The sequence below is a fragment of the Actinoplanes sp. NPDC051343 genome (genome assembly GCF_044455125.1).
Lineage (GTDB): Bacteria > Actinomycetota > Actinomycetes > Mycobacteriales > Micromonosporaceae > Actinoplanes.
Window position 1 is genome coordinate 285,307 of the sequence record NZ_JBITEL010000003.1, and the last position, 57,671, is coordinate 342,977.

40 protein-coding genes (2 of these 40 only partly in view) are annotated in these 57,671 nt (G+C 71.1%); 20 read left to right on the forward strand and 20 right to left on the reverse strand.

What is annotated here, in order from left to right:
• On the forward strand, window positions 1-3,045 hold the 3' end of the coding sequence (locus ACIA5C_RS11935) for an SDR family NAD(P)-dependent oxidoreductase (RefSeq protein WP_396053513.1). 3,828 nt of this gene lie to the left of the window's left edge; the window shows 3,045 of its 6,873 coding nt (coding positions 3,829-6,873); its start codon lies off the left edge, out of view; its stop codon occupies window positions 3,043-3,045.
• On the opposite strand, the gene ACIA5C_RS11940 is transcribed toward ACIA5C_RS11935, so the two are convergent.
• Window positions 3,037-3,483: a MarR family winged helix-turn-helix transcriptional regulator gene (locus ACIA5C_RS11940; protein ID WP_396053515.1), complete on the reverse strand. Its 447-nt coding sequence runs from the start codon at window positions 3,481-3,483 to the stop codon at window positions 3,037-3,039. The two genes, ACIA5C_RS11935 and ACIA5C_RS11940, sit on opposite strands and share 9 nt — an antisense overlap.
• Window positions 3,484-3,560: 77 nt before the next feature.
• Between ACIA5C_RS11940 and ACIA5C_RS11945 the strand changes: the two genes are divergently transcribed.
• The gene (locus ACIA5C_RS11945; protein ID WP_396053517.1) at window positions 3,561-4,931 is read left to right on the forward strand and encodes an amidohydrolase family protein; all 1,371 of its coding nucleotides are present in this window, start codon (window positions 3,561-3,563) and stop codon (window positions 4,929-4,931) included.
• Here the strand turns inward: ACIA5C_RS11945 and ACIA5C_RS11950 are convergent.
• The 5 genes from ACIA5C_RS11950 to ACIA5C_RS11970 are packed head-to-tail and all read right to left on the reverse strand — an operon-like array spanning window position 4,837 to window position 11,447.
• The gene (locus ACIA5C_RS11950; protein WP_396053519.1) at window positions 4,837-5,967 is read right to left on the reverse strand and encodes a Gfo/Idh/MocA family protein; all 1,131 of its coding nucleotides are present in this window, start codon (window positions 5,965-5,967) and stop codon (window positions 4,837-4,839) included. The two genes, ACIA5C_RS11945 and ACIA5C_RS11950, sit on opposite strands and share 95 nt — an antisense overlap.
• On the reverse strand, window positions 5,964-7,427 hold the full coding sequence (locus ACIA5C_RS11955; protein ID WP_396053521.1) for a mannitol dehydrogenase family protein: 1,464 nt from the start codon (window positions 7,425-7,427) through the stop codon (window positions 5,964-5,966). The genes ACIA5C_RS11950 and ACIA5C_RS11955 overlap by 4 nt, the downstream gene beginning before the upstream one ends.
• Entirely contained in the window at window positions 7,424-8,710 is a 1,287-nt protein-coding gene (locus ACIA5C_RS11960; RefSeq protein ID WP_396053523.1) for an enolase C-terminal domain-like protein, read from the reverse strand. The genes ACIA5C_RS11955 and ACIA5C_RS11960 overlap by 4 nt, the downstream gene beginning before the upstream one ends.
• Window positions 8,707-10,143: a glucuronate isomerase gene (gene uxaC / locus ACIA5C_RS11965; protein ID WP_396053525.1), complete on the reverse strand. Its 1,437-nt coding sequence runs from the start codon at window positions 10,141-10,143 to the stop codon at window positions 8,707-8,709. The genes ACIA5C_RS11960 and uxaC overlap by 4 nt, the downstream gene beginning before the upstream one ends.
• Window positions 10,144-10,145: 2 nt before the next feature.
• Window positions 10,146-11,447: a Gfo/Idh/MocA family protein gene (locus ACIA5C_RS11970; RefSeq protein WP_396053527.1), complete on the reverse strand. Its 1,302-nt coding sequence runs from the start codon at window positions 11,445-11,447 to the stop codon at window positions 10,146-10,148.
• A 240-nt stretch (window positions 11,448-11,687) separates the two neighbouring features.
• On the opposite strand from ACIA5C_RS11970, the gene ACIA5C_RS11975 reads away from it, so the two are divergent.
• The 6 genes from ACIA5C_RS11975 (at window position 11,688) to ACIA5C_RS12000 (ending at window position 17,183) form a co-directional block, all read left to right on the forward strand.
• Window positions 11,688-12,728: a LacI family DNA-binding transcriptional regulator gene (locus ACIA5C_RS11975; RefSeq protein ID WP_396053529.1), complete on the forward strand. Its 1,041-nt coding sequence runs from the start codon at window positions 11,688-11,690 to the stop codon at window positions 12,726-12,728.
• Between the two features lie 15 nt (window positions 12,729-12,743).
• Complete coding sequence (locus ACIA5C_RS11980; RefSeq protein ID WP_396053531.1) at window positions 12,744-14,087, forward strand: ABC transporter substrate-binding protein; 1,344 nt, start codon at window positions 12,744-12,746, stop codon at window positions 14,085-14,087.
• Window positions 14,088-14,097: 10 nt separating this feature from the next.
• A complete protein-coding gene (locus ACIA5C_RS11985; RefSeq protein ID WP_396053533.1) occupies window positions 14,098-15,060 on the forward strand; it encodes a carbohydrate ABC transporter permease in 963 nt (320 codons plus the stop codon).
• Window positions 15,060-15,890, forward strand: a complete 831-nt coding sequence (locus ACIA5C_RS11990; protein WP_396054319.1) for a carbohydrate ABC transporter permease — start codon at window positions 15,060-15,062, stop codon at window positions 15,888-15,890. Before ACIA5C_RS11985 ends, ACIA5C_RS11990 begins: the two co-directional genes overlap by 1 nt.
• Before the next feature lie 7 nt (window positions 15,891-15,897).
• On the forward strand, window positions 15,898-16,443 hold the full coding sequence (locus tag ACIA5C_RS11995) for a hypothetical protein (RefSeq protein ID WP_396053535.1): 546 nt from the start codon (window positions 15,898-15,900) through the stop codon (window positions 16,441-16,443).
• Between the two features lie 191 nt (window positions 16,444-16,634).
• Window positions 16,635-17,183, forward strand: a complete 549-nt coding sequence (locus ACIA5C_RS12000; RefSeq protein ID WP_396053537.1) for a DUF1062 domain-containing protein — start codon at window positions 16,635-16,637, stop codon at window positions 17,181-17,183.
• A gap of 1,220 nt (window positions 17,184-18,403) precedes the next feature.
• Here the strand turns inward: ACIA5C_RS12000 and ACIA5C_RS12005 are convergent.
• A complete protein-coding gene (locus ACIA5C_RS12005; protein ID WP_396053539.1) occupies window positions 18,404-20,599 on the reverse strand; it encodes a putative bifunctional diguanylate cyclase/phosphodiesterase in 2,196 nt (731 codons plus the stop codon).
• A gap of 41 nt (window positions 20,600-20,640) precedes the next feature.
• Window positions 20,641-23,727 (reverse strand): NACHT domain-containing protein, encoded by a 3,087-nt coding sequence (locus tag ACIA5C_RS12010; RefSeq protein ID WP_396053541.1) that lies wholly within the window; start codon window positions 23,725-23,727, stop codon window positions 20,641-20,643.
• 147 nt (window positions 23,728-23,874) lie between these two features.
• Between ACIA5C_RS12010 and ACIA5C_RS12015 the strand changes: the two genes are divergently transcribed.
• From ACIA5C_RS12015 to ACIA5C_RS12035, 5 genes are all read left to right on the forward strand, one after another.
• Window positions 23,875-25,125, forward strand: a complete 1,251-nt coding sequence (locus ACIA5C_RS12015) for an FAD-binding protein (RefSeq protein WP_396053543.1) — start codon at window positions 23,875-23,877, stop codon at window positions 25,123-25,125.
• Between the two features lie 64 nt (window positions 25,126-25,189).
• Window positions 25,190-27,247 (forward strand): ATP-dependent zinc metalloprotease FtsH, encoded by a 2,058-nt coding sequence (gene ftsH, locus ACIA5C_RS12020; protein WP_396053545.1) that lies wholly within the window; start codon window positions 25,190-25,192, stop codon window positions 27,245-27,247.
• 785 nt (window positions 27,248-28,032) lie between these two features.
• A complete protein-coding gene (locus ACIA5C_RS12025; protein WP_396053547.1) occupies window positions 28,033-29,388 on the forward strand; it encodes a serine/threonine-protein kinase in 1,356 nt (451 codons plus the stop codon).
• A gap of 377 nt (window positions 29,389-29,765) precedes the next feature.
• On the forward strand, window positions 29,766-29,915 hold the full coding sequence (locus tag ACIA5C_RS12030; RefSeq protein WP_396053549.1) for a hypothetical protein: 150 nt from the start codon (window positions 29,766-29,768) through the stop codon (window positions 29,913-29,915).
• Window positions 29,916-29,944: 29 nt separating this feature from the next.
• Window positions 29,945-30,934, forward strand: a complete 990-nt coding sequence (locus tag ACIA5C_RS12035) for a polysaccharide deacetylase family protein (protein WP_396053551.1) — start codon at window positions 29,945-29,947, stop codon at window positions 30,932-30,934.
• Window positions 30,935-30,992: 58 nt separating this feature from the next.
• Here ACIA5C_RS12035 and ACIA5C_RS12040 read toward each other — a convergent pair whose 3' ends face one another.
• On the reverse strand, window positions 30,993-31,433 hold the full coding sequence (locus ACIA5C_RS12040) for a GNAT family N-acetyltransferase (protein WP_396053553.1): 441 nt from the start codon (window positions 31,431-31,433) through the stop codon (window positions 30,993-30,995).
• 136 nt (window positions 31,434-31,569) lie between these two features.
• On the opposite strand from ACIA5C_RS12040, the gene ACIA5C_RS12045 reads away from it, so the two are divergent.
• Window positions 31,570-32,694 (forward strand): cellulose binding domain-containing protein, encoded by a 1,125-nt coding sequence (locus ACIA5C_RS12045; protein ID WP_396053555.1) that lies wholly within the window; start codon window positions 31,570-31,572, stop codon window positions 32,692-32,694.
• Here ACIA5C_RS12045 and ACIA5C_RS12050 read toward each other — a convergent pair.
• Window positions 32,691-33,812 carry a helix-turn-helix domain-containing protein gene (locus ACIA5C_RS12050; RefSeq protein WP_396053557.1) on the reverse strand — a complete coding sequence of 374 codons (1,122 nt, stop codon included), beginning with the start codon at window positions 33,810-33,812 and terminating at the stop codon, window positions 32,691-32,693. The genes ACIA5C_RS12045 and ACIA5C_RS12050 overlap by 4 nt on opposite strands.
• Before the next feature lie 101 nt (window positions 33,813-33,913).
• Window positions 33,914-36,109 (reverse strand): MMPL family transporter, encoded by a 2,196-nt coding sequence (locus ACIA5C_RS12055; RefSeq protein WP_396053559.1) that lies wholly within the window; start codon window positions 36,107-36,109, stop codon window positions 33,914-33,916.
• Between the two features lie 431 nt (window positions 36,110-36,540).
• Here ACIA5C_RS12055 and ACIA5C_RS12060 point away from each other — a divergent pair, with 431 nt between their 5' ends.
• Both ACIA5C_RS12060 and ACIA5C_RS12065 read left to right on the forward strand, forming a co-directional pair.
• Window positions 36,541-37,095 (forward strand): TetR/AcrR family transcriptional regulator, encoded by a 555-nt coding sequence (locus ACIA5C_RS12060; protein ID WP_396053561.1) that lies wholly within the window; start codon window positions 36,541-36,543, stop codon window positions 37,093-37,095.
• Window positions 37,096-37,108: 13 nt separating this feature from the next.
• On the forward strand, window positions 37,109-39,289 hold the full coding sequence (locus ACIA5C_RS12065) for an MMPL family transporter (protein ID WP_396053563.1): 2,181 nt from the start codon (window positions 37,109-37,111) through the stop codon (window positions 39,287-39,289).
• A 188-nt stretch (window positions 39,290-39,477) separates the two neighbouring features.
• Here the strand turns inward: ACIA5C_RS12065 and ACIA5C_RS12070 are convergent, their stop codons facing one another.
• Window positions 39,478-40,002: a GNAT family N-acetyltransferase gene (locus ACIA5C_RS12070; protein ID WP_396053565.1), complete on the reverse strand. Its 525-nt coding sequence runs from the start codon at window positions 40,000-40,002 to the stop codon at window positions 39,478-39,480.
• Window positions 40,003-40,175: 173 nt separating this feature from the next.
• Here ACIA5C_RS12070 and ACIA5C_RS12075 point away from each other — a divergent pair, with 173 nt between their 5' ends.
• Together ACIA5C_RS12075 and ACIA5C_RS12080 are read left to right on the forward strand one after the other, a co-directional pair.
• On the forward strand, window positions 40,176-44,993 hold the full coding sequence (locus ACIA5C_RS12075; protein ID WP_396053567.1) for a DUF4011 domain-containing protein: 4,818 nt from the start codon (window positions 40,176-40,178) through the stop codon (window positions 44,991-44,993).
• 30 nt (window positions 44,994-45,023) lie between these two features.
• Window positions 45,024-45,764 carry an alpha/beta fold hydrolase gene (locus ACIA5C_RS12080; RefSeq protein WP_396053569.1) on the forward strand — a complete coding sequence of 247 codons (741 nt, stop codon included), beginning with the start codon at window positions 45,024-45,026 and terminating at the stop codon, window positions 45,762-45,764.
• A 31-nt stretch (window positions 45,765-45,795) separates the two neighbouring features.
• On the opposite strand, the gene ACIA5C_RS12085 is transcribed toward ACIA5C_RS12080, so the two are convergent.
• The 6 genes from ACIA5C_RS12085 to ACIA5C_RS12110 all read right to left on the reverse strand — a co-directional run bounded on the left by ACIA5C_RS12085 (window position 45,796) and on the right by ACIA5C_RS12110 (window position 53,009).
• Window positions 45,796-47,169: an NAD(P)/FAD-dependent oxidoreductase gene (locus ACIA5C_RS12085; RefSeq protein WP_396053571.1), complete on the reverse strand. Its 1,374-nt coding sequence runs from the start codon at window positions 47,167-47,169 to the stop codon at window positions 45,796-45,798.
• A 106-nt stretch (window positions 47,170-47,275) separates the two neighbouring features.
• Window positions 47,276-48,385, reverse strand: a complete 1,110-nt coding sequence (locus tag ACIA5C_RS12090; RefSeq protein WP_396053573.1) for an arabinogalactan endo-beta-1,4-galactanase — start codon at window positions 48,383-48,385, stop codon at window positions 47,276-47,278.
• A gap of 184 nt (window positions 48,386-48,569) precedes the next feature.
• A complete protein-coding gene (locus ACIA5C_RS12095; protein WP_396053575.1) occupies window positions 48,570-49,820 on the reverse strand; it encodes a substrate-binding domain-containing protein in 1,251 nt (416 codons plus the stop codon).
• 25 nt (window positions 49,821-49,845) lie between these two features.
• Window positions 49,846-50,748: a carbohydrate ABC transporter permease gene (locus ACIA5C_RS12100; RefSeq protein WP_396053577.1), complete on the reverse strand. Its 903-nt coding sequence runs from the start codon at window positions 50,746-50,748 to the stop codon at window positions 49,846-49,848.
• A gap of 4 nt (window positions 50,749-50,752) precedes the next feature.
• The gene (locus ACIA5C_RS12105; protein WP_396053579.1) at window positions 50,753-51,664 is read right to left on the reverse strand and encodes a carbohydrate ABC transporter permease; all 912 of its coding nucleotides are present in this window, start codon (window positions 51,662-51,664) and stop codon (window positions 50,753-50,755) included.
• 34 nt (window positions 51,665-51,698) lie between these two features.
• Window positions 51,699-53,009 (reverse strand): ABC transporter substrate-binding protein, encoded by a 1,311-nt coding sequence (locus ACIA5C_RS12110; protein ID WP_396053581.1) that lies wholly within the window; start codon window positions 53,007-53,009, stop codon window positions 51,699-51,701.
• Window positions 53,010-53,163: 154 nt separating this feature from the next.
• Between ACIA5C_RS12110 and ACIA5C_RS12115 the strand changes: the two genes are divergently transcribed.
• Window positions 53,164-55,371, forward strand: a complete 2,208-nt coding sequence (locus ACIA5C_RS12115; protein WP_396053583.1) for a beta-galactosidase — start codon at window positions 53,164-53,166, stop codon at window positions 55,369-55,371.
• Complete coding sequence (gene galT / locus ACIA5C_RS12120) at window positions 55,368-56,597, forward strand: galactose-1-phosphate uridylyltransferase (protein ID WP_396053585.1); 1,230 nt, start codon at window positions 55,368-55,370, stop codon at window positions 56,595-56,597. Before ACIA5C_RS12115 ends, galT begins: the two co-directional genes overlap by 4 nt.
• A 46-nt stretch (window positions 56,598-56,643) precedes the next feature.
• On the opposite strand, the gene ACIA5C_RS12125 is transcribed toward galT, so the two are convergent.
• Together ACIA5C_RS12125 and ACIA5C_RS12130 are read right to left on the reverse strand one after the other, a co-directional pair.
• On the reverse strand, window positions 56,644-57,306 hold the full coding sequence (locus tag ACIA5C_RS12125) for a GNAT family N-acetyltransferase (protein ID WP_396053587.1): 663 nt from the start codon (window positions 57,304-57,306) through the stop codon (window positions 56,644-56,646).
• A 129-nt stretch (window positions 57,307-57,435) separates the two neighbouring features.
• Window positions 57,436-57,671, reverse strand: the 3' end of a protein-coding gene (locus ACIA5C_RS12130; RefSeq protein ID WP_396053589.1) for a class I SAM-dependent methyltransferase. It continues 652 nt past the right edge of the window; the window shows 236 of its 888 coding nt (coding positions 653-888); its start codon lies beyond the right edge, outside the window; it ends in the stop codon at window positions 57,436-57,438.

Here is a 57,671-nt window from a genome sequence, read left to right on the forward strand (position 1 = left end):
GCCGCGACGTTGCCGACCTATCCGTTCACCCGTCGCCGCTACTGGCTCGACGGCAGTGCCGCCCGGCGCCCCGCGGCCCTGCTCGAGACGATGATGACGGTGCCCGGAACCGGCCGTCGCGTGGCCACCGCGCGCCTCTCGCCGTCCGGGCAGCCGTGGCTGGCCGATCACACGATCGGCGGCGAGACGCTGGTGCCCGGCGTGCTGTTCGCTTCGCTGGCGGCCTCGTTCGGCCGGTGGGCCGGCGTCCCGGCGGTCGCCGAGCTGGTGATCGACCATCCGCTGGTTCTTGATTCGTCCGATGTGGACCTGCAGCTGGTTCTCGATGCCGGGCACGCCTTGACGGTCTATGCGCTCCGCGGCGACCAGTGGGTTCCGCACGCCGGTGGCCGCTGCGCCCCGGCGCCCGCCGGGCCGTCTCCATGGGACTGGGCGGCTTCGTGGCCACCGGAGGGCGCCTCGCCGGCCGACCTGCGCGGCTTCTACGACGGCACCGGCTACGGTCCCGCCTTCCGTGGCGTGACCGCCGCCTGGCGCCGCGGATCGGACGAGGTCTTCGCCGAGGTCCGGCTGCCCTCGGGCGTGGAGCGCGGCCCGTCGCTCCATCCCGCCCTGCTCGACGCCGCGCTGCACCCGGCCCGGCTGCTCGGCCGGGGCGGTGACCCCTCGCGGGTGCCGTTCGTGTGGTCCGGCATCCGGCTGCACGGCACCGCGACGGAGGCCCGGGTTCGCATCCGCGAGCTCGGCCCCGACCGCATCGAGGTGCAGGTGGCCGCGGCCGACGGGCAGCCGCTGTTCTCGGTCGACGAACTGGTCCTGCGGGCGTTGCCGAGGGCGCTGTACCGGGTGTCGGTCGCGCCGGTGACGCCGCCGGCCGCCGGTCCGGTGCCGCTCGTGCTGGACGCCCTGTCGTCCGAGCCGGAATCCCCGGCGGCGGCCCGCGACCAGTTCTGGGCCGTGGCCTCGCAGCTCCGCGAGCAGCTGGCCGGCACCGAGCGGGTCGTGGTCACCACCGGCTCGGCGCTGGTGGCCGGCCTGGTGCGGGTCGCCGCCGCCGAATATCCCGGCCAGGTCGCGCTCGTCGAGCTGGACGGCACCGACGCTTCCCGGGAGGCGCTGCCGGCGGCGATCCGGGCCGCCGCCGGCGAACCGGAGATCCGCGTCGTCGCGGGCGTGCCCGGCATTCCCCGCCTGGTCCGCGCGGACGTCGAGGCGGGCCGCGCCGCCGGTTTCGGGGACGGGACCGTGCTGATCACGGGCGGCACCGGCGCTCTGGGGCGGCTGCTGGCCCGCCATTTGGTCGCCGCGCACGGCGTGCGCCATCTGCTGCTCGTCTCCCGGTCCGGCGGCTCGCCGGAACTGCAGGAGGAGCTGAGCCCGGCGGTGACGACGATCCGTGCCGCCGACGTCAGCGACCGCGAGCAGGTCGCCGCGCTCATCGCGGCGGCCGACCCGCCGGTGACCGCGGTCGTGCACACGGCCGGAGTGATCGACGACGGGCCGATCGCCACCCTGACCCGCGACCGTGCCGACAAGGTGTTGCGCCCGAAGGTCGATGCGGCCTGGCACCTGCACGAGCTGACCGGCGATCTGGCGGCCTTCGTGCTCTGCTCGTCGGCGTCGGGCGTGCTCGGCAAGCCGGGGCAGAGCGCGTACGCGGCCGGCAACGCCTACCTCGACGACCTGGCCCGGCGGCGGCGGGCGGCCGGCCAGCCGGCGCTCTCGCTGGCCTGGGGGCCGCTGGAGCTGGACGGTGGCATGCCGTCGTCCGGCGGGAAGCTGCGCCCGATGACACCGGGCGAGGTGACCGCCGCGTTCGACGAGGCACTGCGCAGCGACGAGCCGGTGCTCGCGCCGGTCGTCTTCGAACGGCCGGCCGAGGCGGCCGCCCCGCCCCGCAGTTCCCGCCCTGCTCCGACCGCGGTCGGTCTGGGAGAGCTGCGGGGTGCGGAGTTGGTGACCGCGCTCGAGACGTTGCTCCGCGACGAGGTGGCCGCCGAGCTGGGGCACGCCGGTCCTTCGATGGTCGACGTGCGGACCGCTTTCACCGACCAGGGCCTCGACTCGGTGAGCTCGATCCAGTTACGGACCCGGCTGGTCGCGGCGACCGGTGTCGCCATGCCACCCACCGTCGTCTTCGACCACCCGACGCCGGCCGCCCTGGCCCGCTGGATCGCCGACCGCCTGACTTCGGCCCCTTCGCCGGCTCCGATTCCTTCGCCAGCTCCTTCGCCGGTTGCGGACCCTGAACCGGCGGACACTCTTGCGGACATGTTCTCGGCGATCGCCGCTTCCGGGCAGTCCGGCCTGGCGGTCAATCTCCTGGCGACCGCCTCGGCGATGCCGATCGAGCGGCGGCAGCGCCCCACCGTCCGGCCGGTCGCGCTCACCACGAATCCGGACGGGCCGCTGCTCGTCTGCCTGCCGTCGTTGAGCCCGGCCGGGGCGGCCGAGTTCCTCGGCTTCGCCCGGGCGGCCCGGGAGGCGGTCACGGTGCTGCCGCTGCCGGGTTTCGACGTACGGCCGCGTACGCCCGCTTCGCTCGCCGAACTCATCGACCACCTCGCCGAGGCCGCCGAAGCGGCCGCCGGCGACCGGCCGTTCGTGCTGGTCGGCCGGTCGAGCGGCGGCCTGCTGGCGCACGCGGTGGCGGAACGCCTGCAGGACCGTGCCCCGGCCGGGCTGATCCTGCTCGACACCTACGAGCGTGACCTGAGCCGGCTGAGCGAGGACTGGATCGCGGCTCTGATCATCACCGGGCTCGGGCGGCTGCAGGGGCATCTCGACCCAGCGGCCCGGCGCGACGCCCTGCTGACGGTCGGCAGCTATCTGCGTCTTTTCCGCGGGTGGCGGCCGGGCCCGGTCAAGACGCCGAGCCTGCTGATCGCCGCCGGCCGCCCGGTCGCCGGGATGCCCGACGACAGCTGGCGAGCCTCCCGCGAGGTCCCGCATGACCGCGTCGAGGTGCCGGGAGACCACTTCACCATGCTCGACGAGGACGTCGCGGAGACCGCGGCCGCCGTCAGTCGCTGGCTGTCAGCGTAGGTCGGCGCGGCCGACCATCTGCTCGCTCCAGGCCCGGATCGCCGCGGCCTGCTGGGGGGTGAGCGAGTCGAGAAAGTGGCGGCGGATGTTGTCGCCGTGCCCGCGGACGGCCTTCTGCACCGTGCGGCGCCCTTCCTCGGTCAGGCCGACCGTGGTGCGGCGGTCGCCGGGGCCGCCCTCCGGCCGCCCGACCAGGCCGCGGTTCTCCATCCGGGTCAGCAGGTGCGAGACGCGGCTCTTCTCCCAGTCCAGCGATTCGGCGATCTCGCCGACGCGCAGGTCGCGGCCGGGCGCCCGGTGCAGTGTCATCAGGACGCTGAACTCGGCCTTGGAGATGCCGAAGTCGCGCTGCAGGCCTCGGTCGAGCTCGTGGGCGAGCAGCCGCTGGGCGCGCATCCAGGTGTCCCAGAACTCCCACTCCCCGGGTTCCAGCGCCATGGCCGACAGCATACCGGCATGTTGACGCGTCAACTCCACCGTGCTTAGAGTTGACGCGTCAACTCGAAGGAGGACTCATGCGGACCTTGGTACGCGGCGGCACGGTCGTCACCGTCGACCCGGCGATCGGCGATCTGCCTCAGGGGGACGTGCTCGTGGAGGACGGCCGGATCGCGGCCGTCGCGGAACGGATCGACGCGCCGGACGCCCGAGTGCTCGACGCGACGACGATGCTGGTCCTCCCGGGCTTCGTCGACACCCATCGGCACACCTGGCAGACGGCGTTCCGGGGACTCGGCGCGGACTGGACCTTCGGCGAATACCGGGCGGCCGTGTTCGGCACCCTCCGCCCCCACTACCGGCCGGAGGACGTGTACGCCGGCACGCTGCTCGGGCGGCTTGAGGCGCTGCACTCGGGCATCACCACGCTGCTCGACTGGTGCCACTGCGCCGACACCCCCGAGCACGGCGACGCGGCGCTCGACGCCCTCCGCGAGGTGCCCGGCCGGAGCGTCTTCGGATATTCCCCGGCCGAACCCGTGGCGGCGGAGCTCGCGCGCATGCGCGGGCGCCTGTCCGGCGACGACGGCCTCGTGACGCCGGCCCTCGGCCTGCGCGGCCCCCAGATGACGAGCATGGAGGCGACGATCGCCGACGTCGCCGCCGCGCGGGAGCTCGGGCTCCGGGCCAGCGTGCACCTCCACGCGAGTTCACCCGGGACCACGCAGCGCCGGCTGGTCGCCGCCATGCGCGACCGGGGGCTGCTCGACGACCGCACGACGGTCATCCACGGCAACGGGCTGGACGACGACGAGCTGGCCATGATGGCCGACCTGGGTGTCTCGGTGTCGATCAGCCCGGACGTCGAGCTGAAGATGGGCTTCGGCTGGCCCGAGACCGGGCGGATGCTCGCCGCGGGGATCCGCCCGACGCTGTCCATCGACGACTGCCTCTCGGCCGGCGGGGACATGTTCTCGACCATGCGCACCGCCCTCAGCGTCCAGCGCGGCCTGGACACCTCACAGGGGAGGCCGGCGACGCTGAACGCCCGGGACGTGCTCGAGTTCGCCACGATCGACGGCGCGCGGGCCCTCGGGCTCGGCGACCGGATCGGCAGCATCACGCCCGGAAAGCAGGCCGATCTGATCCTGCTGCGGGCGGACGACCTGACGGTGTTCCCGGTCAACCACCCGGCCGGCGCGGTCGTCGCCGCAGGCCATCCCGGCCTGGTCCATACCGTCATCGTCGCGGGCCAGGTCGTCGACCGGAACGGGACCGGCCCGGACGACCTCCGGGCGCGTGTGCTCCGCTCCCGGGACCGCATCGCCGACGCAGCGGGCGGCCTTCCGCCGGTCAGCCGAGCGGCACCCGTCGCACGTACGGGGGCGTCGCCCACGACACCCCCAGCTCCGACGGCAGGGAACCGCTCGACGCGACCTGCCGGATGAGGGCGTTCACGCCGCGGATGACGCGTACGCCGTTTCCGTGGTCCACGTATTTGTCGTCGACCAGGGTGGGGGTCGCGATCTCGGGTTCGGTCAGGGCCTCCAGCACGGCCGTGAAGTCGCGGGTCGCCTCCAGCGGGACCAGCAGAGGCGTGCCGGTCGAGCGGTGGTCGAGCAGATTGGTCAGCAGGTCTTCGCGGCCGGGGACGGTGACCGGGGCCGGATCGCCGGGCAGGGCCAGCCGGTCGGTCGGATATTCGAGTGTCGCCGGCCCGGTCGGCAGCACCGCGTCGATCTGGCCGGCGATGAACTCCTCGCCGGCCAGGGTCACCGCGATCGTCACGGTGAGCCCGCTGTCGAAGGTGACCCGCGCGAAGGCGGTGTCGTCCACCTCGATCGGCCGGGTCCGGTAGCGTTCCACGGCAAGTTGCCGCGGGTGTCCGGCGCCGGCGGCCGACGCGCTGGCCAGCGCCTGCATGACGGCATGGGCGAGCGGGTTGGCCAGTGACCCGTCGATCACCGGCCGCCCGTCGACGTTCCGGCGGCCGGCCCACGGCGCCCGCCGATAGTAGGCGTCGTCGCGCTGCCACGAGGCCAGGGCCGACACCGACGTTGCGGGGCCGCCCGCCACCGCGGCCCGGAACCGGGCCCACGCCTGCGATCCGAGCGCCTGGAAGCCGACCTGGCAGGACCGCCCGGTCGCGTTCAGCTGGGCGGCCAGCGTGCGGTGCGCGGCCAGCGAGGCAACCGGCGGCTTCTCCAGCAGCAGGTCGCAGCCGGCCTCCAGCGCGTCCAGCGCGATCGGCAGGTGGGTGTGCGGGGGAGTGCAGATCACCACCACCTCGGGGACGGTGGCGGCCAGCAGCTCCCGGTGGTCGGTGAACAGGGCGGTGCCTTCGGGCAGGGGAGGATCGGGGTCGATCGGCTGCGGGTCGGCGAGACCGACCAGCTGGACCCGGTCGACCGAAGCGATCTGCCGCCGGTGCCAGCGGCCGTGCCCGTTGGCGCCGATCAGCGCGACCCGAACCCGATCCGTCATGCAGTGTCTCCCTGAACAGCCGACAGCGTTGCGGCCACGCCGTGCCTCGTGAGCGAGGTCAGCCACTCGACCAGCAGAGATCGGACCACGTCGTCGGCGGCCAGGGCCGGGTCGAAGACGGTGTTCAAACCGAGCAGCGCCTCGACTACACCCTCCGGCGTGGACGGCGCGGCGGCAAGCCGTGCCCGGATGTCAGGAGCCAGCGGGTCGTCCAGCGGCAACGAGCGGCCGTCGTCGGCCGTCCCCTGGACGAACCGCATCCACGCCGCGACCACCAGCGCACCCCACCGCGGCACGCCGCCGGCCGCCCGCCGGTCCATGAGCGTGTGCAAAATCCGCTGCGGCAGTTTCTGGCTGCCGTCCATCGCCACCTGCAGCGTGCGGTGGCCCATCGCCGGGTTGGCGAAACGGGTCAGCGCCGACTCGCCGTAGGAGACGACGGTCGTGCCGGGCGGCGGATCCAGGGTCGGTGCGACGTCCGATGCGATGAAGGACCGCAGGACCGCGGAGAGGCCGGGAAGTTCTAGCGCGGAGGCGATCGTCGAATATCCGGCCAGCGCGCCGAGATAGGCGATCGCCGAGTGCACCCCGTTGAGGGTTCGCAGCTTCAGCAGTTCCCACGGCCGCGCGTCGTCGGTCATCACCGCGCCGGCGAGTTCCCACGACGGCCGCCCGCCCGCGAACGAGTCCTCGATGACCCACTGCGAATAGGGCTCGCCGCAAACGGCGGCCAGATCCGAGGCGCCCAGAGCAGACGCGGCGGTCTCCAGCAGCGCGGGGGTCGTGGCGGGAACGATCCGATCGACCATCGTGCCGGGGAACGTCACGCTCTCGCGTACCCAATCCAGCGTGGACCCGGCGGTCTGGGTGACCAGACCGCTCAGCCGATGACCGTTGGCCGGCAGATTGTCGCAGCTGACCAGCGCGATCGGGCCGGCGTCGGCCTTCTGCCGCGCCTGCAGGCCGCGGATGAGCAGGCCCGGGATCGTACGCGGTGAGCGATCCGTCGAAAGGTCGGCGCGCAGTTCGTCGTCCCACAGCACCTGCCCGGTGGCCGGATCGAGGCGGTAGGCCTTCTCGGTCACGGTCAGCGTGACGACCCGGATCCGCGGGTCGGCCAGGAGCTCGACCACCGTCGAGGGAGCGGCCGAGGCCTGGAACGCCCCCGCGACCGAGCCGATGACCCGCGTCGACGTCGACGACGGCCCGAGCGTCGTCACGCTGTACAGCAGGTCCTGCGACGTCAGCGCGTCGACGATCGCCGCCGACCGCGGCGCGACCTCGACGATGCCCCAGTCGCCGCCGTCGGCCGCCATCGCCTCCTCGGTGTAGACCGCCTGGTGGGCGCGGTGGAACGCGCCCACCCCGAGGTGCACGATCCCCGGCCCGAAGGAGCCCGGGTCGACCCGCGGCAACGACGGAGCGGGCAGTCGGCCGAGAGTGGCCCGGGAGAGTCTCATCGCCACGCCGGCCCGTCCGGGAACGAGAATTCGGCCACCGAGGCGGGCTTGATGTCGCTCGAATATCCGGGCGCGGCCGGCAACAGATAACGGCCGCCCCGGGTCCGCACCGGATCCTCGAAATGCTCGTGGAGATGGTCGACGTACTCGACCATGCGCCCGTCGAGCGAGGTGCCCACGCGCAGATAGTCGAAGACGGCGATGTGCTGCACCAGCTCGCACAGCCCGACCCCGCCCGCGTGCGGGCATACCGGCACCCCGAACTTGGCGGCCAGCAGGAGTTCCGCCAGCACCTCGCCGACCCCGGCGACCCGGCACGCGTCGACCTGCATCACCCGGATGGCGTCGGCCTGCAGCAGCTGCTTGAAGATGACCCGGTTCGCGGCGACTTCGCCGGTCGCGACGCGTACGGGTGCGACCGCGCGCTGAATGCGCGCGTGACCGAGAATGTCGTCGGGATGGGTCGGTTCCTCGATCCAGTAGGGGTCGGCGTCCTTCAGGCGGCCCATGTTGTTGATGGCCTCGTCGACGTCCCACACCTGGTTGGCGTCCATCATCAACAGCGCGTCCGGCCCGATCTCGGACCGGATGATGCCGGCCCGCCGCACGTCGTCCTCGATGTCGCCGCCGACCTTCATCTTCACGGCGCGCCATCCGGCAGCGTAGGCCTCGCGGGTCAGCGCCCGGACCTTCTCGTCGGGATATCCGAGCCATCCGACGCTGGTCGTGTAGGACGGGAAGCCGTCGCTTTCCAGCAGTGCCAGCCGATCGGACAGGCCGATCCGGCCCTTGTCCAGAATGGACGCCGCTTCGGACGGCGTCAGCGCGTCGTTGATGTGGTGGAAGTCGACGGCGGCGACGAGTGAGGAGGTCGGCATCTCGGCCAGGAAGCGCCACAGCGGCTGGCCGGCCTGCTTGGCCCACAGATCCCAGACCGCGTTGACCAGGGCGCCGGTCGCCATGTGCAGCACGCCCTTCTCCGGGCCGAGCCAGCGCAGCTGCACGTCGGCGATCAGCGACCGGTGGAAGGCGAGGCGGTCGGCGGCCAGCTCTTCGAGGGTGCGGCCCTCGAGGTGATGGGCGAGGGCCCGCACCGCGGCGCAGGCCAGTTCGTTGCCACGCCCGTTGGTGAAGGTGAAACCGGCACCCTTGAACGGACCGTCGGTCTGCAGCTCCACATAGGTCGCCGAGTAGTCGCCGCGATTGATGGCGTCGGACCCGTCGCCCGCGGCGGCGGTGGGGAAGCGGACGTCGTGCACGTCCACCCGGGTGATCGTCGTCATCGGGCCGCTCCCGCGGTGTCGAGGCGGAAGATCCGCTTGGGCAGGTGGTAGGCGAGGTCGGCCATCGTCTCGGCCGCCTCGTCGAGCGGAAGCCGGTTCTGCAGGACGAGCGAGGCCAGATAGGCGGCGTCGGACCGGCGTGCGATGTCGTGCCGTACCGGGATCGAGCAGAACGCGCGGGTGTCGTCGACGAAACCGGCCGTGTTGTAGAAGCCGGCCGTCTCGGTGACCGCGTCCCGATAGCGGCGCAGGCCGTCCGGCGAGTCGAGGAACCACCACGGCGCGCCCAGGAACAGGGCCGGGTAGCCGCCGGCCAGCGGGGCCAGCTCGCGGCTGAACGTGTATTCGTCCAAGGTGTACAGCACCACGCGCAGGCGTGGGTCCATGCCGTACGCATCGAGCAGCGGCCGCAGGGCGTGCACGTAGTCGGTCGCCTGCGGGATGTCGCCGCCGACGTCGCGGCCGTGCGCCGCGAACAGCTCGGTGTTGTGGTCCCGCACCGCCCCCGGGTGCAGCTGCATGACCAGTCCGTCGTCGATCGACATCCGCGCGAACTCCAGCAGCATGTGCCCCCGGAAGGTCTCCGCGTCGGCCGCCGGCGCGAGCCCGCGCAACGCGCGGTCATAGAGGGCGGCGGCCTCGTCGGCCGAGAGGTTTTCGGTACGCGCGGTCGGGTGCCCGTGGTCGGTCGAGGTGGCCCCGGCGGCGATGAAGGCCTCTCGCCGTTTCCGCAGCGCGGCCAGGAAGCCGGCGTACGTGCCGGTGTCCTCCCCGGCCAGCTCGCCGAGCCGGGCCACCGCCTCGGCCCAGCCCTCGCGCTCGAAGTCGACGACCAGGTCGGGCCGGAACGTGGTGACGACCCGGCCGCCCGGGCCGCCCCACCCGTCGGCCGCCAGCTTCGCGTGCTCGGCGAGGTCGTCGGTCGGCGACTCGGTGGTCGCCAGCACCTCGATGCGGAACTTCTCGAACAGCGCCCGCGGACGGAACGCCGGCTCGGCGATCTTCGCGGCGATCGCGTCGTACATGTCGTCGGCCGTCGCGGCGGAGAGCCGGGTCTCGATGCCGAACACGGTCGTGAAGGTCTGCTCGAGCCAGAGCCGCGACGGGGTGCCCCGGAACAGATGCCAGTTCTCCGCCAGGAGCCGCCAGATCGTGCGCCCGTCCGTCTCGACCGCACCGCCGTCGCGGCGGGGCACGCCCAGCCGGGCCGGTGGGATCCCCTGGCTGAGCAGCATCCGGGTCACGTAGTGATCGGGCACGATCAGCAGGCGGGCGGGATCGCCGAACGGCTCGTCGTCGGCCAGGATGCGCGGGTCGACGTGGCCGTGCGGGCAGAGCAGCGGCAGGTCGCGCACGGCTTCGTGGAGCTCGCGGGCGATCTGTGCCTGCCGCGGGTCGACGGCGAATATCGGGTCCGGTTGTTGGACAGGCACGGTCACCTCTCGGGTAGGTCCAGCAGATCCGCGACGCGGACCGGCTCGTGTGTCTCCAGGGAGCGGTTCGCCGCGAGCCCGGTGAGCAGGGCGAACGCACCGTCGCGGGCGGTCGCCGAGCGGGCCAGCGGGTCGGTCTTGCCGCCGAGCAGCACCGCGGTCATCCGGCTGTCGGCGCCGCCGTGGCCGCCGCGGTCGTGCGGCTGCAGCTCGATCGCCTGCGGCGGCTTCCAGTACGGCCGGAGCGTCAGGGTGACGCCGCCGCGCTCGGGCGGCGCCTCGTCGCCGTGCTTGATGTCGCCGGTCGCCTCCGGGCTGACGTGGTCGCTCTCCACCACTTCGAGCTCCAGCCGGCCCTGGCTGCCGTTGACCATCAGCCGGTAGCCCTCCCAGGGCGCGTACGCGGTGAGGTGGTAGGTCATGGTCGCGCCGGTGTCGTAGCGGACCAGCACGGCCATGTCGTCCTCGATCGTCACGCCGGGGGCGAAGACGTTCTGGTCGCGGAAGTAGCCGTCCTCGCCCTCCGCGTCGAGGTAGAGCTCTTTCAGCCGGGGCTTGGCCGCCAGGTCGATCGCGAACGGGTCGTCGGCGGCGGACGGGCTGCCGTGCGCGCGCTCGTAGTCGCGGGCGTAGCCGTGCCGCTTGCCGTCCGGCCCGTACATGAACAGCCGGCCCTGGGCGTAGACCTCGGCCGGTGCCGCGCCGAGCCACCAGTTGACCAGGTCGAAGTGGTGGCCGGACTTGTGCACGAGCAGGCCGCCCGAGTTGGCCTTGTCGCGATGCCAGCGGCGGAAGTAGTCGGCGCCGTGCCGGATGTCGAGCAACCACTCGAAGTGCACCGAGCCGATCTCGCCGACCGCGCCGCCCGCGAGCAGGGTGCGGACGACCTCGTGGACCGGGTTGAACCGGTAGTTGAAGGCGACCCGGACGTCGCGGCCGGTGCGCTCGACCGCGTCGAGGATGCGCCGGGCCGACTCCGCGTCGACGGTCATCGGCTTCTCGGTGATGACGTCGACGCCGGCCTCGAGTGCGGTCACGATGTGCCCGGCGTGGGTGCGGTCGACGCTGGTCACGAGGAGTTGGTCGACGTGCTCGGCGGAGAGCATCGTGGCCAGGTCGGCGGCGGCGTAGGTCGGCACGGGCGACGCCAGCCACCGGTTGTGGGCGTCCATCCGGGCCTGGTTGGTGTCGGCGAGCGCGACCAGCTGGACACGGTCGGGATGGTCGCCGATGGCCCGCACCCACATCTCGGCACGGGCTCCGGCGCCGACCACGGCGAGCCGGCGTGGTTCGTCTGCGGACAACGGGACCTCCGGTTGCTGTATCCGGATCGTAACTACAAAGGTTTGCAGTGAAGTTAGGGGTCTCGATGAGGAAGGGTCAATCAGCTGCCCGCATTATCCGTCTTCGTCTAGTTTGACGTATCGGGTAAGCGTTTACCTGTCACCTGTTTGCAACGGATCAGCGTTGACATCGATGCAACCGCTTGCATTAATGGGGAACACCGCGTGACCGCCACCACACCGAAGCAAGGAGGCCGGAGCGTGTCAGTCACCATTCGCGACGTCGCTCGGGCGTCCGGCGTGCACATCTCCACGGTGTCGCGCACGTTCTCGGCTCCTCATCTGGTCAACCCCAACACCCGCAGCCGCGTGCTGGCCTGCGCCGAGCAGCTGGGCTACCGGCCCAACCGGGCGGCCCGCGCACTGATCACCGGCCGGACGTACAACATCGGCCTGATCGTGGCCGACATCGCCAACCCGTTCTTCCCCCCGCTCATCAAGGCCGCCGAAAGTCACGCCCGCAAGCACGACCACCACATCTTCGTGGCCGACACGAACGAGGACCCGTTCGTCGAGGAAGAGGTCGTGCGGGCCCTCGCCAAGCAGGTCGACGGGGTGCTGCTGTGCAGCCCGCGCATGAGCAACACCCTGATCGAGCAGCTCAGCCGCGAGGTGCCGCTCGTCGTGGTCAACCGCCAGATCCCCGGCCTGCCCGCCGTGGTGATGGACGTGGCCCAGGGCGCGGCCCGCGCGATCGAACACCTCACCGGCCTCGGCCATCGGCGGATCGCCCTGATCAGCGGTCCCCGAGGGTCATGGACCAGCCGGGAGATCCGGCGCTCGACCACCGCGTCGGCGCGGGCCGGTCGCGCCGAGCTGACCATCATCGGCCCCAACTCGCCGACCGAGAACGGCGGTCTGGCCCTGGCCGAGGACGTGCTGCGAGCCGGTGCCACCGCCGTGCTCGCCTACAACGACCTGATGGCCATCGGCCTGATCGAAGGCCTGCTGGCGGCCGGCGCCCGGGTGCCGCAGGACGTCAGCGTCGTCGGCATCGACGACATCATGCTCAGCCGTCTCACCCGTCCCAAGCTGACCACGGTGGCGACTCCCACCGCCGCCGCCGGTCGGGCGGCCGTCGACATGCTGCTCGCGCACGGCGACGACCGCCGCACCACCGCTCAAATACACCTGCAGACCGAACTGGTCATCCGCGACTCGACCGGGCCGGGCCCGGGTCCGCACAGCCCTGCGGACCCGGGCATCGCGTATGCGCCCGCGACCGGTGGTGTCGCCTCCTAAAAAGGAGTTCGATCCATGTCTCCCAACGCCGGTACGGGTGCGAACGCGCCCGACCAACGTACCCCTGGTTTCCGTCCCACCCGGCGCCATCTGCTGGCCGGTCTGGCGGCCGTGCCGTTCCTGGCCGCCACCGCGGCCTGCGGGGATTCCTCGTCCGGGTCGTCCTCGTCCAAGACGACCGAACTGTCGTTCTTCTGGTGGGGCGCCCAGGCGCGGGCCGATCTGACCGACCAGGCGCTCGCGCTCTACACCAAGAAGCATCCCAACGTGACGTTCAAGAAGACATGGCAGGCCAACCAGGGGTACTTCGACAAGCTGGCCACCCTGGTCGCGGGCGGCAACGCGCCGGACATCTTCCAGATCGACGACAACTACATCGCCGAGTACTCGGGGCGGGGTATCACGCTCGATCTCACGCCGTACAAGCAGAGCAACAAGATCGACTTCTCCAAGTTCCCGGAGAGCCTCTGGAAGTACGGCATGGTCGACGACAAGCTGGCCGGGATGGCGTTCGGCGAGAACACCCAGGGCCTGGTCTGGGACCAGTCGCTGCTCGACAAGTACAAGCTGCAGCCGCCCAAGACCGGCATGAGCTGGGACGACTTCATCACCTGGGCGGCCGGCGTGTCCAAGACCGCCAAGATCCCGGGCACGATGGATCCGAGCGCGATCTACCAGGCCCTCTGGGTCTACCTGCGACAGAACGGCGCCGACCTCTACAAGAACAACCAGCTCGGCTTCGACGAGTCGCACATCAACTCCTGGTTCACCCTCTGGAAGGGCGCGCGCGAGAAGGGCGCCTGCCCCACCCCGGACGTCATCCACGAGGGTAACGCCACCGACATCAGCAAGCAGCTGGTCGTCACCGGCAAGGCCGACACGTCATGGGTGTGGGTCAACCAGATGCCCGAGCTGAAGAAGAACACCAAGGACGACCTCGGCGTCATGGCGTACCCCGGCGACCCGAGTGCCCAGTGGGCGCGCGCCTCGATGTACTTCTCGATCTTCAAGGGCTCGAAGAACAAGGACGCCGCCGCCGACGTGCTCAACTTCCTGGCCAACGACCCCGACGCGGGCAAGATCCTGGGCACCGACCGCGGGTTGCCGTCCAACCTGGACGTCCGCAAACTGGTCGCCGACACCACGACCGACCCCAACATGAAGCAGACCATCGCCGTGCAGACCGACCTCGGCACCCGGTTCGGCCCCAACTCGCCGACTGTCCCGCCGAAGGGCCACAGCAAGGTCAAGACGGAACTGGTCCGCATCGCGGAGGAGGTCACGTTCGGCCGGCAGACGCCCGCACAGGGCGCCGCGGCCTTCGTGACCGCCGCCAAGGCCGCCATCGGGCAGAGCTGAGGGCGCGCCTGTGCTCACGGCGACCACGCCCGCGCCCCCGGTTCCCGCCGCTCAGCGGCGGGGCCGTGGGGCCCGCCGGCGGCGGCAGGACGCGGCCGGCTACATCTTCCTGTCGCCGTGGCTGCTCGGCTTGCTCGGCATCACGGCGATACCCATGCTCATCTCGCTCTACCTGAGCTTCACCGACTACAGCCCGCTCGGTTCGCTGTCCGACGCGACCTGGGTCGGGCTCGACAACTACCGGCGGATGTTCACCACCGACCCGTCCTACTGGCACGCCGTACGCGTCACGGTCGAGTTCGCGGTCATCGCCGTACCCCTGAAGCTGGCCGCCGCCCTGGCGGTGGCCCTCCTCCTCAACCGCACCTTCCGCGGCATCGCCTGGTTCCGCGGCCTGTTCTACCTGCCGTCCCTGCTGGGCGGCAGCGTGGCCCTGGCCATCGTGTGGCGCAGCATGTTCAACCGGGAAGGCGCGTTCAACTCGCTCCTCTCGCTGTTCGGCATCCACGGGCAGCCGTGGGTCAACGACCCCAACTTCGCCCTCGAAACGCTGATGCTGCTGGCGATCTGGCAGTTCGGCGCCCCCATGGTGATCTTCCTGGCCGGGCTCAAACAGGTGCCGACCGAGCTCTACGAGGCGGCCTCGGTCGACGGCGCCGGCGCGTGGCGCAAGTTCCGCAACATCACGCTGCCGATGCTGTCGCCGGTCATCTTCTTCAACCTGGTGCTCGAGACGATCCACGGCTTCCAGGGCTTCACCGCGGCGTTCGTCGTCTCCGGCGGCACCGGCGGCCCGGTCGACGCGACGCTGATGTACACCCTGGACCTCTACGTCAAAGGCTTCACCGAGCTGGACATGGGCTACGCGTCGGCGATGGCCTGGGTCTTCCTCGTCGTGGTCGGCCTCGTCACCGTGGTGCTGTTCAGCACCGGGCGCTTCTGGGTCCATTACTCCGACAGTGAGGCGAAATGATGCGCTCGAGGCTGCGGCTGCTCGTGCTGATCGTGATCCTCGCGGTGGTGCTCTATCCGCTCGTGTGGATGCTCGGCACGTCGTTCAAGTCGCCGCAGGAGATCGTCAGCAACATTGGCCTCGTCCCGAACCATTGGACGCCCGGCAACTTCCCGGACGGCTGGCGGAAGTTCGACGTCGACTTCGGACGGTTCTTCCTCAACAGCGCGATGGTGGCCGTGCTGACGATGGTCGGCAACGTGCTCTCGTGCCTGCTCGCCGCGTACGCCCTGGGCCGTTTGAAATTCCGCCTGCGCGCAATGTGGTTCGCGATCATGATCGGAACCCTGTTGCTGCCCGCACACGTCCTGATCATCCCGCAGTACATCCTGTTCCGGACCCTCGGCTGGGTCGGCGGCTCCTGGCCGTACCTCCCGTTGCTGGTGCCGCATTTCCTGGCCACCGAGGCGTTCTTCGTCTTCCTGATGGTCCAGTTCATGCGGGGCATCCCGCGCGAACTCGACGAGGCCGCGGTCATCGACGGCGCCTCGCCGTTCCGCGTCTTCCGGCACGTGATCCTGCCGCTGAGCCGGCCGGCCCTGGTCACCACGGCCATCTTCTCGGCCATCTGGACCTGGAACGACTTCTTCCGCCAGCTGGTCTACCTGTCCGACCTGAAGGACTACACCGCACCGGTCGCGCTCACCCTATTCATCGACTCGACCAGCGAGGCGTCGGTCGGGCCGATGTTCGCGATGTCTCTGGTGTCGCTGATCCCGGTGTTCCTGTTCTTCATCGCCTTCCAGCGCCTGCTGGTCGAGGGCATCAACACCAGCGGCCTGAAGGGATGAGATCGCGGTGAAACTTCACTGGCGTGATTCGGTGCGCGCGGCCGCGGACCTCGCAATCCTCGGCTTCGCGGTGACGGCCGCTTCGCTGCCGCTGCTCACCGCGGGCGCGGCGGTGGGCACGGCGAGCGAGGCGGTCCGGCACTTCCAGGCGTACGACACGTGGCCGCGCCCGTCCTCGCTGGGCGCGGCGTTCCGTGGCCGCCTGGTGCGCGGCCTCTGGGTCGGTCCGGCCTTCCTGGGCGGCCTGTTCCTCGTCTGGCTCGACGTCCTCGGCCTGCGCCGGGGCGTCGTGCCGGGCGGCCCGGTGGTGCTGAGCGCGGTCCTGGCCGTGGCCGTGCTCGCTCTGGGCTGGGCGGCCCTGGTCGCCGTCCTGGGCGGCCGGCCGCGGGCGGCTTATGCGCTCGCCCTGTCCCGCCCGCCGCTGCTGCTCGCAGCGGTCGGCGTGGTGCTGGTGGCGTTGACCCTGGCGCTGTTCGTGCACCCGGCCCTGGTCCCGCTGCTGGTCGGCTTCCTGCTCTACGCCCTGCACGCCGTGACCGCCCGTTTGCGCTGAACTTCCGGCCGCCCGAAAACCCGTGGCCGGGATCCGTCGGCCGCGGTTAGCGTGCTACCCGAACACGCCGTCCAGCTGAAGGCATGCCGTTGTACGTCCGGTGAGACCTCCCGAGCGCTTTTCCCGCGCGTCGCGCCTCTGCGCCGCGCTCCTTTTCGCTGCGGATCTCTCACAGGAACCGGTATATCGCCGTGCTCAAAAACTGGGCCGTAGTGCCCACCTGCCTGCCACTCGTCCGCCGCCGATGTCCCGGCTGCGGCTTCGGGCGTTTCCGGGCGAGCGGCAAGTTCCGCGTCAACGCCAACCACAAGCTCCTCGACGCCTGGCTCCTCGTACTCTGCAACGGATGCGGGGAGACGGCGAAGCTCACCGTCTTCGAGCGGTCCACCGTGCGATCCGTCCGGCCCTCGCTGCTGGACCGGCTGCATCGCAACGACCCGGGCCTCATCGCCGAGCTGCTTCCGGACCCGGTCGTGCAGCACCACAACCGCATCTCCCTCGACTGGGCGGGCGCTTGGCGTCTCGACACCGGCGGATCGGACCACATGGATGCCGAAGTCGTCGACGTCGCGGTCCGGTTCGCGGTGCCGATCCCGGTGCGGCCGGTGCGGCTGGTCGCCGAGGGTTTCGGTCTCCCGCGGGCCGAGGTCGACCGGCTGATCGAGGAGGGAAAGCTCGTCTCGGCGGCGCGGCTGAGCGGCAAGCTCTCGACCGACTTCACGTTCACGCTGAAGCGTTGAACCGGACCGTCTAAAGTCAGCTGTCCGTTTTGAGCCGTCAAAGGCGACGAGCTCACGGGACACTCCGTTACCCCATGTTCACCTTCTCCTCAGGCGACCTCTCGGTCGGTCCAACAACCATCGATCTCTGTGATCGGCGGCCACCGGGGATGGTGTTCATGGGCCGGAGGTTATTCGCCTCGCGGCCGCCACGGTCCTGGCGGTCGCGACCGGCGCCGCGTCCGTGCCCGAGCCCGCGTCCGAGCCCGCGTCCGAGCCCGCCGCCCCGCGTCCGAGCCCACGCCCGAGCCGGCGTCCGAGCCCGAGCCGGCGTCCGAGTACGCGCTCGAGCTCGAACCCTGTCCCGTGTCCGCGCCCGTGTCCGCGCCCGCGCCCTGCGTCCGAGCTCGCGCCCTGCGTCCGAGCCCGAGCCCGCGTCCGAGCCCCAGCCCGCGTCCGAGCCCGAGCCCGCGTCCGAGCCCGAGCCCGCGTCCCAGCCCGAGCCCGCGTCCCAGCCCGAGCCCGCGTCCCAGCCCGCGTCCGCGGCTGGTGGCCTGTGGCACCGCGGCTCGGCCGGACGCTTCGTCGGCGGCCGGGCCGACCGCGTCCTGCAAAGCGCCGGTGAGGGTGACCGAGGCGACGACGGCTACCAGCACGGCTGGTTGCGAACGCGGACTGGACCTTCACCGGTACTGAGTCGGCGGTGCCCGACCGCGTGGGCCGGGCCGACGGCGGCGGCTGGGTGCCGGTCGACACCACTCTGTACGCCAACGGTGACCGCACAACCTCGCCCATCGTCTTCCCCGAACCTTGGTCGTGCTCCGGCGGCGGCGCCGGAGAGCACGGCTCGCATGGTTACCCGGGCCGCGAGCTGATCTGGACCTGGACCGGCCGGATGCTGCCGGCGCCCACCCAACGGCGCCGTGGCGATCTCTTCCCGACGTCGGGAAGAAGGTCCCTGCGGGTCTTTGACCCGGCGATGCGCGGCTCCTCCTGTCGACTGACACATGTTGACTGAATCAACATGTCGTCCAGTCGATCCAGTCAACAGGTTGCCCGCCCCGGCATCAGATGGCGCCGGCGCGGGAGATCGCCGAACGCTCCGACCGAGGACAACGGCACGCGCACCGGTGGCCCATGTGACGCTGATCGCCGGGGCCGCCGCGCTGATCCTCATCGGGCGCGGCCGATCGTGAGGACCGCGACGGCGGCGCCGGCCATCGGGGCCGCCGGTGGCGACGCTAGGTGGTGACCGGCTCCCGGATCAGGTCGGTCACCGCCGAGGCGGGCAGCGGGCGGGCGAAGTGGTAGCCCTGCGCGTACCGGTAGCCGAGCGCCGACAGGCGCCGGGCCTGCTCCTCGGTCTCGATGCCCTCGGCGACGATGTCGAGGTCGACCGCCCGGGCCAGGGCGATCACCGCGGCCGGCATGGTGGCGCGGGTGCCGCCGGTGTCCTGGGTGAACGAGCGGTCGAGTTTGAGCTGGTCGACCGGCAGTTCGTGGAGCATCGTCAGCGTCGAGCGGCCGGTGCCGAAGTCGTCCAGGGCGATCCGGATGCCCATGCGGCGCAGCTCGGCCAGGTTGGTGACGGCGTCGCCGAGTTCGACCGCGGTGCTCTCGGTGATTTCCAGGGTGAGGCGGGTCGGTGCGATGCCGGTGTCGGCCAGGGTGGCCGCCACCCGGCCGACGAAGCCGTGGTCGGAAAGCTGGTGGGCGGTGATGTTGACGTTGAGGATGAGCGAGTCGGCCGGCCACGCGGCCAGCTGCCGGCAGGCCTCGCGCAGCACCCAGTCGCCGAGCGGGACGATCAGTCCGGTGCGCTCGGCGGCCGGGATGAAGTCGGCCGGTGGCACCACGCCGCGGGTCGGGTGCTGCCAGCGGACCAGGGCCTCGACGCCGCGCAGGTGGCCGTCGCCGAGTTCGACGATCGGCTGATATTCGAGGAACAGCTGGCCGTCGGTGATGGCGCGGTGCAGCTGGGCGCCGAGGGCCGCGGTGTCGGCGACGGCGACCGCCATCGAAGGTTCGAAGACCAGGTAGTTGCTGCCGCCGCCGTTCTTGGCGGCGTACATGGCGATGTCGGCCCGCCGCAGCAGGTCCTCGGGCGCGTCGTCCGGCGAGGCTGCGGCCAGCCCGATGCTGGCGCGCACGAGGAGGTCGCCGACCGGCTCGGCCAGGGCGGCGATCATGCGTTCGGCGGCCGCCGACGGGGAGTCGGTGGCGAGGATGACGACGAACTCGTCGCCGCCCAGACGGGCGACGGTGTCGCCGGGGCCGATCGCCGACGTCAGCCGCTGGGCGACCGCGACCAGCAACGTGTCGCCGGCGCCGTGTCCCAGCGTGTCGTTGACGGTCTTGAAGTCGTCGAGGTCGATCAGGGCCACGCTGACCGGCTGCCCGGCCGACAGCGCGGCGGTCAGCCGGGAGGCGAACAGCGACCGGTTCGGCAGATGGGTCAGGGCATCGTGGGTGGCGCCGTGGTCGAGGCGGCGCAGCAGGCGGGCGTTCTCGCGGAACGCGGTCAGCTGGCGGCTGACGACCAGGCCGGTCAGGGCGACCGCGGCGAGGGCGGCCGGGAGTACGTCGGAGTCGTGCTCGGCGATGCAGAGCAGCAGCAGCGCGTCGACGATAACGATCGCCAGGTAGGGGAGGCGGCTGAACGGGCGGGACACGGCCGCCCGGTGGTGATCGTCGAGCGAGACCCGGCCCTGCACCAGGGCGGCCGCGGTGACGCAGAACAACGCGACCGGGATGGCGATCTGCGGCGTGTTGAGCCACGGGCGGTCGCTGATGAAGCGCTGGCCGACACCACCCGAGGCGGCGAGGAGCAGGCCGAAAACGAACAGCCGCAGCGAGCCGGCGGCGACGAACGCGCGTCCGGCCAGGGCCGCCTTCGCGATGGCGAACAGCGCGAGCAGTTCGAGGGCCAGCACGAAGGTGTTGATGATGACGGTGGTGGTCTCGTCGCTTGCGGTCTCGGCGAGCATCGGCCGGGTCTGGAAGTGCCAGAGGAACACCGCGCCGGCGAGCAGCACCGTGCCGCCGTCGAGCACTATCCGTACGCGGTCGGAGCGGGTCGAGGCACCCAGCGGGAGCCGCAGCAGGCCCCAGAGAAGAACGAGCACCGCGCTGCCGTAGGCCGCCGCGGTCGGAACCGAGATGGTCTGCCGCGGCGTGCCGGAGGCCATCGCGTCGACCGCGTTGAGCGTCACGCCGACGCCGATCAGGACGCAGACCGTGGCGAGGTGCCGCCAGAAGCGGCGGGTCGCGTCCGGCAGCGAACGCCGGCGGGCGACCCGGGCCGCGGCGAGGGCGGGGAAGAGCGTGGAGAGCGGAGCCGCGACCCAGAGGAGCACAGCGGGGTGGACCGGGCCGGCGAGACCGGCCGCGAAGACGGCCACGGCGACAACCGCCGTGACCAGCGAGCCGAACAACATGGCCTCCCTGATCGGCGGGAAGCCGCGGTAGATGAGTGAACTCAGTTCAGTTCGTCGGCGAGCAGCTTGACCTCGGCGACGAACTCGGCCGCCGCCCAGGTGCCGGTCGCGTCCAGCACGCGGTGCACGGCGGCCGGGCTGAGCTCCCACATCACCTGCAGCACCCGCTGAACGACCTCCCGGTCCATGCCGACCAGGAACATCACCGTGGTGAGGACGGCGACCCGGCGGTGCAGCTCCCAGAGGACCAGCGGGAAGTTGAGCGTGGAGACGGCCGGCAGGTTGTCGCGGTCGACGTCGGCGAGCACCCGGAGGAACTCGCCGACCGTCAGCTCGCGGAGCCGGCCGGAGACGTCGTCGCCGAAGGCACCCCACAGGCTGTCGAGCAGGTCGAGCCGTTCGTCGCCGCCCAGCGCGGCCGCCGGGACCTCGTCGAGGATCTCGGTGACCTCGGTGTGCCGGCCGACCGCTTGCACCGCGGCGACCAGCACCGCCTCGGCCCAGGTGGGCGAGTCGGTGGCGGAGGCCGCGTCGGCCGCCTGCAGCAGCAGTTCGGCCAGGGCTTCCGGGCCGGCGGCCGACTGCTCGCCCAGCGCCTGCACGGTCAGCAGCGTCAGCAGGGGAGGGCCGGGGTAGCGCAGCGCGGCGGCCAGTTCCTCGCGTCCGGCGCCGGTCCAGCCGGCGACCACGGTGGCGAGCAGGCGTTCGTCGGGCTCGCCGAACTCCAGCGTCGCGCGCATCAGGCCCTCGTCGATGCCCGCCTCGGCCTCCCCGGACAGCAGCCGGGCCGCCTCGCGCAGCGGATGGCCGTCGATCCGGGGCGCGGTCGTCCAGGCCGCGAACCCGACCAGGTCGACCGTGTCGACCCGGCGCTGCCGGTTCCAGTCGACCAGACCGGCGTAGTAACGGAAGAGGTCGGCGTCGGTTCCGCCGGGGCGGAAACCGAGGCCACGCAGGCAACGGGCGATGCCGCGGCGCCGATCGGGGTCGGCGGCCGCCAGCGTACGGCGTAACTGAGGCACCGCCTCCGCCCCGAGCCGCAGGCACTGACCCCACGCACGGACGGCGACCGCGAACTGGACCTGCTCCTCGCCGTCCCGCGGCGACCAGCCGCTGTCGACCAGCTTCTCGGCGGCGGGCCGCCACAGGTCCGGGTCGTCGCCGCCGAGCGCCGCCCGCAGGGCCGCGCGACCGGACGGCCCCAGGCCGGCGAGCGTCGCCGCGGCGGCCCGGCGCACGCCGTCGGGGCCCTCGGCGAGCGCGTCGGCCAGGGCGTCGACCATCTCCTCACCCGAAGAGTCGCGGACGGCGACGGCTGCGGCGGACGCGGCCTCCTCGCGTACGTCTTCCGCCGCGTCACCCAGGGCGACCAGCAACCGGGCCGGCGCGTCGGCACCCAGGCCGGCCGCCGCCCGGACCGCCGCCCGGCGGACCTGCCGTTCGGGATCGGTCAGCGCCGCATCGATCTGGGCCCGGCCGGCCGCGTCGCCGAAGGCGGCGAACGCCGTCATCACCGCCGCACGCACCCTCGAGTCCTCGTCGGTCGCGTGCCGGGCGACGACCCCGGCCGAGCGTCGCGCCCGGAGCTTGCCCAGCGAGACGATCGCGGCCGCCCGGACCCGGGGATCGTCGTCGTCGGCCAGGTGCACCAGGTCGGCCTCGCGGGCCGGCCGGTCGACGAGACCGAGTGCGGTCGCCGCGGCCGCCCGCAGGCCCGGCTCGGCGTCCGAGGTCCACTCGGCGAGCGCGCGGCACGCCTCCTCGTCGCCGATGTCGGTGAGCGCCGACCAGGCGTGCGCCCGGGGGAGACCCGGCCGGTCGCGCAGCATCGGGCGTAGCGCGGCGACCGCGCCGGGGCCGCCGATCCGGCCGAGCACGAACGCGATCCGCGCCTTGGCCTGCTCGTCGCTGGCCGAGGCGAGGCCGGAGACCAGGGCCGGGACCGCCTGTTCGCCGATCCCGGCGAGCCCGGTCAGCACCGGGTGGAAGGTGCGCCACTCGCCGGCGAACAGGTCGCTCATGGCCCGTTCGACGTGGCGGCGGACCACGGCCGGCCCGGCGACGTAGCCGCGGCCGATCAGCTCGGCCGCATCGGTCCAGTGCAGCTTGGCCAGGAACTCGTCGGCCTGGGCGCTCAGGCCGCTCCAGGCCAGCGCGGTCGACTGCCAGTGCGTGGTGTGGGCCCGGCACCAGGAGAGGAAACCGTCGGCGCCGACCCCGGCGAACGCCTCGGCCAGGAAGTACGACCGGAGCAGCTCGTGCTCGAACCGGACGTGGTCGCCGTCGTGCACCAGCAGCCCGGCCGCGACCGAGGCGGCGGGTAAAGCCTCGCCGACGAAGATCGACACGACCTGGGGCGGGGTGAGGTCGTCGCCCATCTCGTCCGGATCCATCGCGCGGGCCAGTCGGATGTGCGCGTCGATCGCGTGTTCCCAGGGCGGCATTTCCTGGTGATCTTCCCGCTGCTGCTCCCAGACCGTCTCGGCGAGGCGGGCCAGCAGGCGGCCGGCGCTCAGCGGCAGGCGCTCGCCCGGGTGCTGCTCGAACAGGTAGAGCAGGGCGGTCAGCAGGTAGGGGTTGCGGGCCGGACGCGACCGCGGGATCTGGGCCACGAACCCGGCCGCCGGCTCCGGGCCGAGGCGGCGCTCGGCGATCTCCCGGACCTGCGCGGTCGTCAACTCCTTGAGGGTGGCCCGGGCCAGGTCGCCGCCGATGTCGAAATGGTCGGGGCCGGGCGGCCGGGAGGTGAGCACGACCTGGGCCGGGGTGGCCTCGGCGAGCCACTCGGCGAGTTCCTTGAGGCGCGCCTCGGGGTGCGGTCCGAGATCGTTGAGGCCGTCGAGCAGCAGCAACAGCTCTTCCGGCGGCCCCTGCGGGGCGAGGAAGTCGGCGAAACTCTGGCCCTTTTCCCAGCGGCTCAACGGAACCAGGGCGGGCCGGTACGTCGTCGCCCGCCGGGCCAGCCATCGAAGGGCGGTGCTTTTGCCCGAGCCGGGGTCGCCGAGCAGCAGCAACCGAGGGTGTACGGCGAGCGTGCGCTCGAGGTCGTGGAGCGCGCGGGACTCACCGTCGACGTCGACCGGCACGTCGAAGGTCCAGTCGTCGCAGAAGGCGAGCTGGTCCGCCATGTGTGTCGTTCCCGTCGAAGACCTGACCGGCACGTCCGAGAAGAGAATGATCCAACGACGACTACGGGGCACTCGTCCGGACGGTTCAACCTCGCACGGCTCAGCATAGGCTGAGCTGGGCGGGATGGAACGATCTTGGGAGCAGGGTTGACTGACCGGGTTAGCAATTGGGCGGGAAATGTCGTCTTTGGGGCGAAGCGGGTGCACCGGCCGACGTCGGTCGACGAGGTCCGGCGGCTGGTGTCGGCCGGTGGTCCTCTCCGGGTGCTCGGCAGTGGGCACTCGTTCAACCGGATGGCCGACACCACCGGTGACCTGATTCTTTTGTCGTCCCTGCCCCGCCTGGTCTCGGTGAGCGCCGACCGGACCTCCGTCCGGATCGACGGTGGCATCCGCTACGGCGAGCTGGCGCCGCTGCTCCAGGCGCAGGGGCTGGCCCTGCACAACACCGCCTCGCTGCCGCACATCTCGGTCGCCGGAGCGATCGCTACCGCCACGCACGGGTCCGGTGTCCTCAACGCCAACCTGGCTACCGCGGTGTCGTCGCTCGAGCTGATCACCGGGGACGGTTCGCTGGTGACGCTCGACCGCGAAAATCCGGACTTTCCGGGGGCGGTGGTGCATCTCGGGGCGCTCGGAGTGATCACCGCGCTGACCCTCGACGTCGTGCCGACCTTCGACATCCGGCAGTACGTCTACGACGACGTGCCGCGCTCCTCCATCGCGTCGTCGCTGCCCGAGATGCTCGCCGACGGCTACAGCGTCAGCCTCTTCACCGACTGGACCGGCCTCGACGCCAACATGGCCTGGCTCAAACGGCGGGCCGACGACCCGATGAGCGGCGACTGGTTCGGTGCGCACCCGGCGGACGGGCCGCGACACCCGGTGCCCGGCATGCCGGCCGAGAACAGCACCGAGCAGCACGGGGTGCCCGGACCCTGGCACGCGCGACTGCCGCACTTCCGCATGGAGTTCACGCCATCCAGCGGCGAGGAACTGCAGTCCGAATATCACGTGGCCCGCTCCGACGCGCTTGCCGCGATCGACGCGGTCGCGGCGATCCGTTCTGAGGTCGCCCCGGTTCTGCAGGTCTGCGAGATCCGGTCGATCGCCGCCGACGAGCTGTGGCTGAGCCCCAACTACCGGCGCGACAGCGTGGCATTGCACTTCACCTGGATCGCGGACACCGACGCGGTGCTCCCGGTGCTCGGGGCGATCGAGGTGCAGCTCGCTCCGCTCGCTGCCCGGCCACATTGGGGCAAGGTCTTCACGACGGCTCCGGCCACTTTGCGTACGCTGTTCCCGCGCCTTTCCGACTTCTCTTCACTGGTCGCCAGATACGACCCGGCCGGCGTCTTCCGCAACGAGTGGCTCGACTCGGTCCTGAGCTCCCGCTGAGGGCGTGCCTGGACTCACGTCCCACGGGACCAGTTTTGTCACCCAGGAGGAGTAACTTTCCTCCATGCCCGCCGATGCGCCGCAGAACAATTCCAGCCGGTCTCCCGACCGCCCCGCCGGCCCGCCACCCTGGCGGGTCGAGGGGGCGCCGCCCGGCCACGGTTCCGACAGCCCGAAGAAGCCGCGACCGGCCTGGATGCGCTTCGGCTGGATGCTCGTGGTGCTCCTCGCGCTCAACTGGATCATCTCGTCGTTCCTGCTTGCGCCGCCGGCCCGCACCGCGGTGTCCTACACGTTCTTCACCACCCAGGTGACGGCCAACAACGTCTCCGAGATCACCTCGACCGGCGACACCATCGAGGGCACGTTCCGCAAAAAGACGTCCTACACGCCGAGCGGTGAGACCAAGGCGGAAGACGTCGACCGGTTCAAGACCCAGCGGCCGTCGTTCGCCGACGACCGGCTCTTCGCCGCGCTGCAGGGCAACAACGTGCCGGTCAACGCCAACCCGCCCGACGCGCCGGCCCCGATCTGGCAGCAGCTGCTGGTCGGCTTCGGCCCCACGATCCTGCTGGTCGGCCTGCTGGTGTGGGTCAGCCGGCGGATGGCCGCCGGGCTCGGCGGCGGGGGTGGACTGGGCGGCTTCGGCCGGTCCCGGGCCAAGCTCTACCAACCCGAGTCGGGTCCACGCACCACGTTCGCCGACGTGGCCGGCATCGAAGAAGTCGAACAGGAGGTCACCGAGATCGTCGACTTCCTGCGCGAGCCGGAAAAATACCGCAAGCTCGGCGCGCAGATCCCGCACGGCGTGCTGCTCTCCGGCCCGCCCGGCACCGGCAAGACGCTGCTCGCCCGCGCGGTGGCCGGCGAGGCCCAGGTGCCGTTCTTCTCGATCTCGGCCTCCGAGTTCATCGAGATGATCGTCGGCGTCGGCGCCTCCCGCGTCCGCGACCTGTTCGACACCGCCAAAAAGGTCGCCCCGTCGATCATCTTCATCGACGAGCTCGATGCGATCGGCCGCGCTCGCGGCGGCGCCCAGTCGCTCGGCGGCAACGACGAGCGCGAGCAGACGCTCAACCAGATCCTGACCGAGATGGACGGCTTCACCGGCGCCGAGGGCGTGGTCGTGCTGGCCGCGACCAACCGGGCCGAGATCCTCGACGCGGCGCTGCTGCGGCCGGGCCGCTTCGACCGCCGCGTCACGGTCAGCCCGCCCGACCTGGTCGGCCGGCGCAAAATCCTCGAGGTGCACACCCGCGGGGTCCCGGTCGCGCCCGGCGTGCGCCTGCAAGACCTCGCCTCGGCCACGCCCGGCATGGTCGGCGCCGACCTCAAAAACCTGGTCAATGAGGCCGCCCTGCTGGCCGCCCGGCGCGGGCACACCCAGGTCGAGACCCCCGACTTCACCGACGCCCTCGAAAAGATCATGCTGGGCACGGTCCGCGGCATCATGCTGACCCCGGACGAGAAGGAGCGCACCGCGTTCCACGAGTCCGGCCACGCCCTGCTCGGCATGCTCACCCCGGGCGCCGACCCGGTCCGCAAAATCTCGATCATCCCGCGCGGCCAGGCCCTGGGCGTCACGTTCCAGTCCCCGGCCACCGACCGCTACGGTTACTCGGCAAAATACCTGCGCGGGCGCATCATCGGTGCCCTGGGCGGCCGGGCAGCCGAAGAGGTCGTCTTCGGCGACATGACCACCGGCGCCGAAAGCGACCTCGACCAGGTCAGCAACATCGCCCGCCAGATGGTCGGCCGCTGGGGCATGTCCGAGGCGATCGGGCCGGTCACCGTCCTGCCCCCGCCGGGCCAGGAGTCTCCACTCGGCCTCGACGGCGTAGCCCCCGCGACGAAGGAACTGATCGACGCCGAGGTCCGCAAAATCGTCGACTCGTGCTACGCGGAGGCGCTGGAACTGCTCGGCTCCCACCGGCCCCAGCTCAACCAGCTGGCACACCGCCTACTCGAATCCGAAACCCTCGACGAGGACGACGCCTACGCCGCCGCAGGCATCGACCGCGAAACCGCCCCGGGCGCCGTAGCCCGCGGCGAAACCCCAGGCCACAACCCGGCGCCGGGCTTACCGGTCGCCCCGGTAGCCGGCCAGTCGACGCCTTCCTGACGGTTGGTGGGCGAGGCTTTCTTACGCTGAGACGGGATCGGGCCCGAGAACGAGGTAGAGCGTCTAGCTCGTTCCCGGGCCCATCCGTTGCACAGTCTCGACCCGCTCTGCGCTCTCAGTTCCGCGCCGCCTCGCGCGTTCCCGGCTTGGCGGTCCATTGACGGGCCCGGCTGCCGTCCCTTTGGGTCGCGGGACGCCTGTTCTCCCAGTCGGGCGGGCGAGCTGAACCGGGCCGGTCGCGCTTGCCTCCCGAGTCGGTGGGCAATCTTCCTGCACTGCTGCCCGGTGGGCGGCCTTCGGGCAAGGCCCGACCGGCATCCATAGTCGGCAGGGGATGCCTTCGGTTGGGCTTGGCAGCCTTCCTCACCGCAGGCGGGGCGATGGCTTCGGCGGCTCGGCATGGCGTGGGGTGGGCGGCACCCTTGCATCGCTGGGCCACGACCCGAGGTCACGCGCCGCCGGTTCGGCCCTCTCCAACCGCGAGGGCGGCGATGGCGCGCAATCCATGAGCCCAATCCGGGCCAGGCTTCCGCCGCGCCGCGCCGCAACGCCCCCGGCTCCGGCCGGCCTCGAATCCCCGCCCCTTCGAGCCTTCGAGCCTTAGGCGGCTTTGTCCGGGCCGGGCGAGCCCGACTTCTGGCGTGGGGCGGATGGTGTCTTTTGGAGTGGTTCGGGAGGCTGAGCTGCGGCTTGGTGGCCTTGAGGTGGGGCGCAGCGGAGGTTCTAAGCTGTCCGGCGTGACGCTGGGGGCTGGGGTTAGGCTCGGCGGCCGATATCGCCTTGACGTGCGGATCGGCGCTGGGGGCATGGGCGAGGTCTGGCGGGGGACCGACGAGGTGCTCGGGCGTACGGTCGCGGTCAAGGTGATGCTGCCCGGCGTCGCCGGGGACCCCGGGTTTGCGCAGCGGTTCCTGTCCGAGGCGACCGCGATGGCGCGGGTCAACCATCCGGCGGTGGCGTCCATTCACGACTACGGGACCGACGCCGGGGTGACCTACCTGGTGATGGAGTTCGTGGACGGTGAGTCTCTCGCGGGGCTGCTGGGCCGGGTGGGGCGGCTCGGTGCGGCCGACACCATGCGGGTGATTGCGCAGGCGGCCGAAGGGCTGCAGGCGGTGCATGCGGCGGGGCTTGTGCACCGGGACGTCAAACCGGCCAATCTGCTGATTCGCCGGGACGGGCAGGTTGTGGTCACCGACTTCGGCATTTCGCGGCATGCGGACGCGGGCCGGCTCACCGTGTCCGGGGCGATCATCGGTACGCCCAGCTATCTTTCGCCCGAGCAGGTTCTCGGGCAGCCGGTCGGGCCGCTCACCGACGTGTACGCGCTCGGTCTCACCGCGTACGAATGCCTCGCCGGGCGGAGGCCTTTCCAGGCGGACAACCCGTACGCTGTGGCGATTCTGCGCGTGCAGCAGGCGCCGGCGTCGTTCGGGATGCCGCTGCCGGCTGCGGTCCTGGCCGTCGTCGACCGGGCGCTGGCCGTCGACCCGGGGCAGCGCTGGCCGTCCGCGGCTGCCCTGGCCGACGCTGCCCGCACGGCCGGCTCCGGAAACGTCCCGCCGCAGGCGGTGCCGGGCAGCCAAGGAGGGCCGGCCAGGGGTGGTGGCAAGTCGCGGAGCCGCGTCGGGGCTGCGGTCGCCGTGCTGCTGGTCGGTGCCGGGATCGCGGTTTGGGGCGTGACCCGCGGCGGTGGCTCCAGGGTCGGCGGGAGCCGCCCCGGGGCGGCCGTCAGCATCCCGGCGGAGGCCGCCGTTCCGGCCGGGTTCAGGGTCTGCGGTGCCGAACTCTGCCCGACCGAGGAGATGTGCTGGGGCGGCATCACGTTGCTCGCCGGCCGGGAGGTTCCGCCGAGGCGTCTCGACTGCAAGGTCGAGCACTACATGCAGACCTTCGCCGCGATCCCGCTGCCCGGCGACGTCAACCTGTTCGACGTCGATCTCGACGGCCTGATGAAGCGGCCGGACGTCAAGCGGGCCTGCACGCGCGAGCTCATGCAGGAGCGCAGCAAGGATCAGAACCGGACCAAGGGCTGGACGATCAACGCCTGGCCGATTCCGGTCTCCGCGGGCGGCAGCACCTACTTCCTGCATTGCGTCGCCGGGTTCAAGGTGATGACGGGGTCCGTGTTCGGAGGTTGAGCAGGGCTTCTCAGGGTGACCGCCGGGTGAGGCGGCACCTGCGGGACACGCTGCAGTTCAACGCCGGCCTGAACTTTCGGAGTTAGGCGGCCCGGTCCGGGGTGGCGTTGCCGCGGCCTCCCGGATGTCGTCGCGCCGACCTCGATGAACGGCGAAACCATCGTCGAAACTCTCGGAAACATGTTGGACCTTGCGGTCCGCCGGGAGGCGCTCAAACGATGTCGTGATGTACCTGTGCAGGTGATATCACCGCCATCTCGCTCCGAAAGTTGCTGTTGACAACGCATGGACAGCCGTCGAATACTGGCGCCGATCGGCAGCCATCCACTGGTGTCGATCCGGGTCACCACCGAGGCCCGCACGAGAAGGAGCACCACATGACCGACGTCCACGCACCCCCGACAAAACGCCGGCTGCGGCTCGGCACCGCCGAGACCGCGACGGCGACCTGGCCGAGTGCCCAGGTGATGACCGCGAAGCCGAACGGCAGCACCACGTGGCCCACCGTGTCCTGTTCGGCGAGCTGATGGCGTACATCAAAAGAAGGGAAAGCACGATGCGCAAGCGAATCCTGATCGCCGCGGTAGCCTTGGCCGCCGCCAGCGTGCTCGCTGTCCTGGAAACGCCGGCCCACGCGGCGACCTGCAACGGCTATGTCGGCATCACGTTCGACGACGGACCCTCCAATGACCACACTCCGGCGCTGCTGAACGCATTGAAGCAGAACGGTATCCGGGCGACCGTCTTCAACGAGGGACAATATGCGGCCGCCTATCCGGCCCAGGTCGCGGCCGAGAAGGCCGCCGGCATGTGGATCGGCAACCACAGCTACACGCACCCGCACCTGATCCAGGAGAGCCAGGCCCAGATCGACTCCGAGGTCTCGCGCACCCAGCAGGCGATCGCCAACGCCGGGGGCGGCACGCCGCAGCTGTTCCGTCCGCCCTACGGCGAGACCAACGGGACGCTGCAGTCGGTCGAGCAGAAGTACGGCCTCACCCAGGTCATCTGGGATGTCGATTCGCAGGACTGGAACGGCGCCAGCGTCGACGCGATCGTCGCCGCGAACGCCCGGCTCACCAACGGCCAGGTCATCCTGATGCACGAGTGGCCGGCCAACACGCTGGCCGCGATCCCGCGCATCGTGCAGGGGCTGAACAGCCGGGGTCTCTGCGCCGGCATGATCTCGCCGCAGACCGGCCGCGCGGTCGCTCCCGACGGGAGCAGCGGCGGTGGCGGTGGCGGTGGCGGCGGCGGTGGCGGCGGCGGGGGCGGCAGCAGCAGCTGCACCGCGACCCTGTCGGCCGGGCAGTCGTGGAGCGACCGCTACAACCTGAACGTGGCGGTGAGTGGCGGAAGCAACTGGACCGTGACGATGAACATCCCCTCCCCGGAGAAGGTCATCGCGACCTGGAACACGACGGCAAGCTGGTCGAGTGCGCAGGTGATGACCGCGAAGCCGAACGGCAGCGGCAACAACTTCGGCGTCACGATCCAGACCAACGGCAAGACCACCTGGCCGACGGTCTCCTGCAGCGCAACCTGATCCGACCGTCCGATGTGGCGCGGCGGCCTCCGGAGGCCGCCGCGCCACGCTTGCTTGATCAGGGGTCGCCCCTTTCCGTACGCGGTGACCAGCGCATCCGCGTCCGGATGCCGTCGTCGCGCACGTCCTGGAAGCCGAGGCGCCGATAGAGTGCGTGGGCGCGCGGGTTGACGGCGAGGACGTCCAGCTCGACCGGCCGGTCCCGCAGCAGTTCGCCGATGAGGTGGCTGCCGGCCCCGCGGCCCTGGTGCTCCGGCCGGATCTCGATGCGGCCGACGTAGACGTGCTCGGGTGTGTCCTCGACGATCAGCAGTCCGGCATCCTCGCCGTCGACCGTGACGATGCGGGTGCGCGACGGGTCGAAGCCGCGGTCGTGCAGCGCGCGCTGGTCGGCCTCCACCCAGCCCCAGACCGCCTCGATGTAGGCCTTCATGGCGGCGCGATGAACCAGGTAGCAGAAGTCGGCGTCGGCCGGGACAGCTGGACGGAGGCCGATCATAGGGCTTCCTTAAGTATTTGCGTCTATCGATGTAACTCTTGTTCGGCGGACAACGTCGTGTTTAGCATCTCCGCAAAACAACATTGACGTCGGTGAAATAACGAAGCCGTCGTCGAAGCGCTTCGATTGGATCGAGATGCGAAAGCGAACACTCGGCCTGTCCGTGGCCGTGGCGACAATGGTCGCGGCCGGAGCGGGCGTGGTGACGGCCCTGCCGGCGTCCGCGCTCAGCGGCTGCACGGTCGACTATGCGATCAGCAGCAGCTGGCCCGGCGGCTTCGGGGCCAACGTGACGATCAAGAACCTGGGGGACGCGGTCGGCTCGTGGACGCTGACCTGGTCGTACGGTGCGGGCCAGCAGATCACCCAGGCCTGGAACGCGACCGTGACCCAGAGCGGCTCGCAGGTCACGGCCAAGAGCGCCGGCTACAACGGTTCAGTGCCGACCAACGGGACGGCGTCGTTCGGGTTCAACGGCTCGTGGAACGGCAGCAACCCGGTGCCGGCCGCGTTCAGCCTCAACGGCGTGGCCTGCACGGGAAGCACGACCGGCCCGACCACCGGCCCGACCACCGGCCCGACCACCCCGCCGCCGACCCAGACCAGCGGCGTCCCCAGCGACGCGGCCTGGGTGGGCACCGGCCAGTGGGACTCGTGGACCAACAACGGCTACACGCTCAACAACGACGTCTGGGGCGGCGGGGCCGGCCCGCAGACGATCTGGGCGCGTACCGGCTCCAACTGGGGTGTCGTCGCCGACCATCCGCGCACGAGCGGCGTGAAGTCGTACCCGCACAGCGGCAAGACACTCAACCGCCAACTGAGCTCGCTGTCCGCCGTGAGCAGCTCGTTCAACGTGTCGGTTCCGGCCGACGGCGACTACGAGACGGCGTACGACATCTGGGCCAACAGCAACGCCTACGAGGTCATGATCTGGGCCAACCAGCACGGCGCGGTCGGGCCGATCGCCGAATCGTACGACTCGAACGGCGCCGTACCGACCGCCCGCAACGTCTCCGTGGGCGGCAGCACGTTCAACGTCTACCGGGGCTCGAACGGCGCCAACGCGGTCTACTCCTTCGTCCGTACCAGCACCACGAACGCGGCGACCGTCGACGTGCTGGCCGTCCTCAACTGGCTGCGCACGCAGGGCTGGTGGGCCGACGTCACGATCGGCGACGTCCAATTCGGCTTCGAGCTGAGCGGCACCGCCGGCCAGTCGAGCTTCACGAGCAACAACTTCACGCTCTCCTACAGCTAGCTGCGGGACCAGGTCCGCAGGGCCCACCACCAGCGGATCGTCTCGGTCACCGGGGTGCCGCCCGCGTCGTTGAAGCCGGTCAGTTCGTGCAGGCGGCGCAGGCGGTACCGGACCGTGTTGGGGTGCAGGTGCAACGCGGTCGCGGTGCGGTCGAGCCGCTGCCCGCGGTCGAGGAAGGCCAGCGCGGTCGAGACCAGGTCGCGGTGGAAGGGGTCGGCCGGGTCGAGGTCGGCGAGCAGGTCCTGGCTGAGGAAGCCGGCCAGCAGCGGCTGGGCGGCGAGCGCGGTCTCCCCGGCCAGGTCGGTCACGCTGCGGACTCCGGCGGCTCCGCCGGCCAGGCCGGCGGTCAGGGCGGTCACCCCGAGACGGTACGCGTCGGGCGCCTGCGAGAGGCGTACGGCCGGAGTGGTCACCACCAGCACCCCCGGCTCCTCCCGCGTCGTCGGGGGCAGGCGCGGCGTGAGCCCGCTGAGCCGGCCGGCCACCGGAGCGAGGACGCCACCGCACCGCGCGTACGTCTGCTCCATGGCCCGGACCCGGCCGGGGTCGGCGGCGTCGGAGACCACGCAGTGATAGCGGCCCGACCCGGTGAGCCCGAGGGTCGCCGGGTCGATCGCCGGCCCTTCCTCGTCGAGCAGCAGGTGGCGCAGCACCTGGATGCGGTCGGCCCGGCCGTCGTGGTCGAGGTCGCGCTCGGCCGCCCGGTAGCCGTCGATCACGTGGTGTTCGAGCGCGGTGCCGAACCGGTCGAGTTTGAGCAGGGCCTGAAGGAGCACGTCGTACGGGATGCCGGCGGCCCGCCCGCGGTTGATGGCGATCTCGAGGATGCGGCTGCGCCCGGCGTGCACCCCGGAGAGCAGCCCACCGACCGGCACGCCGAGGGCGGCCCGTTCGGCGCCGAAGCGGAAGGCCGACGTGAAGTCGAGGTCGTCGGCCGAGTCGTGGGAGAACGCGGCGAACCCGGCCGCCATCAGCGCGGCCACGTGCCGGCGGCTCTCCGCCCAGGGCAGGCGGGCGACCTCGGGGAAGTCGGCCCGGGCCGCTCCCACGACGTCATCGATCAGCTGCTGGTCCTCGGCGAGGTCGCGGACCAGAGCGTCGAGCGCATCGGTGGCCATCTCGATAACCGATCGACAGGGGTCTTTGAAGGCCCTGATGTTACCGCTAGGTAAAACCCCCGGCCGCGGGGCAGCGGCCGGGGGGTCTCGGTACCGGACGGTCAGGGAGCCCCGACCAGTTCGGGCATCTCGGGGGCGGTGTCCTCCGGCGCGGCGACGTGCTTGCCGGAGGTGGGCCGCATGAACTTCGGTGCCCACCAGTTGGCCTTGCCGAGCAGGATCATCAGGGACGGCAGCACGACCGCCCGGATGATCGTGGCGTCGAGCAGGATCGCCGTCGCCAGGCCGACGCCCAGCTGCTTGAAGTCGATCGTGCTCAGCGTCGCGAAGATCGAGAACACGCCGACCATCACGATGGCGGCACTGCTGACCACGCCGGCCGAGCCGCTGATGCCCTGGGCGACCGCCTCGCGGGTCGGCACGCCGCGCTGGACCGCCTCGCGGATCCGGCTCACCACGAACACGTGGTAGTCCATCGACAGGCCGAACAGGACCACGAAGAGGAACAGCGGCAGCCAGCTGACGATCGCGTCCATCGAGGTGAACCCGAACGTTCTCGGCGCCCAGTCGCGCTGGAAGATCAGCACGAGCAGGCCGTAGGCGGCACCGGCCGAGAGCAGGTTGAGCACGATCGCGGTCCCGGCCACGACCAGCGAGCGGAACGTCCACGCCATCACCAGGAACGTCAGCACCAGGACGAATCCCGCCACGATCGGCAGGATGTGCCAGACGTGCTCGGCGTAGTCGACGTTGGAGGCGATGTCGCCGCCCACGGCGTACTCGGCGCCGGAGATGCCGCCGAGGTCGGCCGGCACCAAATTCTGCCGGAGGTGGTCGAGGGACTGCCGGGCCTGGTCGCTGCGGCCGGAGAACGGTGTGGCGACGGTCAGCGTCGAGACGGTCCGGTCGGGCGAGACCTTGATCTCGGGGCCGGTCGCCTCCAGCTTGGCGAACAGCGGGTCCTTCTGGGTGTCGCCGGCCAGCTTGGTCAGCGCGGCCCTGACCTGTCCGGCCTGGGCGGCCGGGGCCTGCACCGCGATCACGTGGGTGGTGCCGTTGCTGGGGAACGCCGCGGACAACCGGTCGTACGCCTGCATGACCGGCGTAGTGCGTGGCAGGTCCTCGGTGCCGACGAACTTCAGCTTCATGCCGAGCGCCGGGGCCGCCACCGCGAGCAGGGCGAGCACGCTGACCAGCAGCGTGGCGAGCGGCCAGCGCAGCGCCGGGGTCAGCAGCCGGCGCCAGACGCGACTGCCCTCGGGGGCGCCGATGTTCCGGCTGGTCAGGCGCCAGAGGAACGGCACGCGGGGCCGGTCGACCCAGCGGCCCAGCTTGGCCAGCAGCGCCGGGAGGACGGACAGCGAACCGAGCACCGCCACCGCGACGACCAGGATCGAGCCGACCGCCAGCGAGGAGAACGTGGAGTCGCCGGCCAGGAACAGGCCGGACATCGCGATGACGACCGCGGTGCCGGAGACGACCACGGCGTGGCCGGAGGTGGCGGCGGCGATCTCGACCGCGTCGACGTGCCCCCGCCCGCGGGCCCGTTCCTCGCGTTCCCGTCGTACATAGAAGAGCGAGTAGTCGACGCCGACCGCCATGCCGATCAGCAGGATCACGCTGCTGGTCACATCACCCATCGGCACCAGGTGTGAGGCCAGTGTGGAGAGACCTATCGCGGCGGCCACCGAGGAGAGCGCCAGCAGCACCGGGACGCCGGCCGCGATCAGCGCGCCGAAGGCGAGGATCAGGATGACCAGGGTCACCGGGAGGCTGAGGACCTCGGCCCGCTGGAAGTCCTTGCCGATGGTGTCGTCGAGGGCCTTGTTGATCGACGGGCCGCCGACCTCCTCGACCCGCAGCTCAGGGTGCGCGCTCTGGACCTCGGCAGTGGCCGCGAGCAGCGGCTGGATGCGGTCGGAGGCGGTGTCCGGGTCGCCGCTCATCGTGATCGGCACGAGCAGCGCCGAGCCGTCCTGGGCGGGCACCGGCTTCTCGACCTTCTCGACGCCGGTCACCGTCTTGAACTTCGCGGCGACGTCCGCGGCGACCTTCGACGCCGCGGTCTGGTCGAGTGCGCCCGACCGGGCCGTGATCAGGACGTTGTCTACCGCCGGCGCGTCGCCGAACTTGCCGTGGTCGATCATCACGTAGGCGCGGCCGGACTCGCCGATCGCGTCGTCCTCCGGGGTCGACTTGTTCGTGCCGGCCGCATTGCCCCCCACGAAACAGACGGCCACGAAAACTATCCAGAGCGCGATCGCGCGCCACGGGTGTTCGGCGCTCCACCGCGCCATGCGTACCGTTACCGGTCGCCTGCCCATTCCGGCCCCCTATGCGTCATGCACCTTTGTCGTAGCTGAACCTAGGCAGGGCATGAGCTGGGAACATCCGGGCTCGACCCGCAGCGGACCCGTATGTTGCACCCCAGGGTTTCCCCCGATACGACGGAAATCCACAGCGGACGGTTACCGTTCGTCGGACAGTTGACCGGGGCATATCGCTGCCGCTCAGGGCTTTCTAATGTCCCGGCCATGCCACCTCTTGCCCAAGCCCTGATCGCGATCGGGGCGGCCGCCCCGATCGCCTCTTCCGCCGCTCTGGCCGCGCCGATATCCCGGCCCTGGGTGCCGGGTCCCCCTCGGTTCTGAATCATGGGCACGGTGTGGGGACCGCCACGGTCGGTGTATAGGACCAACTTGGTCCGTAACCGACTACTCTGGTCCGCATGCCGCGCCCGAGCCGCCAGCAGATCGACGACGAGATCCTCGAGACCGCCGCGTCGCTCTTCGCGCGGCACGGGTTCAAGCAGACGTCGGTGCAGCGCATCGCCGACGCCGTCGGCTACTCCAAGACCGGCCTCCTGCACCGTTACCCCACCAAGGAGGCCCTCCAGGCGGCGGTCATCGACCGCTCCGTCGACGAGTTGCGGGCGATCACCGCAGTGGTCGCCGACCTGCCGCCCGGCCCCGATCGCGACCGCGCCGCCCTCAACGGCGTGGCCCACCTCGCGATGCGCCGGCCCGGCTCGGTGCGCCTGCTGCTCTCCGGCCTGCTCGGCGAGAAGGACGACGACATGGGCCAGACGCTCAAGGAGGTGGGCGCGGGGGTCTTCGAGGCCTTCGCGGTCGACCCCTCGGCCGACCCGGCCCGGGCCCTGCGGGTGATCGGCGCGCTCGGTGCGCTGGCGATCGCCCGCATAGCCCTGCTCGAAGGCGGTTTCGAAGGCGAGGCCGAGCTGGTCGGCATCGCCTTCGACGCGCTCGGACACCCCACCCACTAGCAAGGGATCCCTCATGGCAACACTCCTCTACCGCCTCGGCATGGGCTCCGCCCGGCATCGAGTCGTGGTCATCGTGGCCTGGCTGGTCGCGCTGGCCGCGGTCGCGGTGGGCGCCGCTACGCTGTCCGGCAAGACGGTCAGCACGTTCAAGATCCCGGGCCAGGAGTCCACGATCGCGCTGGACCTGATGACCAAGAAGTTCGGCTCCGCCTCGGCCGGCGGCTCGGCCCAGGTGGTCCTCGAGGCCCCGGCCGGTGGCAAGATCACCGACCCGGCCAACGCGGGCAAGGTCGCCCAGGTGGTCGCCGAGCTGGGCAAGCTGCCCGGCGCGGCCAACGTCAGCAACCCGCTCGATCCGAAGGCCCCGGCGGTGTCGCCGGACCAGACCACGGCGTACAGCACGGTCACCTATGCCGTGCCGGCCTCCGAACTGACGAAACCGCAGCGCGAAGCGCTGCTCGACTCGGTCGGCCAGGCGCGATCGACCGGCCTGGGTGCTGAGGTACGCGGTGACGCGACGCAGAACCCGGCCGACATCGGCGGCGCGTCCGAGGGCATCGGTGTCGTCGTCGCGCTGATCGTGCTCGCGGTGACCTACGGCTCGCTGATCGCGGCCGGCATGAACCTGCTGACCGCCGCGGTCGGGGTGGCCATCGGCGCGCTCGGCATCACCACGCTGACCGGCTTCGTCCAGCTGCAGTCGACGACCTCGATCCTGGCGGTGATGCTGGGCCTGGCGGTCGGCATCGACTACGCGCTGTTCATCGTCACGAGATTCCGGCAGGAGTTGCGGCGCGGACTCCCGGTGCGGGAGGCCGCCGCGACGGCGGTCGGCACGGCCGGGTCGGCCGTGGTCACCGCCGGGCTGACCGTCGTGATCGCGCTGGCCGGCCTGGTGGTGGCGGGCATTCCGTTCCTCACCGAGATGGGCCTGGCCGCCGCCGCGACGATCATCATCGCGGTGCTGGTGGCGATCACCCTGGTACCGGCCATGCTGTCGGTGATCGGGCTCAAGGCGCTGCCGCGCCGCAAGCGCGACGTCACGGTCCGGACCGAGGACACCGGGCGCGGATTCATCGCGGGCTGGGCGCGTACGGTCTCCGGTCAGCGCTGGATCAGCCTGGTGATCGCGGTCGCCGCGCTCGGCGCCGTCGCGATCCCGGTCTTTTCGATGCGGACATCGCTGAGCCCGCGCGCGGCCGACGGCAGCACCCAGGCCAAGGCGGCCCAGATCATCAACCAGCGCTTCGGCCCGGGCGTCGCCGGCCCGCTGCTGGTGCTGGTCGACGGGCCGGACGCGGTGTCCTACGCGGGCACCGTGCAGAAGCAGGTCGCCGGCCTGCCCGACGTGGCCCTGGCCCTGCCGCCGCGGCCCGCGCAGAGCGGCGACGCCGCGCTGGTCACCCTGATCCCGAAGTCGGGCCCGGAGAGCCAGACGACCGTCGACCTGGTGCACGCGATCCGCGACCAGGTCGCCGACGGTCCGGGCGCCAAGGTGTACGTCACGGGCCAGACCGCGATCAGCATCGACGTCTCGCAGAAGCTCAGCCAGGCCCTCCCGGTCTATCTGGTGCTGGTGGTCGGGCTGGCGTTCGTGCTGCTCGTGCTGGTGTTCCGCTCGCTGCTCGTACCGGTGTTCGGCGTGCTCGGCTTCCTGCTCACCATCGGGGCGTCGCTCGGCGCGACCACCGCGGTGTTCCAGTGGGGCTGGCTGGCCAAGGCGCTCAACGTCGGCTCGACCGGCCCGCTGATGAGCCTCGCGCCGATCATCATCGTCGGCATCCTGTTCGGCCTGGCCATGGACTACCAGGTCTTCCTGGTGTCGCGCATGCACGAGGCGCACGCCCACGGTGCGTCCCCGCGGGACGCGATCGTGACCGGTTTCAAGCAGGCGGCCCCGGTCGTGGTCGCGGCGGCGACGATCATGTTCTCGGTCTTCGCGGGCTTCGTCCCGCAGGGCAACGACACGATCAAGCCGATCGCGTTCGCCCTGGCCATCGGCATCCTGTTCGACGCCGTGGTGGTCCGGATGATCGCGATCCCGGCGGCGCTGTCGCTGATCGGACGGGCGGCGTGGTGGCTGCCACGGTGGCTGCGGTGGCTGCCGGCGCTGGACGTCGAGGGTGCGGCGCTCGAGCGTGCGAACCGGGACTCGGCGGCGGCCGACCAGGTCGAGGTGCCGACGCCCGCCTGAGCCGGCGTTCCGGCCGGCCCCGCCCGCGATCGGGTGGGGCCGATCGGCGGCCGGTCGCGTCTACTGGGCCGGGCCGGGCGGGCGGGCCGATCGCGTCTACCGGGCCGGGCCGGGCGGGCGGGCCGATCGGCCGGTCGCGTCTACCGGGCCGGGCCGGCCGGGCGGGCGGGCCGGTCGGCCGGTCGCGTTTACCGGGCCGGGCGCTCGTAGAGGAGCTCCCGGCCGTCCTCGTCGTCCCACTGCTCGCCGACGTGAGCGAAGCCGAACCCGGCAATGGTCGCCAGCGAGGCGTGGTTCTCGGGGCTGATGCTCGCCCGGACCGTGACCACGGCCGGCTCGGCGGCGGCCCAGCGCAGCAACTCGGCCACCATCGCCCGGGCGTGGCCGCGCCTGCGATGGTCCGGGTCCGTGCTGTACCCGATCTCCACCATCCCGTCGTCGTCCGGCGGACCGTGGAAACCGGCGGCGCCGACCACCACCTCGTCGGGGACCGATACGGCCGCCCGGACGATCCAGTCGGCCGCCCGGGGATCGAGGGCGATCTGGTCGAGGCGCATCCGCCACAGCCAGGTGACGTCGTCGGAGAGGAACCAGTCCGAAAGCTGGACTCCGCAGACGGTGCGGGCGGCGGGCAGGTCCCCGGCGAGCAGGGCTTCCAGCGCTGGAGGCGGCAGGCGCACGAAACGTACGGCCGGCGTAGAAGTTTGCAGCATCGCGCAGATCATCCCATGGCCGGCGGCCGCGGCATCAAGCTCAGCGGCGCCAATCGCGTCATCGCGACCCACGGGTCACACCAGCCCCAGCAGGACAGCAATGAGTCCGATTTATCGGAAGTAACCGGGCCAAATGGCAGCGTGACGGGTGTCCGGCTTGCTGGAATCGGGATATGACGCCGGTGGACGATGATGTGCGGGCGGCGTTGGATGGCTGGCGGGACGAACTGCTCGATCTCACTGGCGCCAACCGCCTGATCAACCTGAGGCCCGACGCCCCGGGCGCCCTGGAGATCGCCGGCCCGTCACCCAAGAGCATCGTCGAGGCGCTGCGGCAGGGCGACGACTGCGGGTTCGCCGGCGCCGAGGGCGTACCGGAAACGCTCGACCCGCGTCCCGCGTTCACCGTGCGCACCCGCGTCCCCGAAGAGATCATGCGGCCGGTCCTGCACCGGCTCGAGGTACGCGCCCGCGAGGAGTTCCTCGACCGTGGCGTCGCCACCCTCCACCTCGCGATCGGCCTGCTGCACTGGCAGGACGAGACCGGGCCCACCTACGCGAGCCCGCTCCTGCTGCTCCCGGTCGAACTGGACGGCCACCGGCTGCGCATCCGCGGCGAGGACCCGGTGATCAACCCGGCGCTGACGCTGCGGCTGCGCAAGCTCGGCGTCGAACTGCCGGTCGCCGGTCCGCTCGCCGACCTCGACGTGACCGTGCTCTGGGCCAAGCTCGACGTCGCGATCAGCGACTTCCGCTGGCTGGCCGACGAGACGATCGTGCTGTCCCGGTTCACGCTGCACCGCGAGGCGGCGTACCAGGACCTGACCGCGCAGCAGGAACGCGTGCTGACCCACCCGATCGTGCGGGCGCTGGCCACCGGCGACCGCGACAAGCTCTACGACTTCACCCCCATCCCGCCGATGGAGATCGACGAGCGGCGGCCGCCCGAGGAGGTGCCGCTGCTGCTCGACGCCGACGCGGACCAGCGGGCCTGCGTCGCGGCCGCGGTCGAGGGCCGCAGCTTCGTGATCGACGGTCCGCCGGGCACCGGCAAGACCCAGACGATCGCCAACATGGTCGGGTCCCTGCTGCACGCCGGCAAGCGGGTGCTGGTGGTCTCGGAGCGGGCGGCCGCGCTCGACACGGTCTTCCAGCGGCTGGACGCGGCCGGGCTCGGCGACTACCTGCTCGCGCTGCACAGCCACACCACCGGGCGGGCCGAGGTGGCGTCGGCTCTGGCCGCCGCGCTCGACACCGAACCGCCGCCGCTGGCCGGGGTCGACCCGGTGGACCGGCGGGCAGTCCGGGAACGGCGGGAACGGCTTCAGGCGTACGCCGACGCGATGAACCGGGTCCGCCGGCCGATGGGCCGGAGCCTGCACGAGGTGCTCGGGATCTGCGCCGGGCTGCTCGAGGTCCCGGCCGCCCCGGTACCGTCGGCGATCCCGGCCGACCTGTCGCCGGCCGGCTTCGAACGGGTCCGGCAGGCGGTCGCCGACTACGCCGCGACCTGGCGCGACACGTACCTCTGGCGGGACGTGATCGACCGCGAGCCGCTCGGCCTCCGCCTGCGCCGCGCCAAGCTGGCGTTGGACGGGCTGGCCGAGGTCGCGGAGCAGAATGCTCCGCTGGCCGAGGCGTTCGACCTGCACGAGCCGGCCGACGCGGGCACGCTCGCGGCGCTGGTCGGGCACGCCGCCCGGCGGCCACCGCACGTGCACGAGGACTGGCTGACCATGCGCAACCTGCAGCCGGTGCAGCGCGCGATCGACGAACTGAGCCGGCACCTGGCCGCGCTCGAATACGAGGGGGTGGCCTGGTCGGAGCTGCCTTCGGCGACCGAACTCGGCACCGTGCCCGACCTGTACCTCGACCCGCCGGCGCTCGACCTGCGGCCGCTGATCGCGACCCAGGCCGAGGAACTGGCCCGTAAGTTCACCGACGACGCCGACGTGCTCGAGCAGCACCAGGAGAACCTGGCCCGGGTCACCGCGCGCCTCGGGCTGCCCAACGTGGTCAGCTTTCCCGACATCGCACGGGTGGTCGCCCTGGCCGACCTCATCAGCCGGCCTCACAAACCCGAGGCCGCCTGGTTCGAGCCGGGTGGGCTCGCTCGCGCCCAGGAAGGCGCGGCCATTTTGCGTACGCGCATAGCCGCCGCCGAGGCGGCCGAGAGCGAGGCCCGGCAGCACTTCCGTTCCGAAGCCCTGGACGAACCGGTCGACGAACTGGCCGAGCGGTTCGCCACCCGGCACCGGGGTGCCCGCAAACTGTTCGGCTCCTATCGGCGCGACAAGAAGGCCGCGGCCGAGGTGGCGCTGCCGACCGTGAAACCGGCCGACGCGGTGGCGCGGCTGGACACGGCGGCGGCCTGGAAGCAGGCATCTTCCTTGCTGGAAGCTACGCAAGAGGAGTTCGGCCCGGTCCTCGGCCGCTACTTCAACGGCCGCGAGACCGACTTCGCGGCCCTCGACGAGGCGTTGCGGACGGCCGCCGAGGGTATCGAGACGACGCCGGCCGAGGCGCTGCCCGCGGTGGCCGTGCACCTGTCGGCGCCGCGGCCCAACAACGCTCTGCTGCGGATCGTCAGCGAGGCCCGCACCGCGTTCAGCACGTGGATCGCCAAGCTGTACCCGCCGCCGGCCAACGCGGCCCGCCCCGAACTGGCCGAGGGCAGCATCCAGGGCGCGATCGCGTGGCTGCGGGCCCACGTCGGGCCGCTGAACAAGGCGGCCGACCTGATCCGGGCGTACAGCGGGCCGACCGGGCGGCGGCTCACGCTGGGCGAGGCGCTGGACCTGTCCCACCAGCGGGAAGCCGCAGCCGAGGCCGAGGCGGCGATCTGGCGCAACGCGGCCAGCCACGCCGCGTTGCTCGGCACCGGCTACCGGGGCACCAAGACCAACGTCAAGGCGCTGGCCGACATCGCGGCGTGGACGGCCGAGGCGCGGCGCCTGCGGTCCGGCAACGACGAGCCGCTGACCGACAAGCAGGCCCACGCGCTGTCCGAGTGCTGGCCGTCGACCGCTCTCGCCGACGCGGTGGCCGACTGGCAGGAGGCGCGCGGGCAACTGCTCGACGCGTTCGCGCCGGTGCGGCGGGGCGAGCTGGGCATCCTGCTCGACGACTACGACCGGGCACACGAGCTGCTCGGCGCTTTGCTGACCGACGAGGAGGGTCAGCACCAGTGGTTCGCCCACGCCGACGCCGGGCAGATCTTCACCGACCACGGGGTCGACGCGGCGGTCGACTTCTGCGCGGCCGAGGGGATCGCGCCCGCCGCGATGTGGCCGGTGCTGGAACGGGCGCTCTACCGCGGCTGGGCCGAGGCGGTGCTGCGTGACGATTCCGACCTGAACCCGGTCGGGGCCGAGGACCGCAACCACCTGGTCGAGGAGTACCACCTGCTCGACGAGGAACTGACCGCGGGCGCGCTGGCCGACATCGTGGTCGCGGTCGAGAACCGGCGCGGCGGCCCCACCGAGGTCGTCCGCCGGGAGGGCAACAAGCACTTCGGCCACCTGCCGGTACGCGAGCTGATCGCCCTCACCCGCACGACCGTCCTCGGCCTCAAGCCCTGCTTCCTGATGTCCCCGTACGCCGTGAGCACCCTGCTCCCGCCGGACATCGGCTTCGACGTCGTGATCGTCGACGAGGGTTCGCGGCTGACCCCGGCCGACGCGCTGCCCGCGATCCTCCGGGGTGCCGCCCTGATCGTGGCCGGCGACGAGCGTCAGCTCCCGCCGACCTCGTTCTACGACCGGCCCGAGGACACCCCGACCGACGCCACCCCGCTGCTCGAACCGGCCCGCCGGGCGCTCGCGACCCTGCCGCTGACCACCCACTACCGCAGCCGGCACGAGGGGCTGATGGCGTTCGCCGACCACGCGTACTACCAGGGCGCGCTGACGATCTTCCCGCGGGCCGAGGTGTCCACTCCGGACATGGGCGTCGCATTCTTCCCGGTCGACGGCGTCTACCGCCGGGAGACCGCCCGCGACAACCCGATCGAGGCGGCCGCGGTCGCCGACCGCGTGCTCCACCACCTCGCGCACCGGCCCGGCCAGACGCTCGGCGTGGTCACCCTGGCCGCCGCGCAGGCCGAGGCGATCCGCGACGCCCTGGAGTGGGCGATCGAGAAGCACCCGCAGTATTCCGGCCTGTTCGACGGCGACCGCACGACCGGCTTCTTCGTCAAGAGCGTCGAGGCGGCCCAGGGCGACGAACGCGACGTCGTCATCTTCTCGGTCGGCTACGGCTACGACGAGCACGACAAGATCAGTACGAATCTGGGCGCGCTGACCCGGCCCAAGGGCTGGCGACGGCTCAACGTCGCGATCAGCCGCGCCCGCCGGCTCGTCGAGGTGGTCTCGTCGCTGCGCGCCGAGGACGTGCCCGACCTGGGCAACGAGACCGTACGCCACCTCAAGGCCTACCTGGACTACGCCGAGCACGGGGCCGCGGCGCTGCTCGGCTCCGGCTCCGACGAGGCGTCGACCCCGCTCGAGCAGTCGGTGATGGACGCGATCCGCTCGTGGGGTTACGGCGTGCGGGCCCGGGTCGGCACGGCCGGCCACACCGTCGACCTGGCGGTGCGGCACCCCGGCCGGCCGGGCGAGGTGTACGTGCTCGGCGTCGAGTGCGACGGCCCGGCCTACCGCGCGGTGCCGGCGGTGCGCGACCGCGACCGGGTGCGCGAGCAGGTGCTGCGCGACCGGGGCTGGACGCTCTACCGCGTGTGGTCGACGGCCTGGTATCGCAACCGCCACCACGAGGAGAGCCGCCTGCTCGGCGCCATCGAACGCGCGATCGAAGGCCCGACGCACACGCCCCGGCACGCGGCCCAGCTCCCGCACCGGCCGGAGCCCTACCGCCGGATCGACCAGGAGCTGACCGGCGGCACGCCGATGCTGGGACCGCTGCTGGGCCCGGCTCCGGGGCCGGTCCTGGGGCCCATCTATGGCCCGGAGCCGCCAAGCCAGCGGATGTGAAGTTGGCTCGGATAGCCTATCGTCACTGAAATGATCTACTCGATCACTCCCGGCGACGATCCACCCGTTGTTCTGGTGGCCGGCCTCGGCTTCCGTCAGGACAGCTGGCATCCGGTGATCGACTTGCTCCGCACGGGCAGCACGACGTTCGCGTACGACCGCCCGGGCATCGGCGACACCCCCGGTCGCGCCGACCCGGCGCGGCCGATCTCGTACGGCGTGATGGCCGAAGAACTGGCCGAACTGCTCGAACAGTCCGGTGTGGACAAGCCGATGGTGCTGGTCGGCCACTCGATGGGCGCCAACATCGTGCGCGTCTTCGCCGACCGCCACCCGGCGTGGGTGGCCGGGCTGGTCTTCGTCGACGGCTCCCTGCCCCGCCTCGCCCTGCCGGCCGGCGACGACGTCCTCAACGACGGCGACAACCCCGACGCCAGCCCGATCGACACCCTCGCCGGCGAGGTCGAGGTCCGCAAGGCCACCCCGCCCCCGGTGCCCGCAATCGTCCTGGGCCGCACGCCGGGCTGGTGGTCACCCCGGCCGATTCCGCACCCGGCACTCGACGAGCTGTGGCAGATGAACCAGCACGACCTGGCCGACGAACACCACGCCCCCCTGATCATCGCGGCGGACGCCGGTCACCACCTGCCCCGCGAGGCGCCGGAGCTCGTCGCGTACGCCATAGACCTCGTCGTGGACGCCGTCCGCACCAACCGCGACCCGGCACCCACCGAAGAAGATCTGGCCGCCGCCGGCGGCCATTTCGGCTGACGCTGGTGCCGTGGGAGATCAGCCGGGCGAGTTACTTGGCCGGGTGACCGGCCTCGGTCGCCTCGATCTGCTCGCGGGCGCGTTCGAACGGGTCGCCGTAGGCCTTGATGGCCTGGCGGGCGAACGCCTGCTGCACGGTCGAAACCCGCTCGCTGCGGCCGCGGCCGAGGAAGCTGACGATCCAGTGCAGCACCGCGGTCAGCCGGTTCTTGAAGCCGACCAGGTAGAACAGGTGGACCGCCACCCAGATGAGCCACGCCACGAAGCCGTCGAGCCGCAGCTTACCGATGCTCGCCACCGCCGAGAAGCGGGAAACAGTGGCCAGGCTGCCCTTGTCGAAGTACTTGAACGGCTTGCCCGCGGGCTTGCCGGCCAGGCGGCTCTTGATCAGCGCGGCGGCGTAGCGGCCGCCCTGGATGGCGACCTGGGCGACGCCCGGCAGCTGCTGGCCGTGCTCGTCGTTCAGGTTGATCAGGTCGCCCACGACGAAGATCTCGGGGTGACCGGGCACCGTGAGGTCCTTCTCGACGTGGATGCGGCCGGAACGGTCGGCCGGGGCGCCGGTCGCCTCCGCGAGCTGGCGGGCCAGCGGGGGAGCGGCCACGCCGGCCGCCCACATCTTGGTCATGGCCGGGATGCGTTCGTGGCCGCGCTCGGTCTCGACCTCGATGCCGGTCGCGTCGACGCCGACCACCTTGGTGTTGAGCTCGACCTCCACGCCGAGCAGGTGCAGCTGGCGCAGCGCCCGGGTCGACAGGTGGTCGCCGAACGTGTTGAGCACCGCCCCGACCGCGTCGACCAGGATGATCCGGGCCCGGCGGGGGTCGATGTGCTTGTACTGCCCCGGCAGGTTGCGGTGGGCCAGCTCGGCGATCTGACCGGCCATCTCGGTGCCGGTCGGGCCGGCGCCGACGACGACGAACGTCAGCCAGCGGTCGATGTCCTCCGGGTCGGTCTGCAGGTCGGCGATCTCGAACGCGCCGAAGATGCGGGCGCGCAGCTCGAGCGCGTCGTCGATGCTCTTCATGCCGGGGGCGAACTCGGCATAGCCGTCATTGCCGAAATAGGACTGCGAGGCCCCGGCCGCGACGATCAGCGTGTCGTACTCGACCGTGTAGTCGATGCCCGGTCCGGACACCGACACGATCTTGTTCTCGACGTCGATGTGCTCGGCCCAGCCCAGCTTGACGTCGACGTTGTCCTGCCGCTTGAGCACCTCGCGGATCGGGGGCGCGATCTCGCCCTCGGAGAGGATGCCGGTCGCGACCTGATAGAGCAGGGGTTGGAACAGGTGGTACGCCGTGCCGTTGATCAAAGTGATGTCGACCGGTGCGTTGCGCAGAGCCTTGATCGCGAAGAGGCCGCCGAACCCGGCGCCGATCACCACAACCCGATGCCGCTGCATGTCTGCTCCTGTCGCGTACGCCGTTGCTACCGACTAGTACAGCGTGCTGATCAGGGTGATTATGCCCGGCCCGGGTGTGAGCTGGCACCCGGGCCGGGCTGCCCTTTTATGGAGTCCAGACGATGCTCGGGTTCACATGGCCGGTCCAGTCGAAGACGGCCATGTTGTCCCAGCCGTCGCCGGTGCCGTTCATGTTGGCCGGATCCCAGCCGTTGCCCTTGACCGCATACCAGGTGGGCTCCCAATAGAACACGCCGATCGCCCCGGCATTGCGGGCCGTGTCCTGGATCCAGGAGAACTCGGTCGCCTGCCCGGCCCAACTGGCGGCGTTGCCGTCGCACGGCACGGCGCCGGTGTATGAATTGCCCTCGCTGTCGGCATTGGCGGTGGTGAACGGGTAGGCCGTCTCGGCGATCACCACCGGCTTGCCGTAGCGGGACTTCACGTCGGTGATCACGTTGTAGAGGTTGGTCAGGCTGCCGTGCCAGAAGCAGTAGTACGACAGCGCCGTCACGTCCCAGACCACGCCCTGGGCTTTGATGCCGTCGTAGAACCAGCGGGCGTTGGCGTCGCTGTCCGCGTCGGCGGTGTGGATCACCACCTGGGTCCCGCCGTTGCACGCCTTGGTCGCGGCGTAGCCCTGCTTGAGCAGCGACGCCAGCGGAGCGAAGTTGTTGCCGGTCACCTTGCCCTGCGGCCACAGCATGCCGACGTTGATCTCGTTGCCGATCTGCACACTGTCGGGCGTGGTGCCCTGAGCCTTGAGGCTCGAGCAGACGTCGTACGTGTAGTTGTAGACGTCCGACTGCAGCTGGCTGAGCGAGTGGGAGGCCCAGCCGGCGGGCGGGTACTGCTTGCCCGGGTCGGCCCAGGTGTCGGAGTAGTGGAAGTCGATCAGCAGCCTGAGACCCTTCGATTTGATCGACGTCGCGGCCTGCAGCACCTTGGCCTTGTTGTTGTAGCCGCTGGCCGGGTTGTTCCAGACCCGCAGCCGGGCATAGTTGAGCCCCTTCGACTTGAGGATGTCGAGCGGGTCGGCGGCGGTGCCGGCGGCGTTGTAGTACTTGGCGCCCAGGTCGAGGCTCCGCTGCAGCGAGGAGACGTCGGCGCCGAGCATGGTGAGGGAGTTCGCGGCGTGGGCGGGAGTGGCCGCGACCGCAAGCGGAACGGTGCTGAGGACGGCGGCGGCGAAGGCCACACGCAGGGACGGTTTCATATCGCTCCTTCTGTGAACAAAAGGTGCGGACCGGCGACGGTGGAGACGCCGGCGTGGTGCCCTTCCAGCGGCCCGGGGGAGCGGGGTGGCGTGCGTTGGTTCTCGGCGGCCTCAGCAGAGCTGGATGCCGTGGTCGTTAGGCGCGGGAGAGCGGATGAGGGCTACCTGTCGCGAGCCGGCGGGGTCAGGCCGGCGGGGGACCGATCCAGCGGAAGTCGGGCCCAGACGCGGCGGTGGCGGCCGGGTCGGGCCGGGGCGAGACGGCGTGGGCCGGGTCGGGCCGGGGCGAGACGGCGTGGGCCGGGTCGGGCCGGGGCGAGACGGCGTGGGCCGGGTCGGGCCGGGGGGAGGCGGTGGGGGACGGGTCGGGCCGGGGGGAGACGGCGTGGGCCGGGTCGGGCCGGGGGGAGGCGGTGGGGGACGGCGAGGACTCGCGCAGGACGAGCGTCGTCGGCACGGTGATGGACAGCGGGGTGCGGCCGGCCACCACGTCGGTGAGGAGCCGCACCATCTCTTCGGCGATCCGGTCGAGAGGGTGGTGCACGGTCGACAGCGGCGGGTCGAGTGTCTCGGCCAGCCCGGTGTCGTCGAACCCGACCACCCGCACGTCGTCCGGGACCCGGCGGCCGGCCTCGCGCAGCACCGGCAGCGTCGCCGCGGCCATCGAGTCGGACGCGACGAAGACCGCGTCGAGGTCGGGCGCCCGCTCCAGTAGCACCCGCATGGCCGCCGCCCCGCTCTCGCGGCTCCAGTCGCCGTGCACGATCCGCGCCGGTTCGATGTCGAGCCCGTGCGCGATCAACGCGTCCGTGTAGCCCTGCAGCCGGTCGACGCCGCCCGACGTGTCCTGCGGCCCGGTGATCATCGCAATCCTGCGGCAGCCGGCCGCCAGCAGGTGCTCGACCGCCGAGCGGCCGCCCGAGCGGTCGTCGGCCGCCACCGAGCTGATCACCTGCTCGTAGCCGAGCACCCGCCCGCAGGCGACGATCGGCACGTCGGAGCGCACCAACTGCCCGAGCAGCGGGTCGCCGGAGTGCGGCGAGACCAGCAGGACGCCGTCGACGTGACCGCCGGACAGATAGGCGAACGTGCGGCTGCGCTCCTCGGGGGTGGCCGCGATCATCAGGATCAGCGTCTGCTCGCGGTCGGACACCGCCTGGGCGACCCCACGCAGCAGCACCGAGAAGTTGGGGTCGGAGAACAGCAGGTGCTGCGGCTCGGTGAGCAGGAACGCGATCGAGCCCGACCTGCCGGTGGCCAGCGAGCGCGCGTGCGGGTTGGCCGTGTAGCCGGTGCGGGCGATCGCATCGCGCACCGACTGGAGGGCCTCGGGGCTGACCCACTCCCGGCCGTTGAGCACACGGGAGACCGTGGCGTAGGAGACGCCGGCCTCGCGGGCTACATCGCGAATAGTGGGCCGCTTGCGGGTCGGCACAACGGGGATCATATCCGCCACCACCTCACGCTTTGACCGCACCGGCGCCGAGGTCGACCCGCCAGTAGCGCTGGAGACCGAGGAAGAGCGCGACAAGCGGGATGATCGACAGCAGCGCACCGGTGACCACCGACGTGTACATCGCCGGCTGCGACGCGCCCTGGTTGAGCAGGCCGCTCAGGCCGACCGTCACCGGATAGAGGTGGTCGTCGCCGAGCATGATGTAGGGCAGCATGAAGTTGTTCCAGATCGCCACGAACTGGAACAGGAACACCGTCACGAGCCCGCCCCGCATCATCGGCAGGGCAACGCGGCCGAACGTCCGCCAATCGCCGGCGCCGTCGATGCGGGCGGCCTCCAAGACGTCGGTGGGCACGGCGGCTGCCGCAAAGATGCGGCACAGATAGATCCCGTACGGCGAGATGATGCTGGGCAGGAGCACCGACCAGTAGGTGTTGGTCATCCCGACCTTGGCCAGCAGCAGATATTGCGGCACGGCCAGCAGCACCCCGGGCACGAGCACGCCGGCCAGGATCACGTTGAAGATCGCCGACTTGCCGGGGAACGTGTATTTGGCCAGCGCGAACCCGGCCATCGCCGAGACCAGCATCGACGCGGCCCCGCCGACCCCGGCGTAGAGCGCCGAGTTGACGATCCACCGCCAGTAGAGCCCGCCGCGGTAGTCGCTGAGCGTGCGCACATTGTCGAACAGGTGGGTGCTCGGCGAGAGGGTGAGCGTGCTGAACAGTTCGCCCGCGCTCTTGGTCGACGCGATCAGCACCCACAGCACCGGGAAGAGGCAGTAGGCCGCGCCGAGCAGCAGCAGCACGGTCGCCGTCGGGCTGCGGCGCAGGTTTCCCCGGCGCCGCACTCTGGGCGCGGGCTTGGTGGCGGCCGGTGTGACCGGCACGGCGGTGGTCAGGGCCATCGTGTCAGTCCTCCTGGCTGAAGGCGCGCGAGCCGACGATCTTGAGGAACCCGAACGACAGCACGAAGCTCGCCACCGCGATCACGACCGAGGTGGCCGCGGCCGAGTAGACGTCGTTGCGGGTGAAGGCGTCCCGGAAGACCTTCATCAGCGGGGTCCACGTGGTCGAGATCGTGTTGCTCAGCGGCCGCAGCGTCATCGGCTCGGCGAACACCTGCAGGGTCGCGATCAGCGAGAACACGAAGGTCATCACCAGCGAGGGCGCGATGATCGGAATCTTGATGCGGAGTGCGATCTGGGTGTCCGAGGCGCCGTCGAGCCGGGCCGCCTCGAACAGGTCGGTCGGGATCGCCCGCAGTGCGGTGTAGAGCACGATCATGTTGAAGCCGGTGCCGCCCCAGACCGCGATGTTGGCGACCGCCCAGAGCACCCACGAGTTGCCGAGAAAATTGGGCGGGTTGAGGCCCGCGCCCTGCATGGCATCGACGATCGGGCTCACCCGGGGCAGGTAGAGGAAGCCCCAGAGCAGCGAGGCGACCACGGCGGGCACGGCGTACGGCAGGAAGATCGCCGTGCGCGCGAACGTGCCGACCCGGGTGCGTCCGGCGTCCAGCAGGAGGGCCATCAGCAGGGCCAGGCCGAGCATGATCGGGACGACGATCGCGCCGTACGCCCCGATCCGCTCCACGCTGGGCGAGAAGTCGGGGTCGGTCATCGACCGGGCGTAGTTGCTCAGCCCGGCCCACACCTCGGACCGCGAGCCGGCGCCCAGGCCGAGCCCCTTGACCTGCACGCGGCGCAGGCTCAGGTAGACCGTGTAGACGATCGGCGCGGCCAGGAAGGCGGCGAACAGGATCAGTGCCGGCGCGAGGAATGCATACGGTGCTCCACGCGTACGGGAAAAGCTTGCTCGCATCGGACCGCGACCTCCCCTCGGTTTTTCGGCCGGCTCAGCCGGCGAGCTTGAAGCCGGTGTTCTTCATGTCGGTGGTGGTCGCCTGTTGCATGGTCGCGAGCGCGGCGGTGAACTGCGCCGCCTGCTTCGACTCGGCCGCCTTGCCGAAGGCGTCGTTGTAGGAGCTGAAGGTGACGTTGACGTCGGGCCCGTAGGTGAACGGGTTGGTGGCCTGCGCGGACTGCTGGGCGATCGTGTAGAAGTCGGGCTGGTTGCTGAAGAACGCCGGCGGCGAGGTCAGCGCGGTGCCGGTGGCGTCGTTGGCGGCCGGGTAGACGTTGGAGTCGCTCGCCAGCGCCTTGAGCGCGGCCGGGTCGGTGTTGAGCCAGGTGATGAACTGCGCTGCCTGGTCCTTGTGCTTGCTCTGTGAGGTGACGCTGGTCGCCGAGCCGCCCCAGTTGCCGTTGGTCGCCTTCGACGTGTCCCACTGCGGCAGCATCGCGGCCTTCCACTTGCCCTTGGTCTTGGCCGCGTTGCCCTCGAGCACGCCCGGGCTCCAGACCGCGCCGAGCCAGCCGACCTGGGTGCCGTCGTTGAGCGCGGCGTTCCACTCCGGCGTGTACATCGGCTTGTTGTCGATCACGCCCTGCTGCACCAGGTTGCCCCAGTAGGTCGCCACCTTCTGGCTGTTGGCGTCGTTGATGTTGACCGACCAGGAGTCACCCTGCACACCCCACCAGCTGGCGCCGGCCTGCTGGGAGAGGCCGGTGAACCAGCCCGGGTCGTTGGCCGAGAAGGTGCCGAGGTAGTGCTTGGCGTTGGCCTGGTGGATCTTCTTGGCGTCGGCGGCGTAGTCGTCCCAGGTCGCGGGCGCTTTCAGCCCGAGCTTGTCGAAGACGTCGGAGCGGTAGAAGAACATCATCGGGCCGGTGTCCTGCGGGACGCCGTAGACCGCGTCCGAGCCGAGGGTGACCGCGTTCCACGCGCTGCCCGGAAACTTCTCCTTGAGCGAGCCGGCCAGCTTGCCGATGTCGGCGATCGCGTTGGCCGAGACCAGGGTCGGCATCTTCTGGTATTCGGCCTGCATGACGTCGGGGGCGCCGCTGCCCGCCTTGATCGCGGTGAGCAGCTTGGTGACCGCGGGGTCGCCGCCGTCCTGCTTGTTGACCGTGACGTGGACGTCGGGGTGGGTGGCGTTCCAGCCCGCCACCACCTTGTCCATGTTGGGGGCCCAGCTCCAGTAGGTGAGCTCGACTTTTCCGCCTCCGCTGGAGGAGGTGCCGCCCGCTTTATCGTCGTTGCCGCATGCGCTAGTCAAGATCAAAGTCGCGGCCAGGACTCCGGCCAGCGTCGTCTTCTTGTTCATCGGTCCTCCGGATGACGTGCGTCACTGAACCGTGCCTGTGACCGGTTACAGTGCTTCTTTCTTTCCCGGCTGTCAAGGGCTTGCCCCGACGCTGCCAACAGGCTGTATGGTCCTGTGACCGGTTACAGAATCATCTTCGTCGGAGGAGTTGCCCGTGCTGCTCGCGCGTCACCAACCCTGGGCCACGCCACTGCGCCGGCCGTCGATGGGCAACGACTCCCGACCCGGCGTCGCCTTGACCAGCCGGGCCCTGTGGCGCGACGGCGCACCGGTCATCCCGGTCTCCGGCGAGCTGCACTACAGCCGGGTTCCGCGGTCGCGCTGGCAGACGCGGCTGCGCCAGATGCGGGCCGGTGGGGTCACCGTGGTGGCGTCCTACGTGTTCTGGCTCCACCACGTCCCCGCGCGTGATGTCGTCTCCTTCGACGGCAACCTCGACGTGGCGACCTTTGCCGATCTCTGCGATGCCGAAGGCCTCGACCTGATCCTTCGGATCGGTCCGTGGTGCCACGGAGAGACGAGAAACGGCGGCTTTCCCGATTGGGTTCAGCACGCTTCCGTAGGCCATCGGACCGACGACCCTGGATATCTCGAACTGGTGCGCGAGTGGTTCGGTCAGCTCGGGCGTCACCTCGACGGGCGCTCGTTGTTCGGCATCCAGCTGGAGAACGAGCTGTACGACCAGCCCGGGCACCTCGACACCTTGCAGTCGATCGCCCGTGACGCCGGCCTGTCGGCGCCGCTCTGGATGGCGACCGCGTGGGGGAGTGCGTCGCTGCCCGCCACTTCGGTGCTGCCGCTCTACGGCGGTTACGGCGACGGCTTCTGGGTCGACGCCGATGCGCCATGGGACCCGACCTTCCGCGCCCATTACTTCTTCTCCCACGTCTGGGACGATCCCGGCATCGGGGCCGATCTGCGCCGCGACCGGCCGGTGGCCGCTCCGTCCGCGCTTTCGGCGCTCTTCCCGCCCGCCACCGCCGAACTCGGCGGCGGCATGGCGACGGCCTACCACCGGCGACCCCGGCCGACGGCGCTCGACGTGGCGACGGTCGCGCACTGCAAAATCGGCAACGGGTCGGCCTGGCAGGGCTATTACATGTACGCCGGTGGCACCAACCCGCCCGGCACCCAGGAGTCGCACGAAACCGGCTATCCGAACGATCTGCAGCGCCTCGGCTACGACTTCCACGCGCCGATCGGCGAATCCGGGGTCCTCGCTCCCAGCCATTCCCTGCTCCGCCGGCAGCACGCGCTCCTGGCCGCGTTCGGGGCCTCGCTGACCGAGATGCCGTCCAGCCTGCCTGCCGTCCTGCCCTCCGGCGTCGAAGACACTCACACCCTGCGGTGGGCCGTGCGTTCGGACGGCGTGAGCGGCTTCCTCTTCATCGCCTGGCACCAGCCGCACGTGCCGCTTCGCGCCTTCCACGGCGCTCAGTTCGAGGTCGCGCTGGACGACGATTCGCTGGTCCTGCCGTCGGCACCGGTCGACATCCCGGCCGGAACCCTGGCGTGCTGGCCGCTCCGGCTCACGTTGGGCGGCGTACGCCTGGACTGGATCACCGCCTCGGCCCTGACCGTGCTGCCCGGGCCCACACTGGTCGTGACCGCCGCGGCCGGCGTCCCCGTCGAATACGCGATCGACGGCGTTGCCCACCGGGTGACGCCGACCCGCGAGCCGGTCCGGGTGGGCGACCTCGATCTGCTGGTCCTCCCGGCCGGCGACGCCGACCTGGCCTGGGTGTGCTCGGACGGACCCGCCGGGCGCCGCTTGCTGCTGAGCTCGTCGGAACTGACCTGGGGCCCCTCCGGCCAGATATCCTCCGCCGGCCCGGACGTGCTCGTCTACGACCCGGACTCACGAGGCTTCTCCCCGCTCGCCCTGGACCCCGCCGATGCCCACCCCCTGAATGGGCAGGGATCGATAGCGGTCGAGCGTGCGGGCGGCCGCGCGGTGCCGGTCTCCTACGGCAAGTTCGACGGGCGCGAGTCGGCGCCGGGCCCGGAAGTGTTCGACGAGCTGGCGGCGGTCTACCGGGTCGAGCTTCCCGGGTGGGCGGCCGATCCGGCGCACGACGCGCTGCTGTTCATCGGGTGGGCGGGTGACGTCGGCGAGCTCCGAGTGGACGGGCGGACGGTCACCGACCGATTCTGGGATGGGTCCGAGTGGGTCGTGAACCTGCGTGACGCCGGCTACCGGGCCGGCGCGCGGCTCAGCCTGCACCTGTTGCCGCTGGCAGCCGGGTCGCCGGTGTGGTTGCCGGACGATGCACGGGAGCGGCTGCTCGGCTCGGACGGGCAGTTGCTGGCTCTCGACCACGTGCGGGTCGCCGGGCGGGTGAGACTGGAGGAGACCTCGTGAGTCTGGAAACCGGGCACCAGGTGCGGAAGACGTCGCGCCGCATGGCCGACGGCCGGGAGATCATCTATTACGACGACACGCCACCCTTCCCGAAGCGCGAGGCCGTCGACGTGCGGCCGCTGCCTCCGGTCGCGGGTGCGTCGACTGAGATGCGGTACGACCCCCTGACCGGTGAATGGGTCTCCCTCGCGGTGCACCGCAACGACCGCACGTTGATGCCGCCGCCCGATCAGGATCCGCTGGCGCCCACCTCGCCGGGGGGCTTTCCGACCGAGATCGCGGAGGCGTCCTACGACGTCGTCGTCTTCGAGAACCGGTTCCCGTCGTTCTCGCCGCGGGCCGTGGGCCCAGCCGGGGCCGTGGGCCCAGCCGGGGCCGTGGGCCCAGCCGGGCCGGCGGCCGGCGATCCCTCGCGCCAGCCGGAGCAGGCACCGCCGGACGGCGCTTCGCCGCGCTGGGCCGGCGGGTCGGGCGGGCTGGTCGACGGGGATCCGTTGTGGCCGGTGCGGCCGGCGTTCGGGCGGACCGAGGTGGTGTGTTTCTCCTCGGCGGGGGAGGGTTCGTTCGGATCGTTGTCGGTGTCGCGGGCGCGGACGGTGATCGAGGCATGGGCGGACCGGACCGCCGTGCTCGGTGCGATCGACGGGATCGAGCACGTGTTCATCTTCGAGAACCGGGGGCGCGAGATCGGCGTGACGTTGCCGCATCCGCACGGGCAGATCTATGCGTTCCCGTTCGTGCCGCCGAAGGTCGCGCGGATGCTGGAGATGGCGGAGCGGCACCGGGCGAAGACCGGCGGGAATCTGTTTCGCGACATCCTGGACGCGGAGCGTCGGGCGGGCACGCGGGTGGTGGCGTCGTCGGAGCATTGGACGGCTTATGTGCCGGCGGCCGCAAGGTGGCCGGTGGAGGTGCACTTGGCGCCGCATCGCGACGTTGCGGATCTGACTGGGTTGTCAGGTGCGGAACGGGACGATCTGGCCCGGTTGTATTTGAATGTGCTGGGGCGGCTCGACCGTTTCTACGAAGGGCCGGAGCCGCTTCCGTACATTTCCGGGGTTTATCAAAGCGGCCGTGACATTTTCCGCCTGCATCTTCAGGTCTTTTCGGTCTTGCGGGGACCGGGCAAGCTGAAATATCTCGCCGGCGTCGAATCGGGAGTGGCGTCGTGGGTCAGCGACACCACCCCCGAAAGAATCGCTGCCCGGCTGCGGGAGGTGGCCTAGTGTTTCGTCGTGGATGGCGTTCAAACCAATTGAACCTTGCGAACGGTCAATGGCCGGAAGTTCGGTTTGATGCGGCGTCAGAAGGCGCCCTTTCGTCGGCAGGGGCGACGCCTTGCGGCCGGCGCATTGGCCACTCAAGTGGCAGCGCCGCGAACCACATCACGTCGTAGCGCTTGCCCTGCCAAACGCTGTGTGCGCGCATCGTTCCCTCGTACTCGAAGCCGGCTCGGCGAGCCACAGCGGCCGAGTCCTCATTCCCAGCGACGACCGTCAGAAAGACGCGGGCTGCTCCCACGTCGAACAGCCAGCGCGTCAGGAGGATCACCGCTCGAGTCGCATAGCCGCGCCCTCTCGCCTCTGGCCCGATCCAGTAGCCGAACTGTGCGACGTCCTCGTCGGACCAGTCGTCGACGCCACAGCAGCCGACGGGTTCGCCGGATGTCGTGTCCACGATCGCGAATACAACACCAGAGGGTGTCCCCGTCGCAGCAAATGCACGCCAGTTGACCGCGAATTCGTCCATGGCGGCCTCAGCGTCATTGATCGAGGGCGGCGGAGCCGGATTTCCCAGCCGGTCATGGCTACCGTTGTAGCGCCGGATCGCAGGGTCGGCCTGTGCTACCGCCATGAACCAGGCGTCATCTCTCGACCAGGGCCGCAGGGTGACCACGCCGTCGGAGAGCGTCAGGGGCGGACTTCCGTCAAGCATGTGAGCCAGCTTGCCACCGCGCCGGACCGGTGTCGGCCCGCCGGACCGTGGTCGTTGGCCGCGTCCGGCTCCGGAGGGCGACGCCACACCACCGACGCCATATCGTGCCGTCAGCCCGGCGTGCCGACGTCACCGTTCCGGGTTGGTTGCGGAGGTGTACCGCACGTCCTGAACGAGCATGTACCCACCGTCCGGATGCGGGGAGGCCCGCAGGATGTCGGTGATCGTTGCGCGCACCGTCGGACGCTGCGACTCCGGAACCGAAAGCCACATCGCCCGTTGGCCTGTAGTCCAGGAGAACGCCTCCCACTGCTCGACGCTGGTGAACCGTGTCTCAAGCGGTCGGCTGACCGTGTGTACGTCGG

What these genes read in the sequence shown, in the direction of transcription:
- ACIA5C_RS11940 (WP_396053515.1), bottom strand. Translation starts at nt 3,483, where the DNA reads ATGGCGCTGGAACCCGGGGAGTGGGAGTTCTGGGACACCTGGATGCGC.
- ACIA5C_RS11945 (WP_396053517.1), top strand. Translation starts at nt 3,561, where the DNA reads ATGCGGACCTTGGTACGCGGCGGCACGGTCGTCACCGTCGACCCGGCG.
- ACIA5C_RS11950 (WP_396053519.1), bottom strand. Translation starts at nt 5,967, where the DNA reads ATGACGGATCGGGTTCGGGTCGCGCTGATCGGCGCCAACGGGCACGGC.
- ACIA5C_RS11955 (WP_396053521.1), bottom strand. Translation starts at nt 7,427, where the DNA reads ATGAGACTCTCCCGGGCCACTCTCGGCCGACTGCCCGCTCCGTCGTTG.
- ACIA5C_RS11960 (WP_396053523.1), bottom strand. Translation starts at nt 8,710, where the DNA reads ATGACGACGATCACCCGGGTGGACGTGCACGACGTCCGCTTCCCCACC.
- ACIA5C_RS11980 (WP_396053531.1), top strand. Translation starts at nt 12,744, where the DNA reads ATGTCTCCCAACGCCGGTACGGGTGCGAACGCGCCCGACCAACGTACC.
- ACIA5C_RS11990 (WP_396054319.1), top strand. Translation starts at nt 15,060, where the DNA reads ATGCGCTCGAGGCTGCGGCTGCTCGTGCTGATCGTGATCCTCGCGGTG.
- ACIA5C_RS12005 (WP_396053539.1), bottom strand. Translation starts at nt 20,599, where the DNA reads ATGTTGTTCGGCTCGCTGGTCACGGCGGTTGTCGCCGTGGCCGTCTTC.
- ACIA5C_RS12010 (WP_396053541.1), bottom strand. Translation starts at nt 23,727, where the DNA reads ATGGCGGACCAGCTCGCCTTCTGCGACGACTGGACCTTCGACGTGCCG.
- ftsH (WP_396053545.1), top strand. Translation starts at nt 25,190, where the DNA reads ATGCCCGCCGATGCGCCGCAGAACAATTCCAGCCGGTCTCCCGACCGC.
- ACIA5C_RS12030 (WP_396053549.1), top strand. Translation starts at nt 29,766, where the DNA reads ATGACCGACGTCCACGCACCCCCGACAAAACGCCGGCTGCGGCTCGGC.
- ACIA5C_RS12035 (WP_396053551.1), top strand. Translation starts at nt 29,945, where the DNA reads ATGCGCAAGCGAATCCTGATCGCCGCGGTAGCCTTGGCCGCCGCCAGC.
- ACIA5C_RS12040 (WP_396053553.1), bottom strand. Translation starts at nt 31,433, where the DNA reads ATGATCGGCCTCCGTCCAGCTGTCCCGGCCGACGCCGACTTCTGCTAC.
- ACIA5C_RS12045 (WP_396053555.1), top strand. Translation starts at nt 31,570, where the DNA reads ATGCGAAAGCGAACACTCGGCCTGTCCGTGGCCGTGGCGACAATGGTC.
- ACIA5C_RS12050 (WP_396053557.1), bottom strand. Translation starts at nt 33,812, where the DNA reads ATGGCCACCGATGCGCTCGACGCTCTGGTCCGCGACCTCGCCGAGGAC.
- ACIA5C_RS12055 (WP_396053559.1), bottom strand. Translation starts at nt 36,109, where the DNA reads ATGGCGCGGTGGAGCGCCGAACACCCGTGGCGCGCGATCGCGCTCTGG.
- ACIA5C_RS12060 (WP_396053561.1), top strand. Translation starts at nt 36,541, where the DNA reads ATGCCGCGCCCGAGCCGCCAGCAGATCGACGACGAGATCCTCGAGACC.
- ACIA5C_RS12065 (WP_396053563.1), top strand. Translation starts at nt 37,109, where the DNA reads ATGGCAACACTCCTCTACCGCCTCGGCATGGGCTCCGCCCGGCATCGA.
- ACIA5C_RS12070 (WP_396053565.1), bottom strand. Translation starts at nt 40,002, where the DNA reads ATGCTGCAAACTTCTACGCCGGCCGTACGTTTCGTGCGCCTGCCGCCT.
- ACIA5C_RS12075 (WP_396053567.1), top strand. Translation starts at nt 40,176, where the DNA reads ATGACGCCGGTGGACGATGATGTGCGGGCGGCGTTGGATGGCTGGCGG.
- ACIA5C_RS12080 (WP_396053569.1), top strand. Translation starts at nt 45,024, where the DNA reads ATGATCTACTCGATCACTCCCGGCGACGATCCACCCGTTGTTCTGGTG.
- ACIA5C_RS12085 (WP_396053571.1), bottom strand. Translation starts at nt 47,169, where the DNA reads ATGCAGCGGCATCGGGTTGTGGTGATCGGCGCCGGGTTCGGCGGCCTC.
- ACIA5C_RS12090 (WP_396053573.1), bottom strand. Translation starts at nt 48,385, where the DNA reads ATGAAACCGTCCCTGCGTGTGGCCTTCGCCGCCGCCGTCCTCAGCACC.
- ACIA5C_RS12100 (WP_396053577.1), bottom strand. Translation starts at nt 50,748, where the DNA reads ATGGCCCTGACCACCGCCGTGCCGGTCACACCGGCCGCCACCAAGCCC.
- ACIA5C_RS12105 (WP_396053579.1), bottom strand. Translation starts at nt 51,664, where the DNA reads ATGCGAGCAAGCTTTTCCCGTACGCGTGGAGCACCGTATGCATTCCTC.
- ACIA5C_RS12110 (WP_396053581.1), bottom strand. Translation starts at nt 53,009, where the DNA reads ATGAACAAGAAGACGACGCTGGCCGGAGTCCTGGCCGCGACTTTGATC.
- ACIA5C_RS12125 (WP_396053587.1), bottom strand. Translation starts at nt 57,306, where the DNA reads ATGCTTGACGGAAGTCCGCCCCTGACGCTCTCCGACGGCGTGGTCACC.